The 57,671-nt window shown below is 46.9% G+C and carries 45 protein-coding genes and 1 pseudogene (1 of these 46 running past the window's edge); 22 read left to right on the top strand and 24 right to left on the bottom strand.

The window, feature by feature from the left end:
• The 5 genes from QUA53_RS13220 to tilS all read left to right on the top strand — a co-directional run.
• Positions 1-644, top strand: a 644-nt coding sequence (locus QUA53_RS13220; RefSeq protein WP_333248899.1) for a hypothetical protein, incomplete at its 5' end; no start/stop codon positions are given.
• Positions 556-1,992 (top strand): CHAT domain-containing protein, encoded by a 1,437-nt coding sequence (locus QUA53_RS13225; RefSeq protein WP_333248905.1) that lies wholly within the window; start codon positions 556-558, stop codon positions 1,990-1,992. The genes QUA53_RS13220 and QUA53_RS13225, both read left to right, overlap by 89 nt.
• A 144-nt stretch (positions 1,993-2,136) precedes the next feature.
• Positions 2,137-3,207 carry a c-type cytochrome biogenesis protein CcsB gene (ccsB, locus tag QUA53_RS13230; RefSeq protein WP_333097417.1) on the top strand — a complete coding sequence of 357 codons (1,071 nt, stop codon included), beginning with the start codon at positions 2,137-2,139 and terminating at the stop codon, positions 3,205-3,207.
• Between the two features lie 271 nt (positions 3,208-3,478).
• Positions 3,479-3,904: a KGK domain-containing protein gene (locus QUA53_RS13235; RefSeq protein WP_333097416.1), complete on the top strand. Its 426-nt coding sequence runs from the start codon at positions 3,479-3,481 to the stop codon at positions 3,902-3,904.
• Between the two features lie 127 nt (positions 3,905-4,031).
• A complete protein-coding gene (tilS, locus tag QUA53_RS13240; RefSeq protein ID WP_333097415.1) occupies positions 4,032-5,177 on the top strand; it encodes a tRNA lysidine(34) synthetase TilS in 1,146 nt (381 codons plus the stop codon).
• On the opposite strand, the gene hmpF is transcribed toward tilS, so the two are convergent.
• Positions 5,174-6,919, bottom strand: coding sequence for a pilus motility taxis protein HmpF (gene hmpF, locus QUA53_RS13245; protein WP_333097413.1), 1,746 nt, complete (start codon positions 6,917-6,919; stop codon positions 5,174-5,176). The two genes, tilS and hmpF, sit on opposite strands and share 4 nt — an antisense overlap.
• 1,013 nt (positions 6,920-7,932) lie before the next feature.
• Positions 7,933-8,205 (bottom strand): hypothetical protein, encoded by a 273-nt coding sequence (locus QUA53_RS13250; protein ID WP_333097412.1) that lies wholly within the window; start codon positions 8,203-8,205, stop codon positions 7,933-7,935.
• Positions 8,206-8,564: 359 nt separating this feature from the next.
• Between QUA53_RS13250 and QUA53_RS13255 the strand changes: the two genes are divergently transcribed.
• From QUA53_RS13255 to QUA53_RS13285, 7 genes are all read left to right on the top strand, one after another.
• Positions 8,565-9,803, top strand: coding sequence for a response regulator (locus QUA53_RS13255; RefSeq protein WP_333066407.1), 1,239 nt, complete (start codon positions 8,565-8,567; stop codon positions 9,801-9,803).
• Between the two features lie 330 nt (positions 9,804-10,133).
• Positions 10,134-11,237, top strand: coding sequence for a transposase (locus QUA53_RS13260; RefSeq protein ID WP_333097410.1), 1,104 nt, complete (start codon positions 10,134-10,136; stop codon positions 11,235-11,237).
• A 256-nt stretch (positions 11,238-11,493) separates the two neighbouring features.
• Positions 11,494-12,027: a chemotaxis protein CheW gene (locus QUA53_RS13265; RefSeq protein WP_190661936.1), complete on the top strand. Its 534-nt coding sequence runs from the start codon at positions 11,494-11,496 to the stop codon at positions 12,025-12,027.
• Positions 12,028-12,174: 147 nt separating this feature from the next.
• Positions 12,175-15,270, top strand: coding sequence for a methyl-accepting chemotaxis protein (locus QUA53_RS13270; RefSeq protein ID WP_333097409.1), 3,096 nt, complete (start codon positions 12,175-12,177; stop codon positions 15,268-15,270).
• A 57-nt stretch (positions 15,271-15,327) separates the two neighbouring features.
• A complete protein-coding gene (locus QUA53_RS13275; RefSeq protein WP_333097407.1) occupies positions 15,328-16,230 on the top strand; it encodes an HNH endonuclease in 903 nt (300 codons plus the stop codon).
• Positions 16,231-16,281: 51 nt separating this feature from the next.
• Positions 16,282-21,597 (top strand): response regulator, encoded by a 5,316-nt coding sequence (locus tag QUA53_RS13280; RefSeq protein WP_333097405.1) that lies wholly within the window; start codon positions 16,282-16,284, stop codon positions 21,595-21,597.
• Between the two features lie 265 nt (positions 21,598-21,862).
• Complete coding sequence (locus QUA53_RS13285) at positions 21,863-23,152, top strand: Rid family detoxifying hydrolase (protein WP_333097403.1); 1,290 nt, start codon at positions 21,863-21,865, stop codon at positions 23,150-23,152.
• A 62-nt stretch (positions 23,153-23,214) separates the two neighbouring features.
• On the opposite strand, the gene QUA53_RS13290 is transcribed toward QUA53_RS13285, so the two are convergent.
• From QUA53_RS13290 to QUA53_RS13300, 3 genes are all read right to left on the bottom strand, one after another.
• The gene (locus tag QUA53_RS13290; protein WP_333097401.1) at positions 23,215-23,592 is read right to left on the bottom strand and encodes a hypothetical protein; all 378 of its coding nucleotides are present in this window, start codon (positions 23,590-23,592) and stop codon (positions 23,215-23,217) included.
• Positions 23,593-23,596: 4 nt separating this feature from the next.
• On the bottom strand, positions 23,597-23,812 hold the full coding sequence (locus QUA53_RS13295) for a hypothetical protein (RefSeq protein WP_333097399.1): 216 nt from the start codon (positions 23,810-23,812) through the stop codon (positions 23,597-23,599).
• Positions 23,813-24,188: 376 nt separating this feature from the next.
• Positions 24,189-26,342, bottom strand: a complete 2,154-nt coding sequence (locus QUA53_RS13300) for a polyribonucleotide nucleotidyltransferase (protein ID WP_333097397.1) — start codon at positions 26,340-26,342, stop codon at positions 24,189-24,191.
• A 455-nt stretch (positions 26,343-26,797) separates the two neighbouring features.
• Here QUA53_RS13300 and QUA53_RS13305 point away from each other — a divergent pair, with 455 nt between their 5' ends.
• Both QUA53_RS13305 and QUA53_RS13310 read left to right on the top strand, forming a co-directional pair.
• Positions 26,798-30,151 carry a DEAD/DEAH box helicase gene (locus QUA53_RS13305; RefSeq protein ID WP_333097395.1) on the top strand — a complete coding sequence of 1,118 codons (3,354 nt, stop codon included), beginning with the start codon at positions 26,798-26,800 and terminating at the stop codon, positions 30,149-30,151.
• A 229-nt stretch (positions 30,152-30,380) separates the two neighbouring features.
• Positions 30,381-31,208 (top strand): SWIM zinc finger family protein, encoded by an 828-nt coding sequence (locus QUA53_RS13310; RefSeq protein WP_333097393.1) that lies wholly within the window; start codon positions 30,381-30,383, stop codon positions 31,206-31,208.
• 150 nt (positions 31,209-31,358) lie between these two features.
• Here the strand turns inward: QUA53_RS13310 and QUA53_RS13315 are convergent, their stop codons facing one another.
• Both QUA53_RS13315 and queG read right to left on the bottom strand, forming a co-directional pair.
• Entirely contained in the window at positions 31,359-31,997 is a 639-nt protein-coding gene (locus QUA53_RS13315; protein ID WP_333097392.1) for an HAD-IA family hydrolase, read from the bottom strand.
• Positions 31,998-32,175: 178 nt separating this feature from the next.
• Positions 32,176-33,141: a tRNA epoxyqueuosine(34) reductase QueG gene (gene queG, locus QUA53_RS13320; protein ID WP_333097390.1), complete on the bottom strand. Its 966-nt coding sequence runs from the start codon at positions 33,139-33,141 to the stop codon at positions 32,176-32,178.
• 278 nt (positions 33,142-33,419) lie between these two features.
• On the opposite strand from queG, the gene QUA53_RS13325 reads away from it, so the two are divergent.
• Together QUA53_RS13325 and QUA53_RS13330 are read left to right on the top strand one after the other, a co-directional pair.
• A complete protein-coding gene (locus QUA53_RS13325; RefSeq protein WP_333097388.1) occupies positions 33,420-34,382 on the top strand; it encodes an orange carotenoid protein N-terminal domain-containing protein in 963 nt (320 codons plus the stop codon).
• Between the two features lie 347 nt (positions 34,383-34,729).
• The gene (locus tag QUA53_RS13330; protein ID WP_333097387.1) at positions 34,730-35,164 is read left to right on the top strand and encodes a nuclear transport factor 2 family protein; all 435 of its coding nucleotides are present in this window, start codon (positions 34,730-34,732) and stop codon (positions 35,162-35,164) included.
• Between the two features lie 337 nt (positions 35,165-35,501).
• Here the strand turns inward: QUA53_RS13330 and QUA53_RS13335 are convergent, their stop codons facing one another.
• From QUA53_RS13335 to rsmH, 3 genes are all read right to left on the bottom strand, one after another.
• Positions 35,502-35,924 (bottom strand): ATP-binding protein, encoded by a 423-nt coding sequence (locus QUA53_RS13335; protein WP_006633914.1) that lies wholly within the window; start codon positions 35,922-35,924, stop codon positions 35,502-35,504.
• 496 nt (positions 35,925-36,420) lie between these two features.
• The gene (locus QUA53_RS13340) at positions 36,421-38,094 is read right to left on the bottom strand and encodes a SpoIIE family protein phosphatase (RefSeq protein WP_333066376.1); all 1,674 of its coding nucleotides are present in this window, start codon (positions 38,092-38,094) and stop codon (positions 36,421-36,423) included.
• A gap of 569 nt (positions 38,095-38,663) precedes the next feature.
• Positions 38,664-39,566: a 16S rRNA (cytosine(1402)-N(4))-methyltransferase RsmH gene (rsmH, locus tag QUA53_RS13345; RefSeq protein WP_333097386.1), complete on the bottom strand. Its 903-nt coding sequence runs from the start codon at positions 39,564-39,566 to the stop codon at positions 38,664-38,666.
• Positions 39,567-39,624: 58 nt separating this feature from the next.
• Here rsmH and QUA53_RS13350 point away from each other — a divergent pair, with 58 nt between their 5' ends.
• Together QUA53_RS13350 and QUA53_RS13355 are read left to right on the top strand one after the other, a co-directional pair.
• Positions 39,625-40,809, top strand: coding sequence for an NAD(P)H-quinone oxidoreductase subunit H (locus QUA53_RS13350; protein WP_333097385.1), 1,185 nt, complete (start codon positions 39,625-39,627; stop codon positions 40,807-40,809).
• Positions 40,810-41,036: 227 nt separating this feature from the next.
• Entirely contained in the window at positions 41,037-42,251 is a 1,215-nt protein-coding gene (locus QUA53_RS13355) for a class I SAM-dependent methyltransferase (protein WP_333097384.1), read from the top strand.
• Between the two features lie 11 nt (positions 42,252-42,262).
• Here the strand turns inward: QUA53_RS13355 and QUA53_RS13360 are convergent, their stop codons facing one another.
• From QUA53_RS13360 to QUA53_RS13400, 9 genes are all read right to left on the bottom strand, one after another.
• Positions 42,263-42,604, bottom strand: coding sequence for a DUF5615 family PIN-like protein (locus QUA53_RS13360; protein WP_190734538.1), 342 nt, complete (start codon positions 42,602-42,604; stop codon positions 42,263-42,265).
• Positions 42,601-42,825, bottom strand: a complete 225-nt coding sequence (locus QUA53_RS13365) for a DUF433 domain-containing protein (RefSeq protein ID WP_333097382.1) — start codon at positions 42,823-42,825, stop codon at positions 42,601-42,603. Before QUA53_RS13365 ends, QUA53_RS13360 begins: the two co-directional genes overlap by 4 nt.
• Before the next feature lie 117 nt (positions 42,826-42,942).
• Positions 42,943-43,410, bottom strand: coding sequence for a hypothetical protein (locus QUA53_RS13370; protein ID WP_333097380.1), 468 nt, complete (start codon positions 43,408-43,410; stop codon positions 42,943-42,945).
• Positions 43,411-43,645: 235 nt separating this feature from the next.
• Positions 43,646-44,059 carry a hypothetical protein gene (locus QUA53_RS13375; protein WP_333097378.1) on the bottom strand — a complete coding sequence of 138 codons (414 nt, stop codon included), beginning with the start codon at positions 44,057-44,059 and terminating at the stop codon, positions 43,646-43,648.
• Between the two features lie 53 nt (positions 44,060-44,112).
• Positions 44,113-45,255 carry a DNA cytosine methyltransferase gene (locus tag QUA53_RS13380; protein WP_333097376.1) on the bottom strand — a complete coding sequence of 381 codons (1,143 nt, stop codon included), beginning with the start codon at positions 45,253-45,255 and terminating at the stop codon, positions 44,113-44,115.
• Positions 45,256-45,351: 96 nt separating this feature from the next.
• Positions 45,352-46,101: a Uma2 family endonuclease gene (locus QUA53_RS13385; protein WP_333097375.1), complete on the bottom strand. Its 750-nt coding sequence runs from the start codon at positions 46,099-46,101 to the stop codon at positions 45,352-45,354.
• A 296-nt stretch (positions 46,102-46,397) separates the two neighbouring features.
• Positions 46,398-47,672: a histidine--tRNA ligase gene (gene hisS / locus QUA53_RS13390; protein ID WP_333097374.1), complete on the bottom strand. Its 1,275-nt coding sequence runs from the start codon at positions 47,670-47,672 to the stop codon at positions 46,398-46,400.
• A gap of 133 nt (positions 47,673-47,805) precedes the next feature.
• Entirely contained in the window at positions 47,806-48,087 is a 282-nt protein-coding gene (locus QUA53_RS13395; protein WP_333097439.1) for a hypothetical protein, read from the bottom strand.
• 34 nt (positions 48,088-48,121) lie between these two features.
• On the bottom strand, positions 48,122-48,397 hold the full coding sequence (locus tag QUA53_RS13400; RefSeq protein ID WP_006633901.1) for a photosynthetic electron transport-dependent transcriptional regulator PedR: 276 nt from the start codon (positions 48,395-48,397) through the stop codon (positions 48,122-48,124).
• A gap of 446 nt (positions 48,398-48,843) precedes the next feature.
• Between QUA53_RS13400 and QUA53_RS13405 the strand changes: the two genes are divergently transcribed.
• Positions 48,844-49,821, top strand: coding sequence for a carbohydrate kinase (locus QUA53_RS13405; protein ID WP_333097373.1), 978 nt, complete (start codon positions 48,844-48,846; stop codon positions 49,819-49,821).
• Between the two features lie 234 nt (positions 49,822-50,055).
• Here the strand turns inward: QUA53_RS13405 and QUA53_RS13410 are convergent, their stop codons facing one another.
• The 5 genes from QUA53_RS13410 to QUA53_RS13430 form a co-directional block, all read right to left on the bottom strand.
• Positions 50,056-50,544, bottom strand: a complete 489-nt coding sequence (locus QUA53_RS13410) for a gluconokinase (protein ID WP_333097371.1) — start codon at positions 50,542-50,544, stop codon at positions 50,056-50,058.
• A 128-nt stretch (positions 50,545-50,672) separates the two neighbouring features.
• The gene (gene aqpZ, locus QUA53_RS13415) at positions 50,673-51,371 is read right to left on the bottom strand and encodes an aquaporin Z (protein ID WP_333097370.1); all 699 of its coding nucleotides are present in this window, start codon (positions 51,369-51,371) and stop codon (positions 50,673-50,675) included.
• Positions 51,372-51,706: 335 nt separating this feature from the next.
• Positions 51,707-52,468 carry an HIRAN domain-containing protein gene (locus QUA53_RS13420; protein WP_333097369.1) on the bottom strand — a complete coding sequence of 254 codons (762 nt, stop codon included), beginning with the start codon at positions 52,466-52,468 and terminating at the stop codon, positions 51,707-51,709.
• 317 nt (positions 52,469-52,785) lie between these two features.
• Positions 52,786-53,373, bottom strand: a complete 588-nt coding sequence (locus tag QUA53_RS13425; protein WP_333097368.1) for a hypothetical protein — start codon at positions 53,371-53,373, stop codon at positions 52,786-52,788.
• 34 nt (positions 53,374-53,407) lie between these two features.
• Positions 53,408-54,730: a 3-isopropylmalate dehydratase large subunit gene (locus QUA53_RS13430; RefSeq protein WP_190661862.1), complete on the bottom strand. Its 1,323-nt coding sequence runs from the start codon at positions 54,728-54,730 to the stop codon at positions 53,408-53,410.
• A gap of 336 nt (positions 54,731-55,066) precedes the next feature.
• Between QUA53_RS13430 and QUA53_RS13435 the strand changes: the two genes are divergently transcribed.
• The 3 genes and pseudogenes from QUA53_RS13435 to QUA53_RS13445 form a co-directional block, all read left to right on the top strand.
• Positions 55,067-55,897, top strand: coding sequence for a PEP-CTERM sorting domain-containing protein (locus QUA53_RS13435; RefSeq protein ID WP_333097367.1), 831 nt, complete (start codon positions 55,067-55,069; stop codon positions 55,895-55,897).
• A 131-nt stretch (positions 55,898-56,028) separates the two neighbouring features.
• Positions 56,029-57,229: pseudogene (locus QUA53_RS13440) on the top strand (ISAs1 family transposase).
• A gap of 137 nt (positions 57,230-57,366) precedes the next feature.
• A protein-coding gene (locus tag QUA53_RS13445; RefSeq protein ID WP_333097366.1) for an HlyD family efflux transporter periplasmic adaptor subunit crosses the window boundary here: on the top strand, positions 57,367-57,671 show its 5' portion. Its footprint extends 148 nt past the window's final position; 305 of the gene's 453 nt are visible here — the first part of the coding sequence; it begins with the start codon at positions 57,367-57,369; its stop codon lies beyond the right edge, outside the window.

The following is a 57,671-nucleotide window of genomic DNA, read 5'->3' on the forward strand; positions in this document are numbered from 1 at the left end:
GCGCCAGCACCAGTCTCAAATTTGCCACCAGCACCGACCATTACTCAAAATCCAGCACCAGTCTCAAATTTGCCACCAGCACCAGCGCCCGCGCCAGCACCAGTCTCAAATTTGCCACCAGCACCGACCATTACTCAAAATCCAGCACCAGTCTCAAATTTGCCACCAGCACCAGCGCCCGCGCCAGCACCAGTCTCAAATTTGCCACCAGCACCGACCATTACTCAAAATCCAGCACCAGTCTCAAATTTGCCACCAGCACCAGCGCCCGCGCCAGCACCAGTCTCAAATTTGCCACCAGCACCGACCATTACTCAAAATCCAGCACCAGTCTCAAATTTGCCACCCGCACCAACTGTTACTCAAAATCCAGCACCAGTCTCAAATTTGCCACCCGCACCGACCATTACTCAAAATCCAGCGCCAGTCTCAAATGTGCCACCCGCACCAACTGTTACTCAAAATCCAGCGCCAGTCTCAAATGTGCCACCAGCACCGACCATTACTCAAAATCCAGTGGTTGCGCCTGTTGCTGCGCCGATAAATCTCGCACCGATACCGACACCGGAGCTCGCAGCAAACCAGCCACCCAGCACAAATCGTTTATTTTCGCCCAGCCTGCAAGAGCAAAACCAGATATCTAATTCCTTGCAACAGCGCATTTCACCTCCCGCGTCTGGGAATCTTGACGCTTCCAATTTGCCAACTAACGTCGATGCCGTTATTTTTCCCGTGGAGGAGAGATTTACCAGGGAGTTTGCCGATTACCTAAATTTGCCATCAACAAATGCGATCGCCACCCTAGAAGATGCCCAAAATACCCTTCGCAGTGTCCAACAAGCCACAGGCATCAAACCAGCTCTCATTTATATCAGCTTTGTACCCAGGGGTTCTACAGTCGATCGGCCTTACAGCAGTTCCTCCATCTTGCGCGTAGAACAGCAAATTCAAGCCTCTGACGAACTGGAAATGATTGTGATCGCGCCGGAAGGTGTGCCCGTTCGCCAGCGCGTCCCTGGAACCTCTCGCGCCGAGGTAATGGAAGCTGTTCGGAAATTTCGCGATGAACTGACTAATCCGGTAAAGCGCAACACTAAAAGTTATTTGCCCTTGGCTAAGCAACTCTACCAGTGGATGGTAGCGCCGCTGGAAGCAGAACTGCAAGCCAAAGGCATTGAGAATTTATCTTTTATCTCAGATATGGGGTTGCGATCGATACCGATGGGTGCCCTGCACGACGGCAAAGGCTTTCTGGTAGAGCGTTACAGTGTTGGATCGATGCCGAGTCTGAGTTTGACAGATACCAGCCCCGCCAATTTCAAAAATACCCAAGTTCTGGCAATGGGGGCGTCGCAATTTCCAGATATGAGTCCTTTACCTGCTGTGGAAATAGAAGTATCGACAATCACGCCGCAGCAGTGGCCGGGTAAGTCTTTCTTGAATGAAGCTTTCACCCTGGCCAATTTGAAATCGCAGCGCCAGCAGCAGCCTTTTGGGATGATTCACTTGGCTACTCACGCCGAATTTCGATCTGGAGATCCGAGCGAATCCTTTATTCAGTTGTGGGATACTAAACTGCGTTTGGATCAGTTGCGGCAAATGAATTGGCACAGCCCGCAAGTTGAAATGTTAGTTTTGAGTGCTTGCAAGACTGCGGTGGGCGATCGAGAGGCCGAGTTGGGTTTTGGCGGGTTAGCCGTGCAAGCCGGGGTTAAATCGGCTATGGCGACTCTTTGGTATGTCAGCGACGAGGGCAGTTTGGGGTTGATGACGGAGTTTTACGGCCAGTTAAAAACTGCTCCGATTAAAGCAGAAGCACTGCGGCAAGCGCAATTAGCGATGTTGCGTCAAGAGGTGCGAATTGAAGGGGGGATGCTGCACACTTCTGTTGGCAATCTGCCGTTACCCCCGGAATTGGCAAACACGACGAGTCAAAATTTCTCTCATCCTTATTATTGGTCTGCTTTTAGAATGATTGGCAATCCTTGGTGAGTCGATCGCCCACTCGCACCTCAACAACCGCTAACCACTCATAATTGCCACAAAAATTCAAAATCCCAAACCCAAAACTGCCCAACCCCAGTACGATCGATCTAGTTAGCAAAAATAAGTAAAAACACTACCGGAGTAATTTTTATGGATCTGGTCGTACTCCAGAACTGGCTGGACAACATCTCCTTTGCCGTTTTGTTCTCCACAATGCTCATTTACTGGGTTGGCGCAGCATTCCCCGGCATTCCCTACCTGGGGGCCCTAGGAACCGCAGGAATGGCCGTCGCCAACTTATCCATCGCCGCTTTACTCGGTTCTCGATGGATAGAAGCCGGCTACTTCCCCTTAAGCAATCTCTACGAATCCCTATTTTTCCTAGTTTGGGGAATCACCGCCATCCACCTAGTCGCGGAAAACATGAGTCGTTCCCGCTTAGTAGGAGTAGCCACATCCCCCGTAGCAATGGCAATATCCGCCTTTGCAGCCCTGACTCTGCCCGCCGCCATGCAATCGGCAGAGCCCCTAGTACCGGCCCTCAAATCCAACTGGCTGATGATGCACGTTAGCGTCATGATGCTCAGTTACTCAACTTTAATGGTAGGAGCGCTACTGGCGATCGCCTTTTTAATCGTCACCCGCGGCCAAAAAATCGAACTCACCGGTAGTTCCTTCGGCACCAACAGCAACCGCAACAGCAACTACCGCCTCCAACGCCCTCAAAACCCCGAACCTCAAAATGCAGAAACCAGCGCCGACAGCGCATTAGTTTTCAGCGAACCCTCTTTCAACTCCAACAATAACGGTTCGGCCACGACCGCAGTCCTTGAATTAGCCACCGTTCAAACCGCATCAACCGCCCCAACTCAAACCGCAGAACTTCTCTCGCCCCAGCGATTGAATCTAGCAGAAACTCTTGATAACATTAGCTATCGCATCATCGGTTTAGGATTCCCCTTACTGACAGTTGGCATTATTGCCGGTGCGGTTTGGGCTAACGAAGCTTGGGGATCGTACTGGAGTTGGGACCCGAAAGAAACTTGGGCGCTAATTACTTGGTTGGTATTTGCTGCCTACCTGCATGCCCGCATTACTCGCGGCTGGCAGGGAAGACGCCCAGCAATTTTAGCAGCCACAGGTTTTGTGGTAGTTTGGATTTGCTATCTAGGCGTTAATTTGTTAGGCAAAGGTTTGCATTCCTACGGTTGGTTTTTCTAATTCCCGATCCACCAAGAGGCCACAGAAGAACAGGATAAGTCAAAGAATCGGGATTAATATCATCTCCGGTTGTAGGGTGGGCAATTCCCACCTTACTCAACCAGCGAGATTCTAATAATTAACTCCATCTTCCTTCTTCCCTTTTTTATCCGATAATGTTCGCCGAAGACCCTTCTTCCTTCTTCTAACTTGGGTCTTCCTGACATCCGTTGCATCCGTTACAAAATCTGTTGCCGAACTTCCTTCATTCATTAAAATAAGGACAATTAATATGGACGAATCGCCAATATTTCCCCAAGAAGACGATGTTGTATCTGCCCCTACCAGTGCTTTGATGTATCAATGTACATTCAAAGTCAGCGAATTTATGGCAATTATGCAGGCGAAATTGGTAGACGAAAAATTATTTTCAGACGGTCTGGATTGCGAGCTATTAAGTGCTGGCAAAGACTGGACAAAAGGAAAACTTAGAATGCGTCTGGAGTTCATTCCGCTTGAATCTGAAATCAAAGAACAAAAAGCCCTTCCTGCCGCGGCCGACAGATCGGACACCGTACAAAACTACGCCGTAGATAGCTCAAATGAAACCGATATAGATGAGCCATTAAAGCAATGTGACTCAACAGAAATAAGTAATAATTTTCCTATTTCTAGGTATCCAGACCGCGACCCCCAAAGTATAGGAATGTGGAGCTAGAAAGGCAAAGGCTGAGAGATTGGGAGAGGGGGATGCTTCCCCTTCTTTGCTCAAAATCCATCGGTTAAATCCCGTACACTGCTCGTTTTCTAACTTCCTGCTTTTTGCTTAATGAAAAACTGGTCTCATGGCTGAATCTTCCAATTGGACGCACCTGCACGCTCAAGTTCACAGGACGCTGCTGTACCGACAAATATTGCCATCGAATCAGCGCTTGCTAGTAGCAGTATCCGGCGGACAAGATTCTCTGTGTTTAATTAAATTACTGCTAGATTTGCAGCAAAAATGGGGGTGGAACCTAGCAATTGTTCACTGCGATCATCGTTGGCGTTCTGACTCGCAAGCGTCGGCCAATCATGTAGAACAATTAGCTAAAAACTGGGGAATATCCTACTATTTGGAAACAGCCTCGGACATCCCCAAAACAGAAGCAGCGGCCAGACAGTGGCGATATCAAGCTTTAACCGAAATTGCGATCGCCCACAACTACCCCTACATTGTTACAGGCCACACAGCCAGCGATCGCGCCGAAACACTCCTCTACAACCTGATTCGCGGCAGTGGCGCCGATGGACTTTCTGCCCTCACCTGGACACGACCCCTGCTCGATTTTCGATTGCCGATTGCCGATTTTAGATTGGGGAATTCCGGCGAAAATCCCAACTCCCAAATATCTGCCGATTTTAAATTGGAAAATCAGGATGAAAATTCCCAATCGAAAATCCAAAATCGAAAATATAAAATCTATTTAGTTCGTCCCTTGCTCGAAATAACTCGCTCGCAAACAGGTCAATTTTGTCAAGAGCAAAAACTACCAATTTGGGAAGATTCCACAAATCAAGACTTGCAATACACGCGCAACCGCATTCGATCGGAATTATTGCCTTATTTGGAAACTCATTTCAATCCAAAAGCCCAACAAGCGCTAGCTCAAACAGCCGAACTCCTCCGCGCTGACGTAGAATATCTCGAACTTGCAGCCAGCGACTTGCTACAGCGAGCAATGTCTCCAATTGGAGACAGCGCGCAGGTGAATTTTCAACTTCCCGTCAAGTTAAACCGCCCGATTTTGCGAGAAGCACCCCTGGCATTGCAGCGACGGGCAATGCGGCGACTACTGCAACAAATATTGTCCTCGGCGCCCAGTTTTGAAAGCGTAGAAAAACTAACCAGCTTAATCGTAGCGCCCAACCGATCGCAAACCGATCCATTTCCTGGAGGAGCGATCGGTCGAGTCGAACACCCTTCGATAATTTTAGATATTAAATTTTAAGCTGTTATCAAACCCGAAAGGACTTGTCGCAACTCAGAAACTACCCGATCTTGCTCCTCTCCTGTCTCCTGCACGCGATCGAGTTCCCCCGCCGCCGCTTCGAGCTTTTGGCGTAGCGCAGTCAAGTTGTCCTGCACCGGCTGCAACATTTCTTGATAAACATTCACCCTGCCCCAGAGTTGCGCCACTGCACCTTTCTGGTTGAACAAATTCTGCTCTAACTGCTTGAGTTCGTAGCGTTTCGCCTCACTTTCCCCATTTTGGCGGTTGACATTTGCCTCAATTTGGGATACTGCTTCCCGCACCTGCTGAATTTCGTTTTCCAGTCTTTGCAATTCTTGGCTTTGCTGCTGCCGCTGAGTATTGAGCTGTGCGACAATCGGTCCCAAATCAATATCTCCTCGCTCTTGTTTGGGAGCATTACCAGTACCCAACCGCCGCCACAGCACCGCCTGATGCTGCTTTAAAACATCTTCCCGTTCCTGCAACCGGAGGCGCTGTCCCACCAGAGTTTCGTTTAACATCTGATAACTTTCGAGTTCATCTGCCATTTCATTTTCCAAAGCCATGCGATCGTACTCGCTAGCAGCTTGAATTTTCCCTTGCAGCTCCTCGATTGTCTCCCGCTGCAGACTCAACTCCTCCTCTTGATCGTTAACAAACCGGAACACCTTTTCCAAATCGTGTTGCAGGTGTTGCACCAGCCCCTGTAACTCATCAACAGGCATCTTCTCCAAAGCTGACACATCTACTTTTTGCTCCGTACCGCCAGCACCCGAAGCAGATGCGAGCCTGGAAACTTGCTGGTAAAGATCCTCAACAGCCCGCACCTGCAAAGACATTGACTGAGCCTGGTCCTGCTTCGCGCTGAGGGTACTTTGCTGCCCTTTAAGCTCCGCCCGAGCCCCGGCCAAAGCATCTTGAGATTGGTACCACTCTTGCCAGCGGTTTTGGAGGCTCTGATTTTGTCGATCGACCTCTTCTTGTTGCTGTTGAGCTATGCTTTGTTTTTGCTCCAACTGCTGCCAGTGCTGATCCAGAATTGCCTGTTGAGCGCCCACGGCACTAAAAGACTGATTCAGTTGTTCCCGCACACCTTGGGCAGAAGCAATTGCCCCTCCCAGCTTCTGCATCAACTCCTGAATCCTCTGAGTCTGCTGCTCATCAACTACTGCCCCCTGCGGAACCTCAGATTGCTGCTGGGCCACCCGTTGCTGCTCGCCCCGCAACTGTTCCCAAGCGGTCTCAATTTCCACACGACTGCGATCGACTTCTTCTCGCAGTCGGTTAGCTTCATCTCGAGTATTTTCAATTTCTGAGCGCTGAGCCTCCAGTCGCTCCAACTCCTCTTCCATTTGAGCCAACTGCTCTTCGCGGGCTTGCATTTCCATTTCCCGGCGATTGAGTTCCTGACTCGAAAACGTCAGAGAAGCCTTCCACTGTTCAATTTCCTCTTCCTTATCTTTAAACTTGTCCTGCAATCGCGAGAAATTTTGCAGAATGCTCACCAACTGGCGGGCCGCCTCCTGAATCCGCTGCACTTGCTTGCTAGCGCTCAACTCAACCAGCACCAGCGTGCCGTCGTTAAACTTATTAGCTTCCTCAACTGGGATCGCGTCATCGCCTGGTACGGCGCTCCAGTTATGTTCGCCCCGCTGACAAGCTAGCAGTTTCAGTTCAGCCTTACCGCCACCGAGACCAAAGCCGCTTCTCTGTTTTTGTACTTCCGCTAGATACAGCACACTAATAGTCCTCTGCTTCGTAAAACCTATCCCAACTTACTTTAAGTTACTTAAAGGCCTAAAAGATAAGTGGTGTTTACTTCCTACGCTGTTGGGTAGACGGCTAATCCCAAGATAAGTAGGCTATCCCCCTTAAGCCAAAGGTTCTTGACTAAACATAGCACTGCGTGCGATCTTTAGTCAACTTACCTAAAGTAAACAAGTATAGGCAAGTAAGGATAACTTTTTGCCAATTAAGTCTTACTTTTTGGTATCGTTTGCCCAATCGGGGGATAGCATTTTTTTCTAACTTTAGCAGCACTCACGCATAGCACGTTCTCACGGGAGAACTTCTAGAAAGTACCGCCGCCGCCAGTTGTCTGGAGGAATGAGAGAGCAGTACCAATGCCGCTTGATTAAAGAGTAGCTCTCACTGCGGAGACTGCCATAGCCCAAACCTGAAAAAGGTCAGTCCTTGAACCTCCCCACGTCTAAAGCCGGAGGATTCTTGCCCACCTTCTAGACGACAATGGTACGTTCAAATATCGCTCTACTCACTCAAAGAACTTTACTTCTCCCGGAGCGCAGACTTGCTGAGTCCTTCATATTTTTAAGGTTGAACGTGACCTATGCTGCAATTATTTGCCCTTTAACTAATCCGAATTAATCGGATTAGTGCGTTGCCGGGGTTGCTCGCCGTCTAGGATATTTCAATGGGTTGAAAGTTATTCTTACTCTGGCGAATCGCTCTCTGCCAATTATACCACTCTGGTTTTAGCAACACAATCGTTTCACGAGACTTAAAAGTCACGAGACTTAAAAGTCCCTACCGACCGATCCCCAGGTCTAACTCCCCATGTCGTTAGCCTAGGGCTTGCCTCTGGCGTTTCGATCCAAAACTTTGTATTGATTTTACAACTCTTTCGTTATGGGTCGATCGCGTTCGAAGCCGTTGCAGCCCCCAAGCTGGGGCCTTGCTCCGGCGGACTAGGGATTTGAACCGCGCTGCCTTAGAATAAGGTAATGACGCGAGCCTACGACGCTCGCCGCGGGCGAGCAAAAAGGTCGATCGGCACTGAGGGTTTTCCTGACAATTGCCAACAAAGGTTCATTTTGACAGCACCTAATTTTAGGGCTGTGGCAAACCCAAAAAAACCTCGATCGCAACTCATCCAACCCAACAGACTAGCCTCAAGTTCCCATTGGGGCTTGATTGGCACTTGCTGCTGGAGCAGCGGTAAAACCAGAGAATCCTCGGTATTTTGAAGTTGCCCTACGCCAAGATGTGTTGGATAAACTGACGGCATACTCAGCCAAAAACTTCAAAACTTTGGCTATCGAAGACTTGAACCAGTCGGGAATGCCAGCGTTGCACACTCGAAGAACCCGTGCCATCGTGCGATATGGATTCTACGAGTTTAGGCAATAGTGGGAATACTAAGGTGAAACTCTACACTTAGAGAATGCCGCGAGTTTCGCGGTTTCAGCTTGTGGACTGGTAGCTCGACCGAGGAGCAGCAGCAAGTATCGCCCTTTCGTCAATTCCCAATTGTGAGATTGGCATCAGCGCGTAAATTATTGACGGAAACTAAAGTCAATCTTTTCGCCAGCACACAGTCTTTCCGAGCTCAGACGCCAACGGTTTTAAGGAGGACACTTTAGCTGCATGCAGGGAAATTTGAGTGAAATAGACATCCGCAGCATCCTGCAATTGATTGAGTTAGGTCAGCGAACCGGAGAACTGTTCGTAGAGGCCTACACCTCCACCGGCAGCAGCACGGGTACTCAACCTACCTCGCGCTCTCTTGCAGGACAATCCTGGTATGTCTTCTGCTTCAACGGTCAGATTATTTACGCTACCCAGAGTGCGGGCAGTTTGTTTCGCTTGCGCGACTACCTGCGCCGCTACAAAGCAGATACCGCCCTCGACAAAATCCAAGTTCCCTATATGGCATCTACCAATGCCCCAGAATACGGCTACCTATGGGCCCTGCTAGAAAACCACATCCTCACCCCAGCTCAAGGCCGCAACATCATCCAGAGCATGATCCACGAAACCCTATTTGACTTGCTGAGTCTCCACCAGGGTTCCTTCACTTTTGAAATGGGTCCAGCTTTGGCTCCTCAACTGACCAGCTTAGAAATTAGCTCGCTGCTGGCCAAGATTGTCAAACAGGTGCAGCAGTGGAAGCAGTTTCACCCTCACATTCAGTCGCCCAACCAATGCCCGGTGATTTCAGACCCCTCCGAGCTGCGAGTCGCGCTTCCTGTCAATACCTTTAATACTCTCAGACGCTGGGCCGACGGGCACACTTCGATCCGCCAAATGGCGCGCTACCTCAACCGAGACGTACTCACTGTCGCTAAGGCGATTTACCCCTTTGTGCAGCAGGGATTAGTGCAAGTATTTTACGAACCCTCTGTTGCCCCGGCCAACAATAAAAAAGAATGGTCGTCCCCAGAAACCAAAGTTCCGAGAGTTGTCTGTATTGACGACGACAATACTATTCGCAAAACAGTTGAGTCAATTTTAAATGAACACGGTTACGAAGCTACTACGATCGGCAATCCCCTCCAAGCATTGAGTTTGGTGTTTCAACTCAAACCAGATTTAATTCTGTGTGACATCGCCATGCCGGAACTCGACGGGTACGAAATTTGCGCTATGCTGCGTAGTTCTAGCGCTTTCCGGCAGACGCCGATCGTGATGCTGACGGGTATCGACGGATTTATCGATCGCGTTAAAGCCCGCATGGCCGGAGCTACAGACTTTTACACCAAACCTTTTGGTGAAAGCGAATTATTGATGCTGGTAGAAAAATATGTGGGTCCGGGCTACCCTCGGCTCAATCTCTCGGAAAAATTATTAGACCGCTCGCTAGAAGACCAATTAGAAGAAAAATAAATTTCGCACCCATGCCCAGATGGGAGCTTTTTTGTACCTGCGGTTAGATAGAGTCTCGGCCGCCACAAAGAGAAAGCTGGGGGTACTATTGGCGATCGCACCATAAACTAGAATGTATTAATCCGCGCGCTGGCATAAGGGCGTCGGTAAAACTCTGTTCAATTTCTAGGCCAAAGTGGGTCTAACACGCTCAAAGTGCAAATATAATATACTTGTTCTCCACTTGCAGCCGCTCCGAAAAACTGATGCACAGAGTTAGACTAAATGGCCAAATAGTTTTCTAAACTTGTCTATAATTGAGCAAACCCGCAACTCTAGGTAAGCTTAACTATGTTTGCCGTCAAACGAGCGCTAAAATTGAATAACAACGAAGCGACCTTGATGGCAAAACACGTAGGATTTAGGCGGGTCGTCTTCAATTTCGGGTTAAGCTTGCGGACTCAAATGTATAGTGAGGGCAAGCTTTCGGACTCGATGGCGATCGACGAAGTTAAAAAAGTTCTCACCAACCACGTCAAGAAACAGCCTGAATTTGCTTGGATGAACCAGTTGTCTAGCCGCGTCTACCAAAACGCATTAATTGACTTGAAAGATGCGTTTAGTCGATATCGTTCTGAGAAAGCAGGTCATCCGAAGTTTGCCAGTCGCCGAAACGGTCAATCTTTGAGGGTGGATTCATCCAATGGGAAAGTTCTACTAAGTGCTGGCAACACAATTAAGATTCCTACCTTGGGAACGTTTCGTCTTCACGAGCCACTAGAATGCGGTTCCGTGTCTCAAACTTTTACTATCTCAAAAGAAGGAAGTCGCTGGTCTATTTCATTCTGTGTTGATGCAGAACGTCTACCAGTTCAACAGCCCAAAAGCTCTGTAGGAATCGATGTAGGTATTAAATCTTTTGCCATGCTGTCAAACCAGCAAGTTTTTGACGCACCAAAGCCGTTGAAGCAAGCGAAAAGCAAACTTGCAACAACTTTACAACGTCAAGCTTCCAGACAGGTAAAAGGTTCCAATAACCAGCGTAAAACTTACAACAAAATCAGGCGACTTCACGCGCAAATAGCTTGTATTCGTAAAGATTTCCTGCACAAGTTAACAACTTACTTAGCCCTGACTTTCAAGCTCATCAAAATAGAAGACTTGAATATAAAAGGCATGATGGCAAATCACAGGCTGGCGGGGGCGATATCCGACCTGGGCTTTTACGAGTTCAAGCGTCAACTCGATTACAAATGCCTTATGTATGGAGCGAATTTAGTGCTGGTAGACCAATGGTTTCCTAGTTCTCAAGCTTGCTCGAGTTGTGGCAGCAAAAAAGATATGCCACTGGGTTCTCGGACTTATGATTGTCCTGCTTGTGGTAGATCTATCGATCGCGATCTCAATGCCAGCGTTAATATTTTGAACTTGGAACCCTCGGCGGTCGGGGGATAGCCTACTGATCTTGGGGTAGCCGACTACCCAACAGCGTAGGAAGTAAACTCGGATGCTCTAAAGATGGCTTTAGATAAGTTTAGGTAAGTTTTACAAAGCGGCAAATTTATTGCCAAGGACCTCCGGCCGTCGCGCCATTCACCCCTTGGCTGTGTCAAGCTTGGCTGTGTCAAGTTTCGACCATCGAAATTTCGATCGGGTTATTCTTGGCGGGAAACCTCAACAATTTGCTAGAAATGCAGGTGTCAGAATTATGATTAGCGGTAGCCCAGACTTTATATTACCAGGACTAGGCGTAGATCCGGCTCCGGAATTCCAAGAACTAGAAACTCCCGAAGGCGAACTGCACCTGCGGTTCTACGTTCCTTCGGGGAACGAGTTCGCACTGCCAGCGACAGGGATTAGAGAGGTACTATCCCCGTCCCCAGACCGCATGACACCGATCCCCAACGTTTCCTCTTTGCTTTTAGGTACGCTAAATATGAGAGGACGAGTAATTTGGGTGGCAGACCTCGGCCAATTTCTGGGAGATCAAACACCTCTGAACACAGATAGACCCGAAATCCCGATCGTGGCTGTGGAAGACCAAGACACGATTTTGGGGCTGGCAGTCGATCGAATTGTGGGCATGGACTGGCTCGACGTAGAGCAACTGCACTCTCAGAACAATGCACCAGACGGCATGATTCCATTTCTGAGGGGAGAATGGATGTTAGGTGCACAAGCTCAGAAAGTGCTCCGACTGCTAGATCAAGTGAAAATTCTGCGCTCGGCGCGGTGGGCAGCGTGAAATCGATTTTAGATTTGCGATTTGCGATTTTCGATTGGGGTCTAACCATCAACAGTCACACGACTTGAGGCGCGCATCTAAACATTCAATTCAAGATAAAAATCAAAAATCTCAAATCTAAAATCTAAAATCCAAAGAGGGCGGCAAATGGCAACAAGTACCAACTTTCAGCAGGACTACCAACGGGCAGAAGCGGCCTACATGGATGGCAATTATTCCGAAGCCGCAGCCCTAGTTTATCAATTAGTAGAAGATTTTCCCGAAGACCCCAGCGCTCGCCTGCTGTGCGGACACATTTACTGCTACGGGCTGCAACAGTATGAGGTGGCGCGGGAACAGTACACGGTTGTGCTAGGCCTGAGTGATGACCCGAGTTTGGTGGAACACGCTCACAACGGAATTACCTACACAGACCAATTTTTATCTGGAGAACTGCAAACGGAAAATTTCGAGGCTTTGTCTGCTGAAACTGAATTAGAATTCTACCCAGACTTATCTCTTGATGAAGGGTTAGAAGACCCGGATTTGGGACTTTTCCAAGGAAATTCACAATCCCTTTCCTATACAAGTCAATCCCCAGACGACATGGAAAACGAGGACTTGGCCGACTTAGGCATGAGTGGCTTGGGGTGGGAAGCAGAAGATGACGATCGCGCAGGCTCAGTCCCAGATTTAGCCTCACATTCTAACCCGTTTGGTGGCGACAGCGGCGGAATGGCAGCTTATGCTGAGACCTCCGACTCGCTAGACGACATAGACGAGTTTGCCGACTCGGGCTTTGGAGACCCTTTTGCCTTAGATGATGGAGAGTTTGATGCTGCTGAGGTGTCTAGCAGCAAAGCGTCTGGGAAAAGCCCACCTTACTCAGGAGATTCGTTTTCCGAAGCTCCGACTCAGATGCTCAACGGTCAAAGTTTTGCCTCTTCAGAAACCGGGAATTCCTTCGACTCAAACCAACTAGACTCCCCCATCGATCCCTCGGACAATTTTGGCGAACCTTTTGCTGGGCTCGATTTGCCGGACGAATTCGACGATAACTCCGACTACGACTACCAATCCCCGCCCCAGAGCGGCCAAAATTACGGTCATAACGCACCTCTGGCAGAAGAGGAAGACCCGTTTGCCGAGGCGATGCCCTCGTCGGGTTTTGGGTCTTCTCGACCTCAAAACAAACAGCCGAATAACGGTTCGGACTACTCGTCAAACTATTCGCTGGCGGAAGACGAAACGCTGTTGATGGGAGGTGCTGTCCCCAACTCTCAAAGTCAAAGGTCGAGCCGGGGACAGTTTAATTCAGTCGATCCAGCATCCGCCAACAGCAACGGTTACAGCGACTCGGAACCCCCGGCATTTAGCTCTAGAGACAACTTCGAGTTAGATGCTTTTGAAGACGACGCTTTTAGCGATTCTTTCTCTTTCGACGAAAACGAACAAGCGACAGCTTTCGGCGCGTCCGACAAGAACAACAGTGGCTGGTCGTCAAAAGCAGGGAACGGTCAAGAACACAGCGACTTTTTAGACGAATTTGACGAGTTTGACGATTTGGGCAATTTGCCGGACTTTGATATCTCAGAAGATGCCACGAGTTCGATCCTGACTAGAGGTAACACCAATTTCGGCAACTCGACCAGCGGAATGATGGGGACGACCGGCAGCAGCCTGGACTTTGACAACAGCGATGGCTCAGCAATTCGGGATGACGAAATATTTAGCATAAGCGGCCCGGCTGATGCGTCTGTGCCGACTTTTTCTCCCACCGAAACAGAAGCGCTCGATACTTCGGTAACGGTAGAACAGGGGGGACTGGCTTTCTTGGAAAATGCCCCTTTGTTTACAAAACAGTTGTACACGGCAATCGGGGCGGGACTGGTTTCTCTGGTAGCTGTGGCTTTCGTCACCAACATTGCCTCCTATCAAGCTCTGCGGCAAGACAAACCGGAGGCGATCGTTTACCTGCGCCAAACAGGCTGGGTAATGACCGCAGCCGCAGGCTTTACCAGCTTTTTAACTTCTTGGGGCATCGGCCAGTTGATCGCCAAGCAGGTACGCAAGTCCTCGGATAATTTGCAAGCTCAGTTCGATGCCGTATCTCAAGGAACTTTGGATGCTCGCGCTACGGTTTACTCGGAAGATGAATTTGGCAAAATGGCTGCTAAATTCAACCACATGGCGAAGGTCATCCAAACCACGATTAGCGATACCAGGCGCAAGTCTGACGAGCAGGAACAGGCAAAAGAAGACTTGCAGCGCCAAGTGATTCGCTTGCTAGACGACGTGGAAGGAGCTGCCCGGGGCGACTTGACGGTGACTGCGGAAGTGACCGCAGACGTTTTGGGTGCTGTGGCTGACTCGTTTAACTTGACAATTCAAAATCTGCGCGAAATTGTCCATCAGGTGAAGCAGGCGGCTCGGGAGGTCAGCAAAGGCGCTACAGATAGTGCTAAGTTTGCGGGCGATTTGTCTTCCGACGCGCTGCGGCAAGCTGAGGAACTGGCGGCAACGCTCAATTCGGTGCAAGTCCTCACCGACGCGATTCAGCGGGTCGCAGAGAGCGCTAGAGAGGCGGAAGAAGTGGCCAGGGGCGCGGCGGCAACGGCTCTGAAAGGGGGCGAAGCTGTGGAGCGGACGGTGGCCGGGATTTTAGAAATCCGAGAAACGGTAGCAGAAACCACTAGAAAAGTCAAGCGGTTGGCGGAAGCTTCTCAAGAAATTTCTAAGATTGTGGCTTTAATTGCGACGATCGCCTCCCGGACGAACTTGTTGGCCCTCAACGCCAGTATTGAGGCGGCGAGAGCTGGGGAAGCGGGCAGGGGTTTCGCGATCGTGGCAGACGAGGTGCGACAATTGGCAGACCGATCGGCTAAGTCTTTGAAAGAAATCGAACAGATCGTGATGCAAATTCAAAGCGAAACCGGCGCGGTAATGACGGCGATGGAAGAAGGGACGCAGCAGGTTATTGAGGGGACAAAATTGGCAGAACAGGCGAAGCGATCGCTTGAAGATATCATTCAAGTAACTAACCGAATTGACGTGTTAGTGCGATCGATTACTGCCGACACTGTAGAGCAAAACGAAACAGCTCGCGCGGTCGCCAGTGTGATGCAGGCTGTCGAATTAACTGCTCAAGAAACGTCCCAAGAAGCGCAGCGAGTTTCTGGTGCTTTGCAAAATTTGGTGGGCGTTGCTCGCGACCTTTTGACATCGGTAGAAAGATTCCGAGTAGAAACAGCAGAAAGACAATAATCAATTATCTAATGCTTGTTTTGCGGCATGATTTACAATTACCTTTGTGTGGCAAGAATGGCATACAAAAAGCAACCTCGCAGTCTTAAAACCGCTGCGGGGCTGCTAATTCAACACCTAAAGGAAGTAGGAGTTGCACAGATGGACGACAACATAGTAGAAGTAATTCCTGGCATATTTGGTGAGATTCAGCCGACGGGCTGTATTATCTGTACCATCTCAAAAAACACCAGGGGCTATGCCACCAAAAGACTTCTGATTAACGGTGAAGGGAAAACGTTTACTGTCCACCGTTTAGTATTAAAAAATGTTTTAGGTCGTCCGATTAGAGCGGAATACTTTGCTTGCCACACTTGCGATGTCCGCAACTGCATCAATCCCAACCATTTATGGGAAGGTTCTAGACTTAAAAATTCTCAAGATAGGTTTAAGAAAGGACGGATTAAAGATGTAGGAAGTACATCGGCTCCTCAACCTCAAAAACAAGTGCGAGGGATAGAAATAATTCCCGGCATTCGGGCTGAAATACAGCCGAATGGCTGCATGATTTGTACGTTGGCTAAAAGAAGTGATGGTTACTCGGTGAAAACTATTAAGATTAACGGGAAAAATCAAAGTTTCTATCCCCACAGACTTGTACTGGAACACAAACTGGGAAGACCTGTAAAACCCGGTTATTTTGCGTGCCACAGTTGCGACGATCGCGGTTGTATCAATCCCGACCATTTGTGGGAAGGAACCCCCGCCGATAACTCCCGCGATGCTATAGAAAAAAACCGCTTTCCTTTCGTTCCAGGCAAGATATGTCCTAACCGCAAACTCAAACCAGAACAATTGCAGCAGATTCGCTATCTTTTAAGTGAGGGCATATCGAAAGCAAAAATAGCCAGGACATTTGCCATATCTCGCAGTCAGATTATTCTCTTGGCAAGGGGCGAGATATACAGAGAGCTTCTCTAGAACTACTAACATAGACCCAATACAATAACGCTTAAAATCAGGAATAAAACTATGCTGCCGGAGCAACAACAGAGGATAATGGGCTACTTTATTGAGGAGGCAAAAGACCACCTCAATACGATCGAACAAGGCTTGCTGAATCTGCAAACCACGATCGAAGACCCAGAACTGGTCAACGAAGTATTTAGGGCCGCTCACTCTGTCAAAGGAGGAGCAGCAATGCTGGGGCTGACCAGCATTCAGCAAACAGCTCACCGACTAGAAGATAGTTTTAAAGTTTTAAAAGAGTGCAGCGTTAAAGTAGACCAACAGCTAGAGTCCCTTTTTCTGCGAATTTTTGACACATTGCAAGGGCTCTTAGAGCAACTGTCGGGGCCTTTTGGACTGACAGAAGAATTGGGAGAACAGATGGTTCGAGAGTTAGAACCCGTGTTTGAAGAACTCAACGGACACTTGGGGGGACTCGTTGGACACGGAGAACACCATGGAGACGAGAGCTACGCCATGTCAGTACCCGAACCAGTTATGGCCGGGATGGGAGTCGGGGCGTTTGCCTCATCAAGGAGTATTCCGGATTCGCGGTCAGTTTACGCACCTGATGCCAGAGCAACAGAAGACAGCGCGCTGCAGCTAGTATTTGACTCAGACGTGCCGGCGAGGATGCGGGAACTCCTGCAAGAGTTCAAACAGCCCGAGGGGCCAGAAAGCAGGCGACAACTCAAGAATATTTGTCGGAATTTGCTCAGGGCAGGGGAAGAATTTGAACTGCCCTGCTGGATAGAATTGATCAAAACTGTATCAAAGGCGATCGCCAACCCAGAAAATAGCTACCGTACCTTAGCCCCAACGGTAATCAAAGACATCAAACAAGCGCAAGAACTGGTAATTTCGGGTCTAGAATCCTCGATCGCACCAAGCGCAAAACTTCTGGCGCTGCAGCCGGCTGTTTTGGTTCCAGAAACGGATTTTGAAGATTTGCTGGCCTTCGCTCAACCGAGTAAATCCGGGACAAATGTGGTTTCGGTTGAGGATGAGGCGTGGGATCTGGTGGGATCGGGCGATGCCGCGGATGGATTGAACAAGTTGCTGCCGACTATTTCTGGGCTGAGTATAGACGAGCTGTTCGACCAACTCGACAGTGGCGACAGCAACGAAGACAGTGGCATTCGATCCGTCCAGTTCGACGAGGATTCCGCCTTCGCAGACTCGGATATGGAGACGGGTGCTTTTAGAGGCTCGACCCGCACTGGCCCGGAAGTGGGCGCGGCAGAACTCAACACTTTAGCTGACTTGTTTGACGGCGAGTCCCCGGAACTCGACGGCGCTTGGGAAGAAGAAGAAGACCTCGACTACGCACAGTCTTCTGGGATATCGGCGGCGGGAATGCTGGGGTCAGACGATGATGACAATTCCGGCGATTTTACTGATTTGTTGTTTGACGAATACGATGCGGAAACTTCCGAAACGAACACAAAGCCTCCGATTGATGACCTGACGAGTTTGTTTGGGGAGGATTTGCTGTTTGGAGAAGAGGCAGAGGGATCGGCAGTAGCTGCAGGTCAGAAAAATGGCGGTTCGAGCCAGCGGTTAACTCGCAAACAACTTAAAACGGGTAACGGTAAGGGGGGTTTGGAGCGGCGAGAGGACACGGTTGCCCCTGGCAGGGGACAAGCGGACGAAGATGCTCTCGGTACGCTTTTGGACGAAGTGGCTGCCCAAACTTCTGCTGGTGGTACGGACAATGCTGATTTCGATAACTTGTTCGGCGATTTAGGCTTATCTGAGGCAACGGGTGTGCCAACAGTCTCTTCGGAGTACTCCCTGAAATCGGAGGGTTTCGACGCAGGATCGAAGGAGCCTGCAGCAGGGGGGGGCAATAATGATTCAGCGGATGCCGAAGCGTCTGCTCTCCCTGAAATGGATGATTTCGACTTGTTCTCTGAGGTTGGCGAGGACTCGGATTTGAGCGAGCTGTTGGGGATTACTTCTAATTTCCTTTCTTCAGAAGACGAAGGTGGGGAGAACGGGGGCGATCGAGATCAAGCTGCGGGCATCCCACAAAATGAGGAAATGGGCAACGTTCTTAACATGACATCAAATTCTGATTTAGATATCTCTGCGGATGAAAACTGGCTAGAAGATGCTTTCGGCCTGGAAGACGAGTCTGTGCAATCGCTCAACCTGGAGCTGGACGATACGGATTTAGATGCGCTGTTTGGGGATATGACCTCGGGTTCGATTTCTGAGGATGAACAGACTGTGCGGGATCGGCAAGGAGCGGCTACTTCCCGAGAAGCGGCGGATTTGGCTGAGCTGTTCGGTTCTGTACCTACGGGTACCGAGTATGACGGAGAAGCTTCGGGGCAAGCCCGCGGGGGTTGGCCCAATGATGGGGATTCAGAATTGCTGAGTGCGGATGTGGGAGTTGATGAGGGCGACTTGGGGAGTTTGTTCGAGAACAATGGTGCGGCTGTTTCCGACCGAGGCTTGGCAAATTCAGCAGAGGTTGAACTTGGGGCTTTGTCCGACGATCGTCCTGAGTCGGAAATTTCCAATGTCGAATCTGATGAGGGCGCAGCTTTCGATTTCTTGGAGGATATGTTTGGGGAAGGCATTGTGCAGCAGCCAGATGCTGGAGCGGCGCCAGATGACGGCGCGGCTGTGGATGTGAAGGAGTTGTCTGCCCAACCTCCCGAGGGTTTGTTCGACGAGGTGGGTGCGGATTTGTTCGATCGAGCCGAAACAGATGGCGCCGGGGAGTCGGAGGGCGAAGATGATTTGTTTGATGCCCTGGAAACGGATTTTTTAAGTGCCGATTTAGAGCCGCTGCCTGCCGAATCTCTTGATGGTATGTTTGATGGCGATGCTGACTTGCTCTCGGCGATGGAAAACGGGGCTACTCTCAACAGCGAAGAGTTGGAGGGTTTTGATGATTTGTTGGATTCGATCGATGCTGAGGTTCTGGTGACTTCGGAACTGACGACGGGCTTTTGGGACGCTGAGGACGAGTCGGGCGAGGCCGATTCCTCGGAGTTGGAAGAGGGGTCGCTGGCAGACTTTTTTGCCGAGGGCGAATCAGGCGATGAGGATGCCGAAGGCAATTTTGACGATTTAGAAGCACTGTTAATTGCAGGGGGTGCGGTCGCTGTCATAGCAGCTTCTGGGAGCACAAATCAGAGTCCGGTAAATACAGAAGTTTTCTCGGATCTCGAAGAGCTCCTCAGCGAGAGCGCAACTATGCCGGAAATTCCTGCACCGGCGACAACTGCCAGTAAAGCTTCGCGCGCTGCTGCCGAGGAGAGCGACGACGAATTTGGCGATTTGGAAAAACTGCTGGAAGATCCCAAGGAGAGCGGCCGCCAAGGGGAAGGCAATATCGGGCCGTCGGCGATCAACAGACCCAGGCGCAATATGCGCGCGGGCGGGTTCGGCGACCAAACGATGCGGGTGCCGATCAAGCAACTGGATAACCTCAGCAATTTGATGGGGGAACTGGTGGTAAACCGCAACAGTTTGGAGCAAGACCAAGAACGGATGCGGCAGTTTTTGGACAATTTGCTGCACCAGGTGGCCCTGCTGAGCGATGTGAGCCAGCGGACTCAGGATTTCTACGAGCGGAGTCTTTTGGAGATTGCTTTGCTGGCAAACCGTCAGGGACACCGATCGGCCTGGCGCTCTGAGGATTCGGCCCACACGCGGGAAAGTGCCTGGAGACCAGAGGAAATGGACAGGTTTACTCCTTTCCACAGTTTGGCTCAGGAGATTATCGAGCTGATCGTGCGGGTGCGGGAGTCGGCGGCGGACATTGAGTTTTTGGTGGATGAGGCCGATCAGGTGACTCGCCAACTGCGGCAAGTCACGACTCAACTGCAAGAAGGTTTGACTCGCGCCCGGATGAAGCCGTTTGCGGAGACGACGGACAGGCTGTTCCGGGCGGTGCGGGAAATCGCGATTAAGTGCGGCAAGCAGGCTCAGTTGCAGGTTGAGGGTAAGGAGATTTTGATCGACAAGATGATTGTGGATCAGCTTTATGACCCGATGACTCATTTGGTGAACAATGCCATTACTCACGGGATCGAACCGCCGGAGGTGCGTCTGGCGGCTGGGAAGCCTGCTGTCGGCAGGATTACGATTCGCGCTTTCCACCAAGGGAACCAAACGGTGGTTTCGGTTTCTGACGACGGGGCGGGAATTGACCCGCAAAGGGTGAAGGCGAAGGCGATTAAGCAGGGTATGCTGACGGCGGCTCAGGCTCAGAGGATGTCTCGCTCGGAAGTTTACGATTTGCTGTTTATGCCCGGTTTCAGCACTCAGGAACAGGCGACGGAGTACGCCGGCCGGGGGGTCGGTATGAATGTGGTGCAGACTTCCTTGCAGGAAATTCGCGGCACTGTGTCGATCGATTCAACGATCGGCAAGGGGACTGTGTTTACCATCCGTTTACCTCTGGTGTTGAGCATTTCTAAGGCTCTGACTTGCATTAGCGATCGCGCTCGCATTGCTTTCCCGATGGATGGGGTGGAGGATATGATCGATGTGCCTCGCGATCAGGTGACGACGGGGGCGGACGGTTTGCCTTGCATTGAGTGGCGGGGTCAAAGCTTGCCGTTCCGGCCGCTGCGGGATTTGCTGGCTTACAGCCGCCATTTGGGTCGGGGCAGTGTTTACGGGTTTAATACTGACGATGACATGATTTCGGTGATCGTGCTGCGGTCTGCTGGCAATTTCTTGGCGGTGCAGGTGGATCAGGTTTCGACGGAACAGGAAATTGTGATCAAACCGTTGGAAGGGCCGGTGCCGAAGCCGATCGGGATTGCGGGTGCGACGGTGCTCGGAGACGGTCGGATCGTGGCCATTGCGGACGTTCTGGAACTGATCGATTTGGCTACCGGAAGGCTGCGTAAGGACACTGGCGGTACGCTTTGGGATGAGAGCGAGAAGGCTACTAAGGAGGCGGAAATCGAGAAGACTGAGCCGACTGTGCTGATTGTGGATGACTCGATTACGGTGCGATCGCTATTGTCGATTACTTTCGAGAAGTCTGGCTATCGTGTGGAAGAAGCTCGCGACGGTAAGGAAGCTTGGGAAAAGATGAAATCTGGTCTGCCTTGCGATATCGTTTTCTGCGATATTGAAATGCCGAGAATGGATGGTTTGGAACTACTTTCTCGGATGCAGAAGGATGCGGTTTTGTGTGAATTGCCGATCGCGATGCTAACTTCTCGCGGTGCTGACAGACACCGCCAAATGGCTTACAGTTTGGGCGCGAAGGGCTATTTCACTAAGCCTTATTTGGAGGAGCAATTGCTTGATGCTGCTTCTCGGATGTTGAAAGGTGAGGTTGTTGGTGCTCCGGTTGGTGTGTAATGTGTAAATCTGCGTTTCTCTGCGGTTGAAAAATGGTAATTTGTTAACCGCAGATGAAATCGGAATGATTAAACCGCAGAGGACACAGAGAACGCAGAGAAAGAGAACAGAGAGAGCGATGATTCCGAGGAAGGACGAATTTGATATAATTTATCGGCGTTTATCTGTGTTTATCTGCGGTTGAAAAAGGGAGTTGATTGACCGCAGATGAAAATGGATTGAGGCGGATTTAGATCGCGCTTTCGGTTTTGGTGGTAGGCTGGGGATGTGGGGTGTAGCGGAAGGGCGATCGAGGTTATTTATGGATGCTAAAGAACTTTTAGAAAGATACGCTAAAGGCGAACGTAAATTTCCGAATGCAAAGTTAAGTGGGGTAGACCTTAAAGGTGCTGACCTGAGTGGGATAGACCTACAAAGTGCTGATTTGACTGGGGCTGATTTGAGTGGCACAAACCTAACAAATGCGATTTTTTACGCTGTTAATTTGAGTCGGGCATCCTTGACAAGTGCAAACATGAGTGGAATACGTTGTGATTCAGCTAATCTAAGTTTAGCAGAACTCAACGGTGCAAATTTGAGTAAAGCAAATCTGAGTAGTTCCAACTTGACTAATGCTAATCTTGACAAGGCAAATCTGAGTGGTGCAAATCTAACCGCTACTAACTTAAGTAGAGCCTCCTTGTTTCACGCAGACTTAAATAGAGCGGACTTGACTAACGCTAATCTGACTGAAGCCAACATAATTCAAGCAGATTTAACTTCTGCAATTTTAAGTGGTGTAAAACTCTTAGAGGCAAAAAATATCAACGGTTCTAAACTTAGGGCAGTCAAATTGCCCGAAAAGAATTTGTCAGGAATGAAGTTGATAAATGTAGATTTAAGTGTGGCAAACTTGGCAAAAGCTAACCTTAAAAAAGCTTGCTTGCAAGGCTCGGATCTAGAAAGAGCTAATCTGCGAGGAGCAAATTTAAGTAGAGCAGATTTAAGTAGAACCAACTTGAAAAGGGCAGACTTAACTGACGCAATAACCTATGGCTGGAATATCGAAAATGCAGACTTAACTGGTGCTATAATGCCCGATGGAGAAATCTACGAGCCAGAAACCTCTAACGCAGAACTCTACCAGCCAGAAACTTCGGAAAAATCATCCCAAAAGGTAACATCTATGACGCGCAAAATTATTCGTACTGACAAAGCACCGGCACCCGTGGGCCCTTACAATCAAGCGATCGCCGCTACGGGCACTATGCTGTTTGTAGCCGGTCAAATTGCGATCGACATTAGACTAAACGATATTGTCTACACCGACGATGTGGCAAAACAAACCGAACAAGTTATGGCAAATCTCGAAGCCATTCTCACAGAAGCGGGCGCTACTTGGTTGGATGTGGTAAAAACTACGGTTTTCCTCAAAGATATGAATGATTTCGCCGCTGTGAATGCGGTTTATGCGAAATATTTTGATGCGGAAACTGCACCGGCGCGCGCTTGTGTGGAGGTTTCGCGTTTGCCGAAAGATGTGTTAGTTGAAATTGACTGTATTGCTGTTATTTGATTTGAGCTTCTTTTAGATGCCCGACATCTTGAAGAAGTCGGGCATCTGGATATTATGTTTTTTTAATGTTTTTGCAGTTGGGAAACTTGAATCTTCGGCAATTCTTTCCATTCGGGATCAATGGGTGAGTAGCAACAGTAACACACCGCTAAACAGTCGTATTCAGCATTCGGAATTTCAGGTCTGTACTCCTCTACGCGCGAAACCTCCCAATCTCCCCAGCGAACGTGAGTGCTCGCAGCAGGGGATTTAGGATCTGCACTCTCCTTAAATTGGGCAAAGTTTCGCAGGCGATCGCCCGTTTTAGGCAGAGGTTTGTTTGAGTAGTCGTAGTGTTCTGCTAGGATACTCGTGAGAGCACCTGTATGGGAAAGCAATCTCTCCTCCCATCCAGGGGAAGAAAGCGATTCTGTTTTGAAAATGATCAACCGTTTTGGCATTGATTTATTCCTTTCTCTCGTGTTCGGGTTCGTATGGACTCGGTGGAAACTCTGTCAACCCTTCAAAGACACAATCAACCTTAAGTATCGAAGCGTTTGTTTTTTCCCATCGGATTAATTCCCATCCCTGACGCTTGGCCATTTGATCGCATTTCTCTGGATCAGTTGCACTATGACGGCTAATATTCTCGTCTGGATCGTAGCGAGGTCTTAATGTCATCTTTATCTGCGTTTTTCTACAGACGCTGATGAAAATCCTACCTGCTATTTTCACCTGCGATGTCTGCGGTTTACAAGCCTAGATCATATCCTTTATAGTAACTATCTAAGCATACTTTATATTTTATTCAGTCCCCCTCTGCTGGGACTTCATTTATGTAGTTGCGGTTTCAACCGCCGAGGGTAAAGTGCGCGACTTTATTAACTTCTACAGCCGATCGCACTTTTGTCGATCTGTCGCTGTCGCGCACCTACTCCCAAATCAATCTGAAACAATCAGATTTAATCTCAATTAGCAATTAGCAATTACTAATCACCAGTTAGCAATTAGCAATTAGCAATTACTCTATAAGTAATTACCAATTACCAACCGTAAACTATTTATTCAACGCTTCGCGGGCGGCTACCGCTTCGTCGGGATGAATATTCAAGCGGGTCAAATTAATTCGACCTTTATTGTCAATTTCTCGCACTTTGACAATCACTTCATCGTTTACAGCTAACTCGTCTTCCACTTTGCCAACGCGGTAATCCGCTAACTGCGAAATGTGAATCATTCCTTCTTTTCCTGGCAAAATTTCCACAAAAGCGCCGATCGGAATAATTCGAGTTACGCGCCCGACATACACGTCTCCTGCATTCAACTTGCGCGTCATGCCTTGGACAATGTTGTAAGCCCGTTGAGCTTTTTCGCTGTCGTTGCCAGCAATTGTCACGGTTCCGTCGTCTTCGATGTCAATTTTGACACCGGTTTCTTCGGTGATGGCTTTGATCGTTTTGCCACCAGGCCCAATTACCAAACCGATAAATTCTGGATCGATTTTCAGGGTTAGCAAACGCGGTGCAAACGGCGACATTTCCTTGCGGGGAGTGTCGATGGTTGACAGCATTCTTTCTAAAATGTGCAGTCTGGCCGGTTTGGCTTGGCGGATGGCGGTGGCAATCACATCTAAGGGTAAACCTTTGATTTTCATGTCCATCTGCAAAGCAGTAATCCCGGTGTCGGTACCGGCTACTTTGAAGTCCATGTCGCCTAAAAAGTCTTCAATTGCCTGAATGTCAGTCAAAATTCGGACTTCATCGCCTTCTTTAATTAAGCCCATTGCCGCGCCGCTGACGGGTTGGGAAAGGGGAACGCCTGCATCCATTAATGCTAGCGTTGAGGCGCAAACTGAACCCATTGAGGTGGAACCGTCGGAAGAAAGGATTTCTGAAACTACGCGAATCACGTAGGGGAAATCTTCTTTGGATGGCAAAACCGGCAGCAAAGCGCGTTCTGCGAGGGCTCCGTGACCGATTTCTCGGCGTCCGGGCGATCGCATCGGCTTGGTTTCTCCTACCGAAAACGGCGGGAAATTGTAGTGATGCAGGTAGCGTTTGTCTTGCTGCGGGTGCAAGTCGTCTCCTAAGTCTTGGGCGTCGCCTGGGGTTCCCAGGGTAGCTGCGGACAAGACTTGGGTTAAGCCCCGATTAAACAACGCACAGCCGTGTACTCGCGACGGCAGCACGCCTACGCGACAAGAAACGGGTCGCACCTCGTCTAGCTTGCGACCGTCTACACGGATGCCATCTTCGAGGATCTGCTTCCGCATCATTTTTTTGGTAACGTCTTTGAAAACGTTGCCGATCGCCTTGCTGTTGGCGGTGGCCGCTACTTTTACCGGGTCCTCTTCCGGGAGTTCGGCGATCGCAGCTTCGACTTCATTTGCCTTAACTTCGTCCAATGCTGCATTCCGTATTGTTTTGTCTTTTTCAAATCTTGACAAAATGATGCGGATGGGTTCTTGGGCGCGATCGCGAATGAAGGTTTCCAGCGCCGAATCTTGCGATGGCCGTTCCTCTACCACCAAATCGATGCCCAATTCCGCCATAATTTCGCGCTGGGCTTGAATCAAGTCACAGGCTGCTTCATAGCCGAAGTCGATCGCCTCGATGATATCCTGTTCCGGCAATTGGTTGGCGCCGGCTTCTACCATGATTACTCCATCAGGAGAACCGGCTACCACGAGATCCAACTCGCCTTCTTTGATTTCGCTGTAGGTGGGGTTGATGATGAAATCGTCTCCTACCAAACCGACTCGCACCGCCGCCATCGGCCCGTAAAACGGCATTTTCGCCAGCAGAATCGCCACCGAAGCCCCCGTCACCGCCAAAACGTCTGGTGGCACTTGTTCGTCCATCGAAACCGTTGTGGCTACAACTTGGATGTCATCTCGCAGCCAGCTTGGAAATAGCGGACGCAGCGGTCGATCGATCAAACGGCCAGTCAAAGTCACTTTTTCCGGGGGACGCCCTTCCCTTCGCAAAAATCCACCGGGAATTTTACCGCCAGCGTAGAGTCTCTCTTCGTAATCCACCAACAAGGGCAGGAAATCAATTCCTTCTCTCCCCTGCGATCGAGTCGCTGTCACCAAAACCGCCGTGTCACCTGACTGAATCAAAACTGCACCGCCTGCTTGAGGCGCTAGTAAACCAATCTTCAGTCTAATATCCCGTCCATCGAAGGATATTGACTTGTCTATCTCTACCATGTAGCACTGCTTCCTTATCTACCACATTCTTTCTCTGTCGGGATCGTAACATTACCACAGGATGTTTGAGAGTCCGACCCCAAAAGACAGGGATAATTGCCTCGCGATCGACTGTCTGCGTCTGGCTTATGAGCATTTATACTCGAAAATTATTTTTTGCTGTCTGGGGTCGATGCTTCGGTCGATCGTCGGCTAAACGCCTTCCATAGATGGTACGATGAATTTTCGTTTGGGAATTGGGACGTTGAAGGAAGAAGGAAGAAGGAAGAGGGATTTAGTTATCTAGGTCAGGGAATAAGCGGTAAGGTGTGCCATAAGTACCTAAATATACAGGTTCTACCTAATTCCTATCTCGGTCAAAATTTCCTTGGTTTGTTTTAAATAAAATTTTCATAAAGCCCATATAAATGCTGTAGTCAACCTCGCACTTAAATAGAAATATCAGGGTAAAAAAGATGGCAATTTTACACGGCAGTTGGCTCCTAGATAATGAAAAAAGTTGCTTATTTATTTGGGGAGAAATTTGGCGAAAAATAGAGGCAATTGAAATCATAGAATCTGGGATAAATTTACCGCATCCCTTAGCAATGACCGAATCGGAATTTAAGAATTTCCTAAATTCCTTGCAGCAGTCGGGAAAACTGGATTGGCAATTACCGGAAACCGCAGAAACTCCACCGGATAAAAGCAAAAAAACTCGGCGATCGCCCAAAACTCAAAACGCAGAAATTCCCGCCAAAGACTCCTCAATTCAAAAGGAAATTCGGGCGATCGCACTTCCCACCCAAATCTCAGAATCGAACACAAATCTGATGCCGCAGCACTCAGCAGCAGCACTTGAGGAACCCGCTAAAACCGAGGAAATTTACCTTTATCCCTGGCAAGTCGAGGGTTTTTGTCTCAACCCTCAAGCAGCTTTTGTGTTCTTGCAATCACTACCGCTTAACAGCACGGAACCAGACTCTTTTGTCGGCTCAGATTTGCGTTTTTGGTCTCATATTGCTAGGTGGAGTTTGGATTTGTTGGCAAGATGCAAATTTTTGCCTGGATTAGAGAAACAGTCGGACGGTTCTGCTATTGCCAAATGGCAACCGTTGTTAGATAGTTCTACAGATACACTCCGCCTCGCCACTTTTGTCAAGCAAATGCCGACGGCTTGCAGAACATATCAATCGCAGGAAGAAGGAAGTTCGGCAACGGATTCTGTAACGGATGTAACGGATGTCAGGAAGAAGGAAGAAGGAAGAAGGAAGAGGGAAGAAGGAAGAGGGGAAAAGCAAGAAGAATCCAGTCAATTGCCTTTAGCGGTGGATTTGCCGATGGGGGCGGAGGAATTGGTGTTAGGCTTTTTGAGTAGTATTGTAGATAGTCAAGTGCGATCTGCTGGTAGCTCTACTTTAGACATTAAAGCAGTTTCTCCTGTGCGCGAGTGGCTGCAAGCTTTGCAGCAGGAATCTGGGATAGTTCAAGTAGAAACAGCAGCATTGGAAAACTTGGCAACCAAGCTGAGTGCTTGGATTGCACCGCTGCAAAATCAATTATCTCAACAAAGTCAATTTCGCACTTGCTTTCAACTCATACCACCAGCGCCCGGTAAAGCAAGCTGGAATTTAAATTATTGCTTGCAAGCAGCAGATGAAACCGAATTTTTGGTTGACGCGACAACTGTTTGGAACAACTCTGTCGAGCGTTTGGCTTATGCGGGGCGGACAATAGAATTGCCTCAAGAAACTTTGCTCAGCGGCTTGGGTTTAGCCTCGAAACTTTATCCGTTAATTGAACCGAGTTTGCAAGCCCAGCGACCTCAATCTTGCCAATTAAATCCGCTGCAAGCTTACGAGTTTATTAAGTCTGTAGCTTGGCGGTTTGCTGATAGCGGGTTGGGCGTAGTTTTGCCGCCGAGTTTGACAAAGACGGATGGTTGGGCGAGTCGTTTGGGTTTGAGCATTCAAGCGGAAACTCCGAAAGTGACTCCGGCGAAAGGCGGGTTAGGATTGCAAAGTCTGCTAAATTTTAAGTGGGAATTGACGATCGGCGGACAGCGCATTTCTAAGGCAGAATTTGACAGATTGATCGCGTTGAATTCGCCTTTGGTGGAAATTAACGGCGAGTGGGTGGAGTTGCGCGCGCCGGATGTGAAAGCGGCTCAAACTTTTTTTGCCAGCCGCAAAGAGCAAATGACTCTTTCTTTGGAAGATGCTTTGCGTTTGGCGTCGGGCGATTCTCAGATGATCGAAAAATTGCCTGTGGTGAATTTTGAGGCTACGGGTCAACTTCAGGAATTGTTGAATACTTTGAGCGATAATCAAGCGGTAAGTGCGATCGCAACTCCGGCTAGTTTCCGAGGACAATTGCGGCCTTATCAAGCCCTAGGAGCAGGCTGGTTAGCATTCTTAGAACGCTGGGGTTTGGGTGCTTGTCTCGCGGACGATATGGGGCTCGGTAAGACGATCGAGCTAATTGCTTTCCTCGTACACTTACAGGAACAAGATTCTCTAGAAGCGCCAACATTACTGGTTTGTCCGACATCAGTATTGGGCAATTGGGAGCGCGAAGTCAAGAAATTTGGCCCGACGCTGAAAGTGTTAGTTCACCACGGAGACAAACGCGCTAAAGGCAAAGCATTTGCGACGGCAATTAAGGGAAAGGATTTAATCATTACCAGTTACGCGCTGGTATTTCGCGATGCGAAGGAATTTCAAGGAATTAAATGGCAAGGATTGGTTTTAGATGAAGCGCAAAATATTAAAAATTCCGAGGCGAAGCAGTCGCAAGCGGTGCGGCAAATCGAGGCATCTTTTAAAATTGCGCTGACGGGAACTCCGGTGGAAAATAGACTGCAAGAATTGTGGTCTATTTTGGAGTTTCTCAATCCCGGATATTTGGGGCCGCGCAATTTCTTTCAGCGCCGATTTGCAATTCCGATCGAGAAATACGGAGATAGGGAATCATTGCAGACTTTGCGATCGCTCGTTCGGCCTTTCATCCTCCGCCGCCTGAAAACTGACAAAGAAATCATCCAAGATTTGCCCGAAAAACAGGAGATGACAGTATTTTGTGGGCTGGCAAATCAACAGGCGGTATTATATCAGAAAATAGTCGAAGAGTCAATAGCTGAATTAGAGTCAGCCGAAGGTATTCAGCGCCGGGGAATGATTCTGGCTTTGCTGGTAAAACTCAAGCAACTTTGCAACCATCCGGCTCTTGTGAAAGCAGAAGCTAAGCCGAAAGAATTGGGGATTAAGAGTCAGGAATCGGGGAAATTGCAGCGGTTGGTGGAAATGTTAGAAGAGGTGATCGCTGAGGGCGATCGGGCTTTAATTTTTACTCAATTTGCCGAATGGGGAAAACTCCTGAAACCGCATCTAGAACAGCATTTAGGGCGAGAAGTTTTGTTCTTGTACGGAGGAATTCGGCAACAGCAGCGGGAAGAAATGATCGATCGCTTCCAGCACGACCCTCAAGGCCCGCCGATTATGATTTTATCTTTAAAAGCGGGCGGCACAGGTTTGAACTTAACCAGAGCCACCCACGTTTTCCACTATGATAGATGGTGGAATCCCGCAGTAGAAAATCAGGCAACTGACCGCGTATTTCGCATCGGTCAAACTCGCAATGTGCAAGTCCACAAATTTGTCTGCACTGGTACGTTAGAGGAGAAAATACACGATATGATCGAAAGTAAGAAAGCTCTAGCCGAACAAGTTGTCAGCGCCGGCGAAAACTGGCTCACCGAACTCGATACAGACCAACTTCGCAATTTACTCATCCTCGATCGCAATGCTATTATAGAAACGGAAGAAGAATAATGTGTTTAATTTTCTTCGGTTTCTCGTGAGGACTTTAGTTCTCAAAAATCAGAGGAATTACACACTCTGACCAAAGAAACCTGGTTTTTTACCAGGATTAAAGGTTAGAGTCCTGTTTTTCCGTAAAGAACCAGGTTTCTGACTCTCCTAGATAACTAAAGCTTTCTTCCTTCTCTCCTAGATAACTAAAGCTTTCTTCTTTCTTCCTTGTTCCTTCTTCCTTCGGCTTATGATTGACAGAGAATGGTGGACACAACAGTGGTTAGATTTAATAAATACCTACCGCTTCAAAAAGCGCTTAGAACGTGGCTGGCAATACGCGCGCGAGGGTAAAGTTCTCAGCATTAAATTTCCAAATCAAGAAGTAATTGCCATAGTTCAAGGAACCGATCCCAAACCCTATCAAGTTTCTTTAGGACTCGATACATTGACTGATGAAGATTGGGATTATGTGATTGAAAATATGTCGCAAAGAGCAGTGTTTTCAGCTAAATTACTAGCAGGAGAAATGCCACACAATATTGAGGATGTATTTGCGGCCGCCGGCAAAACGCTCTTTCCGTTAAGTTTATCTGATATTCGATCGCGCTGTAGCTGTCCTGACCCCAAAAACCCTTGCAAACACATCAGTGCAGTATACTACTTATTGGGCGATCGCTTCAGTGAAGACCCCTTCGTACTCTTTCAACTGCGGGGGAGAACCAAAGAGCAAATCTTGACAGCACTCCGTCAGAGACGAGGTACGCAAGGAGAGGAAAATTCCCAACTCAACTCCGGCGAAAATGCCCCCACAGCGAATTCTAAATTGCCGAAGGTCGATCGCTTTTGGGAATACAACCAGCAGCTAGAATCATCTTTAGTAGTCATTGTACCGCCGCCCAGCAGCGAAACAGTATTAGATATCTTAGGCCCCATTCCCATCGCAACCGACGGAAAAGGAACCGCTAGCAAATCCTCCCCTGCATCTGATGCACTCAATCAGCATTTTAGCAAAATCTACCAAGCAGTTAGCCAGCAAGCAGTTTTAGCAGCACTGAAACGGAGCGAAGGAGATTAACATAATTTATTCGCAGAGATGATACTAGGGAATATGGCGGATAAAAATCAGGCTTTAATACCAATTTTATTCTTGAGTCCCTCTCTGCTGGAACGAGAGTTTGTTTAGAATAGATTTCAACCGACGAGTCTTACTTTTGGCAATTTCAGTTTAAAGTTCCCACAACTTATTCATAATCTCTATCAATTCCTGGGGGCGTTTAATCAAAAAATCGGGATTGTGTGCAGCCAAAGCCTCCTGAGAATTAAAACCCCAAGCTACAGCCATTACCTTAATTCCTGTTTTTCTAGCAGCGTCTATATCTCTAATCTCATCTCCCACATAAACGACTTGTTTAGGATTTATATGTTCTCTTTTTAGCCAGCTATTAATAACTTTATGTTTGCCAAAAGTTGAACCAGAGTAAATAAATGTGAAAGTGTCTTGCAAACCATTTTTTTCCAGCGATGCCAAGACGTTTTCTCGGGAATTAGATGTGATAATGCCCAGTTGAAATCCCAGTTTTTTTAACTCCAGTAAAACTTCTTTAATCCCCGGAAATAACTGAATGTTGGGAATTTCGCTGCGTAACTCCGCTTTTAACATTCTAATCAACAGCGGGAATTTGAAGATAGAAATGCCCGAATACTGAAGGACTTGCCAAGAAGTTAAATTGCTCAGTTGAGCGATTTGCTCTTTGGTCGCAGATTTAAAGCCTAGTTCTACTGACAAACGGTTGGTGATGCTTAGAAGAATATCGATTGTATCTGCTAAAGTACCGTCAAAATCAAAAATAATTACTTTGGTCATTGGACAATAGCAAATAAGGAACGGGGAAGCATACAATTTTAGATTTTAGATTTTAGATTTTAGATTGGGAATGACTTACTGCATAATGTATTGACTCTTGGCGAGCCGTACATACCCTAGAATTATTATCTATAGGGTAAGATGCCCCTAAACACCCTGAGCGCGAACATCTCAACTTTTAATCGTTAATTTGATTGGCTTTCGCATTTCGCCGCAGCATTTCGGGTTTAATGCGTCGCAGCGCCGAAGCTGTAAATCTGCGATTCCATTCCTCGTCGGAAATGTCGGCTAATTCTGCAAGTGTCGGTGCTATGTTTTCAGGATAAGGCTCAAACTCTGGCACATCAGTTGGTTTCGCAAATCGCTGATTCCAAGGACAAACATCCTGACAAATGTCGCAGCCTGCTACCCAACCTTGTAAATTAGATGCAATTTCGTCGGGCAATTTTTCGGCTCGATTCTCGATCGTGTGATAGGCTATACATCGATCGGCATTCACCACAAAAGGCTCAGTAATTGCCCCCGTCGGACACGCCTCAATGCAGCGAGTGCAAGTACCGCAATGTTCCGTATGGGGTGCATCGGGCGCTAACTCCAAATTAGTCAAGATTTCTCCCAAAAACACCCAAGAACCGTATTCGCGCGAAATTACATTACCATTTTTGGCAATCCAGCCAATCCCGGCACGTTGCGCCCACATTTTATCCTGAACCGGCCCGGTATCAGCATAATACCGCGCTTCAATTCCCTCCCCTTGCGATCGCATCCAATTTGCCAAAACCTTCAGTTTTTTGTGCAAAATTCTGTGGTAATCCCTTCCCCAACCGTAGCGAGAGATTTTAGCATATTCGACCCCTGCCTCGACCCCCCCCTCACAAGAGGGATTTGAGGGGCGTTGGTGAGGTGTGTAGTAGTTGATGGCGACACATATTAATGACTGCACCTCTGGCATTATTAATCGAATATCCTGCCGTTTCGGGTTTGCCATCCATGCCATATCCGCCTGATAACCCTTGTCCAGCCAAGCTTGCAATCTGTGTTTTTCTAGATCGAAATCCGTGTCTTTTGAAGCGATACCGACTTTGTGAAAGCCCAACTCAAGGGCTTTTTGCTTCACCAAAATGCTGCTAATTGGCGCTTTCATTTGATACCAGGCAAATATTTACCTTTTGTATTGACTATTTGGATTTTATATGATAACAAAAGCGATTTTAATGATTGGTTTCCTAAATAAACTAATTCGGCGCACAGTCTAGTGATGGCGATCGCAATTTACCAAACAATTGATTATAGTTTTGTAACTCAGCTATATTTAATTTATATTTGCAATTTTTAACAAAAAGTTACATAATTTTAATCAAGAGAGCTTGAGATTCCCTAACTCAAGTACCTCACTAAAACCACAAATCCCAAAGCATACACATGGCAGTTAGTATTCAATCAGCTCAATCTATTTTCTCGAACACCGAGATTGCGAGCGTTGTGCCGGCTACCACGGAAGCGTTCTACAAACTCAGCGTTGAAGACCAACTCGCACTGCTCTGGTATGCCTACACCGAAATGGGCGTTTCCATTACCGCAGCAGCACCGGGAGTAGCCAGCATGGCGCTTGTCGAAGGCATTCTGAGCGAAATCAAGCAAATGTCGCCTGCTGCTCAAAGCAAAACCATGTTTGACCTAGCCAGCAACGCCGATACAACGATAGGTCGGATTTACACTTCCTTGCGCGTCAACACCAAACTCGGTTTCTGGTACGAGTTGGGACAGTTGATGAAACAGGGCCTTGTCGCTCCGATCCCCGCTGGCTATCAAATGTCTCCCGAAGCCACCGCAGTTCTCGAAACCATCAAGAAACTCGATCCAGGCCAGCAAATTACCGTACTTCGGAATACCGTAGTTAACATGGGCTATGACCCTGCTTTTAACCAAGAGTACGGCAAACGCTCTGCCCCGCGCAGCACTCCCACCGCTCCAGAAGAGCGGGTAAAAACCACAATTGAGGGTATTAGCGAGCAGACTGTGCTCAGCTACATCGACTACATGAACGCTTTCGACTTCACCCCAGCCGTCGGTTTATTTGCTGAAGAAGGTGCCCTGCAACCGCCTTTCCAAAAGCCGATCGTTGGTCGCGAAGCTATCCTCAACTATATGCGGGAAGAGTGCGTCGGACTGAAAATGATGCCCGAGCGAGGCGTATCGGAACCCGCAGAAGATGGCTACCGCCAAGTGAAAGTCACCGGTAAAGTCGAAACTCCCTGGTTCGGATCGAATGTGGGAATGAACATTGCATGGCGGTTTTTGCTCGATCCCCAAGGTCAAATTTTCTTTGTGGCGATCGACTTGTTGGCCTCTCCTAAAGAATTGCTCAATTTGATCCGCAAATAGAATATTCTTGTTTGCTCTTTTAAACAGGCTTCCCCAGAAACCCAGATGCCATTAGGTGTCTGGGTTTATATCATTTTAGATTTGAGATTTTAAATTTTAGATTCAAGAATTGAAGGATGGAAAATGACTGATGGTATCAGGGTTTACAGCTTGGCTACACTTGTATTTTTTGAAAGTAGGATTGATTTTGGTCGATCGCTCTGAAAGCTGCGCTCGACGCTCTGCGGTTCCCGATTCCTCCTTTTTTCGGAGAATTATTTTCCTACCCCTACTTATATCTTTTGAGGGATTTGCTGCGGCAAAGAGAATGATTACAGTATACTCATTCATTTGAAATCACTTGTTTTATGACCGCCACAACTCGACCTATTTTAACTAACTCTATAAAGATTGCAGGCATCACAATGCCAGAGATACTGCAATATTTTGAAACTTTAAACGCGGGGGATTTTGAAGCGACGGCTAATTTATTTGCCGATGATGGGGTTCTGCACGCGCCGTTTGAAGATCCAATTATCGGCAGGATTGCGATCGCCACTTATCTAAAAAAAGAAGCACGAGGAATGCAGCTAGAACCCCAGAAAGGTGTCAGCCAAATTTTAGAAGATGGCAAAGTAGAAGTTCAGGTCAGCGGTCGGGTGCAAACTTCCGCATTTGGCGTTAATGTAGGATGGCTGTTCTTGCTCAATTCTGACCAAAAAATCCTTTCTGTGACGGTCAAACTGTTAGCTTCTCCCCAAGAATTGCTAAACCTGCGGTCACATAAGAAATTTGATGCTTAATAAGGTGTTTCAGATTTAAATTGCCTATTGGGGTTTGACCTGTCGATCGCACGTAATAGTTAAAGTCGTGCGATCGACAGGTTAATCGGCTTTTTCTGGCAAGAATGAGGCAGACACCGGGTTTTTATCCAAATCTTTGGTAAAGTGTCCCTCACGGTATAAAAAATCGGTTTCTTGGCTATTTGTGCGATCTGGACTGTACCCCTACAATCTTACAGTTTCTTAGAGAGGGACGCTACTCCACGAAAAACTGGCTGTCACCGCAGCGTGCGACAGACAGCCAAAGCGAGTCAAAAAGTGCATTGCCAATCATTAATGACTAATGACTAATGACTAATTAAGATTTTTCCGGCAAACTCGCTTCCAACTTTAGACAGTTGCGACCGTCTATTTGCAAAGTGTAGTCCACCCGATCCATAAGTCTACTCATAATCAGCCAGCCGTAGCCGCTTTCCTGTTTAGCTTCCGGCCTCGGAGGATTGTAAGTATCCATTTCGTAACCTTTACCGTAATCCCAAATTTCTAAACCAATATCCCTATTTTTTAAATTCAAGCGAATTAAAACTGGTAAATTGGGTTGATCTTTGTGAGCATGGCGGATCACGTTAGAATAGGCTTCTGCTAACACCAAGCGCAAACGATTCGACTGACGTGGCCAATCGACGTGCTCTCCTAGCTCTACTTCCAAACTGCTCAGCAACCAATTTTCAACAATTGTTAAAAACCGCAAGTCGCTTGGCACATGAAGCTCAGTATTCATAAAAAAATCCCGTAAGTTTGAAAACCCTGTGTCTTCACACCAGGTATGAAACACGACGCGCCGAATGGATTCGGCATCAATACTTGTCGCTACTCGGGGGACACTAGCCTTTTCTGTTTAAAAATCAGGCATTGGTCATTCGGTAGAAGGCAGAAGTTAAGAGTATAGTTGAAAACTTTAGTTATGGGTCTAAAGCCCATTAACAATTGATAATTATACCGAGACTGCAAGCAGCGAGGTATAAAAAATCTTTGTTTCAATCTCTGGCTTTTAAGCTTGGGTTTTTTCTGACCAATGCCTTCTACCTTAACCTTTTACAGGTGTTGAATCCCCCAGAAAAGCGATTCACGAAACTAGCTGCGCCATCGCCGGCTAGGTTTTTTACTGTTGACGATAATGCCGTCCTTTGCAGGACTACTCTGTGAGCCGTCAACCAGCAGCGCTTAAGTTTTTTCGGCTCTCACCCCCGACTATGGGTCGGGAGTCGCTGACAGATTCAAAGAACCTCCAAAGAGAGTATGGTTTGGTCGTCTTCCTGAACGGGATTGTCGGCTCGGATGTGAGCCAACAAATTGTCCAAGTTGAAGGAACCAGGCTCCTGAATCAACAGTTGCCAAAGCCCTTCTTGTTGTAGCATAGAACGGGTTGGTACACCCCCGGAGACCCCTTCAGTGGTGACGCTAGCTTCAGTAATCCCGTCACTCGTCAGCAGAAATACATCTCCCGACTTTAATTCGATCGCACCTGCTTTGCCTCTCCAAACTGGTAGTATCCCCAAGGGAATGCCGCGAGCTTTCAGGAAATTAGGCTCGGCTGGCGTTTTACCGCTAGCGGCTTGAGCTTTCACCTCTGAGTGAGACCAAACAATCGGGTAAATGTGACCGGCATTAGCAAAGGCGAGGTGTCCGGTTGACGGAGTGTAACGAGCAACAACCATTGTAATAAAATGGTTGTTGCCGATCAGGTCGTCAGACATACTGCTATTCATGTTCTGCATAACTTGATCTGGCTCTGGAGAAACTTCTTGGGAAAGTTCCCGCCGCATCACCGAAATCGCGCTGGCCATAAATAGAGCAGCCGGAACTCCCTTACCCGAAACATCTCCCACCGCTATCCAAATATCCCCTTGGGAGTGGACGTAGACTTCAAAAAAGTCGCCGCCAACTTCCCGCGCTGGATAACAGCAAGCTTGCACCCTAACAGTTTCAAAATCCGGCCAACTTTGGCGCAACAAGTTTGTTTGGATTTGGCGAGCCACTTCCAACTCGTTTTGCATCTGCTTGGCTAAATCCAGAGTGCGCTGGTAGAGCTTAGCTTGAGACAGGGCGAGAGCCGCTTGAGCTGCTACACCTTCTATTAACTCTATATCTTCTGCCGACCAAGGGTTAGTGCCGCCAATCTGGCACAAAGCCAGTACCGCCAGTAATTCTTGCTGGTAAGTCAGGGGCACGGCAATCTCAACCGATTTACCGTCCCCCCCGCTGTTTGGGTTCACTTGAGTTTGGCGGCTGGCTACTGCTTGAACCAACAAATTTTCATCAAAAGAAAAACTACTGGCATCGTCGGTTTGGGCTTGGTAGGGGAAGGTACTCGGCAATAGTCGATCGCTCTCTACCGGCCGCAGCATACAATAGTTGGCCTCAAAAGTTTGACCTACGGTTTGAACAATAGTTTGTACCATACTAGAGTAATCTAGCGACCCGCGAATCACGCTCATTACCTCATTGAACAGAGATTCCTTGCGTAAAGCGCGGCGCAATGCAACGCTGCGCTGCTTGTAGTATTTGTAAGTTTCTGAGGCTTGATTGATCACCAATTTGAGTTCTTCAGGATTCCACGGTTTGGTGATGTATTTGAAAACTTGACCTGAGTTGATGGCCTCAACCAAATCTTCAACATCGGTGTATCCCGTTAGCAGAATCCGAATCGTATCGGGAAATCGCTCGACTGTTTTCCCCAAAAACTCGGTGCCATTCATTTCTGGCATCCGCTGGTCAGATATAATCACCGCCATCTCGCCCTGTTCGTCTAGAACTTCCAAGGCGCTGAGGGCGCTATCTGCTTTGTAAACCTGAAAGTCGCGTCGAAACGTCCGGTACAATAAATCCAAGTTATCGGGTTCGTCATCGACTACCATCAGTTTCAGCTTGCTTCCATCTCCCCTACTCATCTTTCTTCCCCCTTGAAAACCCCCACCATAGCTGTATTCAGCAAGGTGGCGGGAGGAAAAGGGGGGCTGGATATATGCAACATATCAGTTACGTCAAGTTGAGTTAAAGAAACCCGTTTTACCTTAAGGTGAGCATTCCTTTCGCACCATCTGTTCGCACAACAGATGAGAGGCTTTCGATACTGTAACCCGCCTCGGTAGGCCGCTTCAATAGGGAAAATTTCCGAGTGAGCTTTCACGCTGTGATACGAGCAATGACCTTGTTAGCAGTCGGTACTTTTATAAACACACCAGCATTCAAAACGGCTAATTAATGCTCTGATTGCAGAGTTCTTAACTAGCTGGGCACTGTCCTCGGTGTGAATTTTAACACTTACTACTAAGGAAGGTATTGCTACCTAAGTCTGGTCAACACTGGCTGTATTTCAAGCCCCACTGTACCCGGAGGGTTAGTGGTGGGTTGTTGGCGCTATTCCCTACCTACACCTGTGCCCAATCGCACTTGATTGCTGCATGCAATTCTCCCTAATCTCTGAACTTTTTGCAGCAATCATATTACTACTGCTGAATCAAGTTATTCTTTCTGCCAGTCTGAGCTTAGCAGAACGAGAGCGGGGATTTCTAGCGACTTCTTCGGATTGTGGCCCGATCGGCTTTTTTGTAAGTACCTGCAAACTGGGTGTTCCTCTGAGTTGGTGCTTGACTGGTCGGTCTTCCAGACTGTGAAATGTAATGATTCCGATTCTCCCACCTGGTTTTAACCACCTTGGCGCTTGGTTGAGGAAAGTTTCTAAAGAAGCGAGTTCGGAGTTGACAGCTATCCTTAAAGCTTGGAAAGTACGGGTGGCAGGATGGATTCTGCCGTTGCGCTGCTTGGGGGGGAAGCTGGAGGCTATCGCCCCTGCAAGTTCTGTTGTTGTTTGAAAAGGACGCCCTTGCACAATCCGCCTCGCGATGCGCCGCGACAGTCGTTCCTCGCCGTACTTGTAAATAATATCTGCTAGTTTAACTTCTTCCCAGTGGTTGATAATCTCTTCTGCCGTCAAAGATTGCTGCTGGTTCATACGCATATCTAGTTGAGCTGGGTGGCGAAAACTAAATCCTCGTTCCGGTGTATCGAACTGAGCAGAGCTGACGCCCAAGTCTGCTATGATACCATCAAATTCGGCCTCTGGGGACTGATATTCAGCAAAGTTGCCGTGCCAAAACTCAACGGGCGAGTTGGCAAATCTGGCTTGGCAAAAACGGATGGCTTGTTCATCGCGGTCGATCGCCACCACTGTAACATCTGGCGCCGCCGCTAAAATCAAACTCGTGTGTCCGCCGCCCCCAAGCGTCGCGTCCAAATAGTGTCCCCCTGGACGCACAGCCAAACCCGCAATTAATTCTTGACCCAAAACTGGAACGTGATAGGTGTCAATACTGACATCTGATCCAGGGGTATGCTTCTCACAGAGCTCGATATCCTTCATAATCTATAACAGCGAAACAAAAATCAACAATAGTCAGTAATCATTAATTCATTTAATTATGTCAAGAATTGAGACTAGAACCGAACCGATGGTGCTCAACATGGGGCCGCACCACCCTTCCATGCACGGCGTACTCCGGCTAATTGTCACCCTAGACGGGGAAGATGTGGTGGACTGCGAGCCAGTTTTGGGCTATCTGCACCGGGGGATGGAAAAAATCGCCGAAAATCGCACCAACGTGATGTACGTGCCCTACGTGAGCCGCTGGGACTATGCCGAGGGGATGTTTAACGAAGCGGTGACAGTAAATGCGCCGGAAAAGTTGGCGAATATTGCTGTCCCCAAACGGGCTAGTTACATTCGGGTAATCATGCTGGAGTTGAACCGGATTGCTAACCATTTGTTGTGGTTGGGGCCGTTTTTGGCGGACGTGGGGGCACAAACTCCTTTTTTCTATACTATGCGCGATCGCGAACCAATTCTCGACTTGTGGGAAGCCGCTACAGGTTATCGCATGGTGAATAATAACTATTTCCGCATTGGCGGAGTCGCCGCAGATTTGCCCTACGGTTGGGTAGATAAATGCGAAGATTTCTGCGATTATTTCGTTCCCAAAATTGACGAGTACGAACGTTTAATTACCAACAACCCAATCTTCCGCCGCCGGATTGAAGGCCTGGGTACTATTTCTCGCGAAGAAGCGATTAACTGGGGACTTTCCGGCCCCATGTTGCGCGCTTCCGGCGTTAAGTGGGATTTGCGGAAAGTTGACCATTACGAATGTTACGACGACTTCGACTGGGAAGTTTGTACCGAAGCTGCTGGCGATTGTTTGGCCCGGTATTTGGTGCGGGTTCGGGAGATGCGCGAGTCGGTTAAAATTCTTTATCAAGCCTTGAAAGGACTCCCCGGTGGGTCTTACGAGAATTTGGAAGCGAAGCGACTCGAAAGCGGACCCAAATCTGAATGGAATGGTTTTGACTATCAGTTTATTGGCAAAAAAGTAGCGCCGACTTTTAAGATTCCCAAGGGCGAACATTATGTCCGCGTTGAAAGCGGCAAGGGTGAGTTGGGGATTTATATTATCGGGGATGATAATGTGTTTCCTTGGCGCTGGAAGATTCGGACTGGGGATTTTAATAATTTGCAGATTTTGCCTCACATTGTGCGCGGCGTAAAAATTGCCGATTTGGTGGCAATTTTGGGGAGTATCGACATTATTATGGGCTCAGTTGACAGGTAGGTTTTGTCGGTTTTGATCTAAGAAATTAACCCGGTTTTTTTATGGAACCGGGTTAATTTTTTTGAACCGCAGATCAACGCGGATATCGATTAATATTGCTATTAACGTCGCTAAAATCTACCTTATTTCTCTCTACTCTCTTCCTCTGTGCCCTCTGTGCCCTCTGCGGTTAATAAAAAAATCTCTCCTTCACCAATGAAATAACATCAACTTTGATTCGAGAAATTATGAAAGTTCAGCAATCAGATATCAATGACAGCAACTCGGATCTCTGCGCTTTAATCCGCGAAGTAATTGCCGCCAGTCCGCAGCAGCGAATTACTTTTGCTGAGTATATGAATTTGGCATTATATCATCCCCAGCACGGTTATTACAATAGCGATCGCCAGTCGATCGGCAAACAAGGCGATTTTATCACGTCGTCTCATTGGGGTGCTGATTTTGCGGAGGTTTTGGCACAGCAGTTTGTGGAAATGTGGGAAATTCTCGATCGCCCTCAAAACTTCGTGATCCTAGAAATGGGCGCGGGGCGGGGAACTTTTGCCAAAAATGTGCTGCAATATCTGCAAATACAATATCCCGATTTCTTTCATATTTTAGAATACATTATTATTGAACTTTCCCCTGTACTCCAAGCGGAACAGCGGCAAATGTTAGCCGATATTAAGTGTGTTAAGTGGTGTAAGTGGGAAGAGATAGTTAATAACTCAATTGTCGGTTGTTTCTTTTCTAATGAGTTAGTGGATGCTTTGCCCGTGCATCAATTCATTCTGGAAGAAGGGCAAGTTAGGGAGATTTACGTTGCCGCAGAAAATCCAAAAAATGAACAAGAAGAGATAAATTTTGTTGAGGTAGTTGGCGAAGTTTCCACCCCTAAAATTGCCGACTATTTGGATTTGGTGGGCATCGATTTGTCGGCGAGTGGTTATGGGAATGGTTATCGCAGTGAGGTGAATTTGGCGGCTTTGGACTGGATGAGTACAGTTGCTCAAAAGTTGCAGCGGGGATATTTGTTAACTATTGATTACGGTTATCCGGCGCACCGCTATTACAATCCGAGGCGCAGGGAGGGGACGCTACAGTGTTATTATCGCCACCGATATCACAATAATCCTTATATTAATGTGGGGCGGCAGGATTTAACGGCTCATGTTAATTTTACGGCGTTGGAAAGGCAGGGTGAATTGTGCGGTTTGGATACGGTGGGGTTTACTCAACAGGCTTTGTTTTTGATGGCGTTGGGTTTGGGCGATCGTATTGCTTCTCTGTCTACAAATGATGCGGAAGTATTGGATGTGGCAACGTTTTTGCGCCGACGGGAGGCTTTGCATCAGTTGATCGATCCGATGGGTTTGGGGGGTTTTGGGGTTTTGGTGCAGTCGAAGGGGTTGAGGGAGGAGGAAAAGGGGAGAATTTTGAAGGGTTTGATGGTGCCTGATTAGTGATTAAAAGTTTAATTTCCACTAATCTCCACCAGTGGTTCACCTGCTTTCAATATCTCCAAAGCTTCAGGTAATGTTGCACTCAAAATCTCTCGCAACCGAGCGTTTGATGTATTGCCGCACGTCAACCAAATAATCTGTGGCGGTGAACCAAGGCGATCAACCAAATCAACAAAGTCACTATCTTTAGTCATTACGATCACTCCCTGCGCTCTCGATGCCTCAAAAATTTCAGGATCTTCGGCATCTCTCAAGCCAATCTCACGCAAGCCTACTGCTGTGACACCAAATGTGTTTGTAATCCAGGTTGCGATCGCCGGTGACAGATGTGCATCTACCCAAATTATTGTCATGCAACCAATACCGGATGATTGAGTTTGCGCGAAGCATACAAAAGAGAAGCTCTCAGATCGTCTGCTTCAAGATCGGGCATTTCTTCTAGTATTTGTTCCGCACTCAAACCAGCCACAAATAAGTCCAGTACGTCTGATACCCGAATTCTCATGCCGCGAATGCAAGGGCGACCGCCACACTGTCTAGGATTAACCGTGATTCTTGCGAATATATCTGACATTAAAGTTAGCTCCTACAACGCTTAGTTATAGTATGAATGAGTGCGAGCGTAATTGTCAATAACTGGATTCCCATGATTATTAACTAATTAAGCTGTACCAATTACTTTTATCATCACTTAAGCGCACTGACTCAGTGGCGGAAATTCCCATTTTCCTGAATATAAAGTAGATGGCAACTTTAAACCATAGGCAGCAGGAATCACCTCGATCAACCACCAATTAAACCTATCTCGTTTGGCCCCAGCAAAACCAGAAATAGCATCCCCAGTAATCCCATCATACAGAATATCTAAGATGGCATTATAAGCTATTTTCGTATTGAGTGTTTGCAGCAAGCCGTAGAAGATATTGTAAGCTTCATCAGCAGCTTGATACCTGCCGATTTCATTGATATCGGGAAACAAGGTATCTGCCCAAGTTTCCGGGATTTCACAACCATCTTTCAGCCAACAAGATACAATTCCTTCAACGATATCAGCCTTGTGTTCTTCAGGAAAGTAATGTTTAATGGTCGGTTTAGCTGCTAATGCTATTCCATAAGCCATATAGACGTATCGCTGATGGGATATTGGATCATTAGGCATTCCAAAGGCTGTCATTACTTCTACAAAAGCTTCTTCTACATTGCACTTTCCACCTCGTTCGTATAAATCGTCATATTTTCTGTCCCAAACCGTGCGAAGTGTTTGCTGTAATCAATCGGGAATATCTGAGTTGATCGGCCATTTAAAATCGGTGTAGTAGCCTATGTCAAACTCGAACATTGACTTTTCTTCGTTATGTATTTGGATTTTTTAGAGCGAGAGCTATCGCTCCCTCTTAAAATTCTAAGTAGTAGTCAGAATCGGACAATTTATAGAGACGGATATAGTCTCTGCCGTAATTTTGCAATGTCTGGCTCGTGACAGGCTCAAATTTCTGCAATGCACCACTTTGTTCTAACTTACCTTTGATCCAGCGACCTAGAATTTTTAAGTCTTTCTTGGATCTAAAGTTTTTGTAATAATCGCCTTGAGTGCGACAGGGAAAATTTGAACCATCATCAGTATAGGCGGTAAAATCCCCCTGGGGATAAACAGGATTATTTGTCGTTTCTGTATCTACTATAATCTCAACTTCATACCAATCTCTAGGGATAACCTTCCCGGTAGATTTACTTTCTCTTCCTTTTCCGAAAAAAGCATTGAGATTGGATTTTTGCTGAGCATCAACCCTGGATAAAGATATATCCACATAGGGCGTTGCGGGAGTTATGCCAGGTAGGGACATTAAGTTACCTCACTTCACTAAAAAGTTAATGTTAATTGTAATGGCTGTTGTGCAGCCTCTAATTCTGCGTGTTGTAAGCGTTCCTTAATTGACATCATTTGCAGTTTTTGATTTAAATTGTATAAATCCACTTTCGGATAATTCCCTTTAAATAGCGGAATCAGAGATTCAACAACGTCAACTATTCCATCTGGCGGAACTGCATTGCCAATTTGTCTTCTTACTTCAGTAATAGAACCTTCAAAAACAAAATCATCGGGAAATGTTTGCAACCTAGCTCTTTCACGATTTGTCAATGAACGGGGTTCGGGATAATGATATCCCCAAGTACCGCCACCACCACCAGCAATAATTGTAGCACAGGGTTTATCTGGATGAATTCGCCGATAAACGTGACTGATCATGCCTTTTACATAGTATGGACTATCCTTGGGAATATCAGTAAAATTCCCTCCGGGGTTAATTAGACTCAAAATTTCAATGGTTCGAGGCTGAATTTTCTGATGTTCCTGATTATATTGCACTTTTTCCACATTTTTGAGTGCTTCACCTGCTGTGCGATAGGGATGTTCACGATTTTGACCGTATTTGGGCTGAGGATGCACAAAATTAAATTCTGTATCCATCCGAATTCCAACTAATAAAACTCTTTGGCGAAATTGGGGAACTCCGTAATCAGCAAAATTGTAGAGTTTAGGTTTAACTAAGTAGCCCGGAGCGATACTTTCAAAGTCGGAGATTATTTGTTTTATTGCTTGATAATTATTGGCACTTAATAAGCCTTTGACATTTTCTGCTACAAAAACTTTGGGCTTTTTTTTGTTGACAAAATCGAGAAAGTATGTATATAAATTGCCTCTGGTTCCTTCAAGTCCGGGGCGCTTCCAAATCATGGAAAAGTCTTGACAAGGAAACCCTCCTATACATATTTCTGCATCGGGAACTTGTGCAATGTCTATATTTTCTATGCTGTCGTTGACGATGACATCAGCAATGTTTCTGCTGAAAGTTTGGCAGGCGTATTTATTGGAGTCGATCGCCCAAACTACTTCAAATCCGGCTTTGTGGAAGGGCAAGTCCATGCCGCCACAACCTGAAAACAATGATATCAGTTGCGGTTTGGTTTTCCAGGCGATCGGCTTGAGACGTTCGATTAACATATTAGTTCGCATTAGGACAAGGGCGGGCTGGATGCCTGCACCACAAGATACTAATTATACCAAAACATCATGGTATTCGACTAATCAATTGATATTTCACTCTTCATCATCTAATTCGATTCCAGCTTGACGCAATTTTTCAGCCAATTTTTCAGCGCGGAGTCGTTCTTGTTCTACTCGTTCTTCCGACCACAGCAACAACTCGCCTTCTGCATTCCACCACCTCAACCAACAACCTGTTCTCCCTTCGTGGGTTCCTTCCCAAATACCTAAAAATAAGTCTAATCCCGGTATCCAATAACGTCCGTTTTCATCTGCTTTTTGCAAGTTGTAATGCTCTAATTCTAAAGCATAAACTTCTAAATGAGCTGTTTTCGCTCGGAATATGACGTATCGGGGGACTTTGATTACTTGCTCGTAAAAATACCACTTTCCCACCCGCGAGGTAAATTCAACGGAATATTCTTCTCCATAGGTTTCTGACAGAAATTCCATCACGATTTGGGGGATGGTTCCTTCTGTGTGTGGCGTGTAACTGCGGCGTACTTGAGAGACATTTTTTGGATTGACGGGTTTCACGTACATCCAATCTGGCGCTTTGCAGATAATACGCTGTTCGTCGCTGCTTGAACCTGGGAAACTTATGCCGGCACACAAGGCAAAGTTGGAAACAATTAAGGCATCCTGCATTAATTCAGAAAATGGTGTTAGCGGCTGGCGCAAAGCGGCGGCTAATAATGGTTGGCTTTCGTCTTCCACGGGGTCGTCTGGTAGTTGAAAATCTTCGGGTAGTAGCGGCCAGGTGATTGTGAGTTGTGTTTCAGGATTTTTAGTTGCTACAGACATAGTTTATCAGAGGTTAAATGTTTTAATGTTTAAATTATATCTCTTGGTTTTTGGGATTAATTTTAATGGCTTAATGACGAGGCAGAGCCTCTGGATATGCGTTACCGGGCAGAGCCTGGTAACGAGGAAACCGACCGTTTCTTTTGTTTGTATCGAAGTCTAGAGCCCCCCTTAATAAGGGGGGGACAAGAAGTGCCGTCAAAGCCCTTGTCAATCAGGGGGAACAAGAGTGCTGTCAAAGTCCCCCTTCTTAAGGGGGATTTAGGGGGATCTAGACTGGGCTAAAAGCGAGAGTTCTAAGGGTTGTTAATTTTCTGCTGTAGCTCGTTTGTCATGGCTAGCAGTTCGGATTGCCCGATCGCACTTTGTTCACCACTCGCCAACCACTTCAACTGTACCGTCTCGTTTTCAGCTTCCGCATCTCCCAAAACTAAACACGCAACCGCACCGCTTCTGTCGGCTCTTTTAAACTGTTTCCCGAAAGCACTACCGCTCAAATCTATCTCTATGCTAAACCCCGCACTTCGCAATTTTTGAGCTAACAATACCGATTGCTGTTCTGCTTTTTCGCCCCTGGATACCAAATAGAAATCTAACTTAGGCGCGGGCAAAGGTTGCAACTTTTGCAGCAGGATAATCAACCTTTCGATACCCATTGCCCAACCGACTGCTGCCGTATCTGGGCCGCCCAATTCCTTTACTAAACCGTCGTAGCGGCCACCTCCGCAAACTGTTGCTTGCGCTCCCAAATCGTCGGATATAATTTCAAAGGCGGTGTAGGTATAGTAATCTAAACCGCGCACTAACCTAGGATTTAACTTATAGCTAATTCCTAAACTTGTGAGCATAAGCTGCACTTGCTCGAAGTGCGATCGCGATTCCTCTCCCAAATATTCTAAAATGCTCGGCGCACCAGCTACAATTTCTTGAGTGCGCTGATTTTTGCTGTCCAAAATCCGCAGCGGATTGCGAGTCAAGCGATCTTGAGAATCCGCGTCTAATTCGTCTTTGTGCGGTGTAAAATAATCGATCAAAGCTTGTCGGTAATTTTGTCGGTCTTGCTTATTTCCGACAGAATTAATATCGAGGCGCAAATTTTTTAAACCTATAGTTTGCAGGATATCACAGGCGATCGCAATTACCTCCACATCCGCACGAGGATTCGCACTCCCCAAGACTTCCACGCCAATTTGATTAAACTGCCGCTGTCTTCCTTCTTGCGCGCGTTCGTAGCGAAACATCGGCCCCGCATACCACAGACGCTGCACGTCACCAGCCGCGTACAAACTGTTTTGAATAAAAGCTCGGACTACTCCGGCGGTGCCTTCTGGACGCAAAGTTGTCGATCGATCGCCCTTATCCTTAAAAGTGTACATTTCTTTGCCCACAACATCGGTAGCTTCGCCGATGCCGCGTTCAAATAAAGATGTCTGTTCAAAAATTGGCGTCCGAATTTCTCGATAAGCCGCTTTTTTTAAAATGGTTCTAGCGACTTCTTCTATATTTTGCCAATATTGAATTTCAGCGGGCAAAATATCCCGCGTTCCCGGTAAAGTTTTAATTGCACTCATTTTGTTAGTCAGTAGTCAGTAGTCATTAGTCCGTCGTCATTAATCCGTAGTTATTAGTTCACGGTTATTATTAGTTGTTAGTCAACAGTCAACTGTTAACAGTTAACACTCAACACCTAACAATTCCCAATAACTAATGACTTAATAATTCCCACGCTCCGTAGCGATCGCCATAATAAGCCAAAATGCGATCGACCCGCTCGCGACCTGCCAAATCGAACCCTTCAGGATACTGTATCCACAAACCCCCAACTTGGCTGTCGTAGTAATCAAACCGCTGCGACTGCTGCGGAATTAAACCGGTTTCCACCCCATCAACTTGACGCAAATGGATCGCCACTTCGCGATACACCGTCAGCGGCAATCTAGGGCATTGAATTTGATAGCGGAGTTGTTTTTCTTGTGCCGTTTGCATCATTTCTTTGCCTGTCCCCAACCAAAATCCCTACTTAAGATACTTCTTTATCGATCGGCCTCGGTAAAGGGCAGCAGTTAATATTGTCCAAACATACCTTTCCCCACTGCAACGCCCAGCGTACAAGCGTAACTCGATTGTCAGCGCGCGTCTTGTTCAAGATATTGCTAATGTGGTTGTCAACTGTACGCTTGCTAATCTCTAACTTTTCGGCAATTTTCTCATTAGTCAATCCGGCCGCTACTAACTCTACCACTTGCAATTCTCTGTCCGACAGGGTGACAGGGGTCCCAGAGACAATCCCACTCATAAATTTTTCCTATGTCTGCATATTTACCTATCTACAATTCTAAATGATGAGGGATCGAGTATGAAGAGAAAATTAAATTAGTTGTGCTACTCTTTCGGGCCCGAAGCACCAACTCGCTTGCGGAATCGCCGGGAGTGCAAACCCCGCCCCGACACAGCAAGACGCGCAGCCACTTGCACTGCTTGTGCCTCGGGTGGTGGATGCTGCCTTTACCTGCGCCTATCTGACATCCGTACACAACCTGCAAATGTTTGCGTACCCAACAACTAACTGATACGCCGGCACTATACTTCAGTCTTAAGGGAGTAACTGCCAGTATCAGTAGGTCTGATATTATAGGAGCAGCCATTAAAAAATAGCTGGCAATTTTTCTGGGATGGGTTAAAAATCATTATTGACCTGTCTACTGCTGGTCTCAAATCTCAAATCTCAAATCTCAAATTCCTATGACTTATCCTCGCGTTCTGTGTCTGGGTGAACTTTTATTTGATTGTTTAGCAGACAAACCAGGAGTATCTCTCGAAGAGGTAGAATCTTGGACGGCATATCCCGGCGGTGCTCCAGCTAATGTTGCCTGTGCTTTGGTTAAATTGGGGACGGCGGCGGGATTTATCGGTACTGTAGGTGGGGATGAATTGGGGAATTCCCTAGTGCAGGTATTGCAAGAAGTAGGGGTTGATATCACTGGAGTGCAGCGGCATCCGAGTGCGCCGACGCGGCAAGTTTATGTCTTGCGGAATCAAGCGGGCGATCGAAATTTTGCCGGTTTTGGCGAATTCAATACAGCGGATTTTGCCGACACCCGTCTCATCGCTGCAAAACTACCCGAGGTGCTGTTTGAAAATGCCGAATTTTTAGTGTTAGGCACTTTAGAATTAGCTTATCCTGAAAGTCGAGAGGCGATCGCCAGAGCGATCGAACTAGCAGAACAGTACGACGTTAAAATTATACTTGACATCAATTGGCGTCCAGTGTTTTGGCCAAATCCAGACGAAGCAAAAGCGCAGATTAGAAAAATCTTAAAAAAAGTTGATTTTGTCAAGTTATCTGAGGAAGAAGCTGAATGGTTGTTTGCAACTACCGACGCAGGAGCTATTACCTACCGCCTCGATTCTGTAGAAGGCGTTTTGGTGACTGCGGGCGAGAAAGGTTGCGCCTATTGTATCTCGGAAAATGAAGGAAAAATCCCCGCCTTTACAGTAGATGTTGAGGATACAACAGGTGCCGGCGACGCATTTCTGGCTGGTTTTGTACGACAATTGTGCAAGCATGGAATCAAGAACTTAGCCGACCCAAAAATAGCCCAGAAAATTGTAACTTATGCCAGCGCGGTAGGTGCGATGACAGCGATGAAACCCGGGGCAATTAGATCTCAACCAACCGCCGCTGAAGTAGAAGCTTTCTTGTATTTGTACAAAAATTAGCATCCCGAACTTATCAGCCGGGAAACGGAGAGGGCGCTAAATGTGCTTCAGAAACCCGGTTAATCCGAAAAAAATAACTCTTATACTAAACTAAATCCGCCTTAAAAAACCTCGATCGGACTAGGCGATTGAAATCGGTACTATACAAACTCTCGTCCTAGCTGAGAGAAACTGATAAATAAATCGGTATTTAAGTTAAGCTAGATTTGGTATTAGAGGTTTTATTGTGGGGCATTAACCGCACACGAGATGACTTCTAATTTGGCGCAAGATTACCTCTAGCGGTTGCGAAGCATCTATGATAATTGCATCTTCTGGTTCTTCGAGAGTGTCTAACTGACTTAACAACAAGTCTGTTTTCATGTAGTGATTTTCGCGACTTGTTAACCGGGCTGCCAATACCTCAAAAGAACATTTCAGATAAACTATTTTCATCCGCTGTTGGTCGCGGCAGAGCATTTCGCGGTAAGATGCTTTTAAAGCAGAACAAGCCAAAACCACATTTCTATCTTCCCAAAGCCACCAGTCTATTGCAGCTTGCAATTCTAATAGCCAAGGAAGGCGATCCGCATCTTCTAAAGGAATGCCGCAACTCATTTTCTCGATATTAGCTGATGGGTGAAAATCGTCGGCATCACTGAAATCACAATTGAGAGATTGCGCCAGCAATTTGCCAACTGTAGTTTTGCCTGAACCGGAGACTCCCATCACGATCGTAATCATGGCACCTATTTACCGAATACTTGCAATTTTATCGAGTTGTGCGATCGAGAAACCGGGTTTCTTAAGTTGCCGGATGAATTCTACCACCCTAAAAAATTCAATAAACCCGGTTTATTTTTGATTCTAGATCAAATTTCTTCCATAGTGGGTTTAATGAAATTATAAGCCAAAACGCCGATAATTCCACCAATCACTGGGAATACAATAAACGCCCACAACTGTTGGATTGCCCATCCGCCTTGAAACAGTGCGACACCGATACTTCTAGCTGGGTTAACTGAAGTATTGGTTACGGGAATTCCGATTAAGTGAATCAACACCAGCATCAAGCCGATGGGAATTCCGCCCAAACCGACGGGATAATTGGGATGGGTAGTACCCATGATTGTAAATAACAGAAAAGCAGTCAGTACAATTTCCGTCAAAGCTGCTGCCAAAAGTCCGTAACCAGTGGGAGAATGTTCTGCAAAACCGTTAGAAGCAAATCCCGAAGCCGCCGCATCAAAACCCGGTTTTCCTGATGCTATCATGTACAAAACAAGACCGCCTAAAATTCCCCCTACAATCTGACCTCCTATATAATAAGGAAGCAAAACAGCATCGATCAGTTTGGCAACTACTAAACCGATGCTTACCGCCGGATTAATGTGGCATCCAGAGATAGGGCCGATCGTATAAACCATGATTAAGAGAGACAGACCAAAGGCGATCGAAACTCCCAAAAAGCCTATTTTGTCTCCAGCTAAAACCGCACTGCCACATCCACCTAATACCAACACAAAAGTACCAAAAGCTTCAGCAACCCCAATCTTTATTTTTTTGTTCATACTCACAATTATCGGAAGTTTATGTTCGGTCAATTTCGCACCCCGACCAATTGTAATTATAAAAAATATAACTCTAATTGGTTTTCCGCAGAACAACAATACTAATGGATAGCATTAGCAATGTGCAGCTCTAACTTTCATAAATTTTATGTGCTTAAACTGAGACTGCGGAATTGGGAGTCGATAAATTAGCTCAAACATACTTGATTATGGAAAAAATGTCAACGTTGAGCTAATTATTTGTATAAATTATGCAATCATCTGTATTCAATTCACAATAATTAACTTGACTTCTTCCCTAATTATGCGATCGTAATTTTACTTATTATTGCTGATTATCCGATCGCACTCGCAGCTAAAACATCACTGCTAACCGGCTGGTACATCGGGCCTTGGAAAGGGCGAAAGTCTCGCCAATCGGCAGTCATCTTGCACAGCAAGCGGAACTGTAGCGGCGTTGGAGGTTGATTGAGGCGATCGACTTCTACGCGCACCAATTCTCGATCCTGCGAGATAATTTCAAAAATATCCTCCAAAAGATAGCGCGGACAATAGCCTACAATCCCGCGATCTTTCGTACACAGAAGCAAAGCAGAGGAATCGTGCGGATTTTGAAATTCGTGGGCTAAATACAAAAGTTCGCCCACTTGAAGCCGATTAATCCGTTCAATTGCCCACTTGGGAAGGTGTCGCAGTCCATGTGCAAAAAAATGGATGCGGTAACGTCCATTTTCATCGGGTTCGGGACAGGGAAATACCTCAAATTTATCAGTTACCCGTTTCCCTCCGCTGCGGGCCAATAAAGCAATTGGGTCATCTTCGTTTTTAGGGATATTCAACCACTTTACAAATTCAGGGTAGTCAGGACGCGATCGCGGCATCACTCGATTGGAAAACAAGGGAAACAGTTTCTGTGAAGTATAAACCTTATTGAAATCAGGGAAAGATGGCAAGGCTTCAAACCAGCACTTAAGTTTAGCTTCTAGAACACCATTTGTATAATTGAACTGGTATTCTTTACCGTTAAATGTTAATCTGCCAATCGGAAACCAAGAACTGCTGCCTGAATCTTCCCAAGCCAAAAATAGTGTTTTCAAAGCAAATGTCCAGTGAATTCAAGTAGCCTTTCTCTGTTAAATTCAAGTATTTGTTGAGAAAAGTCAATGGTAATTTGTGAAATTCGATCGCGCGGTATCCGCTTAAAAATGGCGAGCGTATCATTAGCTGAAATCTTCTCAACGCAATTAAGCCAAATTTCGGCTGCTTCGGGATAGTCTAGCGCTGCGGAGCGGAATGCCTCAAAAGTCTTGAGAGGTTTTGGTCTATTATCGCTAGCATACAACTGAGAAGAGCATCTTTTAGCATAAGCTTGGACAGAATAGCTAGTATCTTTTGTAATCAGTCTATTTTAGCGTTATTCATCAGATATCCGCACTCCCAAACTAGAGGCATGGTCGTGAGTTGGTGCTAGATATCTGGCGATATTTAAAGTAGGATAACTTTCCGGTTTATCTAATACACCCCAATGCTCTGAGTGACGGTCTGTATTGCCAATCCAGGCATCTAATAGCAAATATCCGACAAAAGTTTCTACTGCTGTTTCTCTCCCGACTGGCGGAACCCAATCGAGGGGCAAATTAACAGAATTGTCTGCGATCGCATTCAACACAATATTAACTCTGTGCGGTGCGTTCGCAGACAAAACTTGATTCCCAGGAATGAAACTGCCACCATCGGGCAAAAATGATGGTGAGACAGTTCCGCGTTGACTTCTCCAAGTTGCCAGTTCATATTGAGCATGGGGCAGTCCGAGGAGTTTGCAGAACTCGGCTGCAATTTTTTCCGCCCAATCTTCACCTGTATTTTGTCGAGACTGTTTGTACAAGTAACGCCCTAAATTTGGACAGTCAAACCAGAACTTGTACTTAGTTCCCATAGTCTCGGTTTCAGATAGCTCATAGGCTGCTTCTGGAACTACAATAATAGGGAACTCTTCAGCCATTGTGTCAACCTTAAAGAATGCTAAAAGCAACTATCTAACACAGGAATTCGCGCGGATCGGTGACATACCCAGTCAGGGCAGAAGCCGCCGCCGTGTAAGGCGAAGCTAGATAAACTTGCGCTTCTTTATTCCCCATGCGGCCGGGGAAATTGCGGTTAGTTGTAGACACGCAAATTTCGGGTTCGTTCATCCGCCCGAAAGTATCTTTCGGGCCACCCAAACAAGCGGCGCAAGAAGGCGCTGCGGGTTCGATGCAGCCGGCTGCTAAGAAGATTTCCGAAAGCGTTTGACCCTCGTATTTTGTGACAAACAAATCTTCGTAAACTTTCTGAGTTGCTGGTACTAAATAAGTTGGAACTTTGACTTGGTTTCCTTTCAAAATGCGGGCGGCATTCAGGAAGTCGGAGGTTTTGCCACCGGTGCAGGAACCGATGTAAACTCGATCGATCTTGACATCGCGGCAGTTGCGGGCTAAGTCGCGGTTGTCGGGAGAGTGCGGTTTGGCGACAACTGGTTCTAATTTGCTGACATCGTAGGTGCGATCGCTATAAAATTTAGCATCCCCATCGCTGTAAAATGAATCGAAGGGTTTATCAGTCCGCGAAGTAACGTAATCAAACGTAGTTTTGTCGGGCGCAACCGTGCCGTTTTTACCGCCTGCTTCAATCACCATATTGCACAGGGTCATCCGTTCTTCCATCGTCAAACGCTCAACTGTATCGCCGGCAAATTCCATTGTCCGGTAGTTAGCACCGGCAACGCTAATATCACCAATAATCTGCAAAATTAGGTCTTTTGCTAACAAATAATCCGGCAGTTCACCGTTGAACACAAAGCGCATGGTTGCGGGAACTTTGATTAACAGTTTGCCGGTTCCCATGATAAAAGCCGCGTCTGTATTGCCGATACCCGTGGCAAATTGTCCGAAAGCGCCGGCATTGCAGGTGTGGGAATCGGTGCCGAAGAGCACTTCGCCGGGCCGGGTGTGGCCTTCTTGTGCTAGCGCGATGTGGCAAACTCCTTTGTAGTCGGGATTTGCTTTGAAGTCCGATCGATCCGTGATGTCGTAAAAGTATTTTATCCCTTGTTCTTGGGCAAAATCGCGGAGAATATCGACGTTGCGGTTAGCGCGTTCGTCGTTGGTGAAAATGTAGTGGTCGGGAATGAGGACGATTTTGTCTGGGTTCCAGACTTTAGCATTCTCGCCGAATTCGCGTTTGAAAACGCCGATGGTGCCGGGCCCGCAGACATCGTGGGTCATCAACACATCTGTTTCTACCCAGATATTTTCTCCGGGCTCTACTTTAGTGCGGCCTGATGCTTTGGCTAATATTTTTTCGGTCAGAGTCATTCCCATAGTGCGATCGCTCTTTTTTGTTAGATGCTACATAGTGTAATTGTAAGCGAAACATTCCCTGTTACCGAGGATACTGAGACAGGAAAATGTCTCGGATGTACTTCCAACTTTAGGGAACCGTCCAGTTTGATAGCAGTTTTCAATTGCATCGAATACCAATTGTAGGGCGGAAAATCACCACCTTACGAAAGTATGCGTAATGTTATGTCTTGTTAAATAATCAGAGTTCATTATCAGGATATAAACTATATTGGACGCAACCTAATTTAAACATTCAGTTTTGGCAGTACCAAATTTTTGTAAGATTTTGTGGAAAAGTTGCAGGGAGGAATTATTATGATTTGTGACAAACTTCAACACTTCAAAGTGCAGCTATTACACAGCGATCGCCTGCCGGAATTTGTACCCACAGCAAAAAAAATGCGATCGCTAAAACTATCTGCTGCGGGAACTGCGATGGGCACTCTTTTAATTCTGTTAGCACCGCCAGTTGAAGCTGCTAATCTGACATTCGCGAGCAATCGCGCGGCCTTGGGAGGGAGCGATCGCGTTGATTGGTCGATTTTAGGGCCAGTCCAGCCGCCCTTTAAAGTATTGCCCAATTCCTTCTCAGTCACCTCGGAACAAGGACTGGGAGTTAATGTCAGCATTCCCCCCGCAGCAGCCCCAGGAGTGACGCCTCCTTTACTTTTTCAAACCTTCCCTTCACCAGGCATTCCCACCAACTTTGCCAGCGGCGATTTCATTTTGTTGACTGGTTTAAGACCAGGCCCGCAGCCAGCAGTAGGGAACCCCGGCCCGCTAACGATTACCTTCGATCGCCCCGTGGCGGCCGCCGGGACGCAAATAGCGGTAGATGATACATTTTTATTCACTGCATTGATCTCGGCATTTGACAGTAATAATAATTTGTTAGGTAGTTTCTCAACACCAGGAACCTCCTCATTAGCACTAGATAATTCAGCGCCGTTTCTCGGAGTTCGCAGTGATGTTGCTAACATTTCGCGGATCGTCTATAGCAGTTCTGAGGGATCTCGCGCTTTGGGGATCAATTCGCTCAGTATTGCCGAAGCAGTGCCTGAACCTAGCAATATTGCTGCTATGATTGTTGCAGGATTGGGATTGTTGGTCGTCAAAATTAAGAGGCGATCGCTGTTGGTTAAATGATTGTTTTACCAGACCCAATTGCCGATCGCGATCGGGTGTTATAACAGGGTAAACGCATCTTAATTTCAACCTAAAACATGATAAGATTAAGTATTTAGCTAAATCAAGTGCGTAATTCATAGGTGCGATCGATGGCGAAAGGGTTTACTTCGACTTTAACTTCCCAACAAAAAACAATAGGTGTATCGAATCCGACAGACTTATTGAACGTTAGTTTTTTAAACCATTTTGAGACCTTGACCGATCCAAGAATAGAAAGAAGTAAAGAGCATTTATTAATAGATATTGTAGCGATTGCGATTCTAGCTATCATCAGCGGTGCGGATGGATGGGGAGCAATAGAACTCTATGGAAAAGCTAAATATGAATGGCTAAAAGGTTTTCTAGAACTGCCGAATGGAATTCCTTCTCATGATACATTTAGTCGAGTATTTGCTCGAATTGAACCGAAGCAGTTTCAAGAGTGTTTTTTGAGTTGGGTAAATTCAATTACCCAAAAATTGGAGCTAGAAGTCATAGCCATCGATGGCAAAACAATGAAACAATCTTATGACCGGAATCAGAGCCAAAAACCGTTACATATAGTCAGCGCATGGTCGGCGTCCCATCAATTAGTTTTAGGGCAAAAAAAAGTCAATAAAAAATCCAACGAAGTGACAGCGATTCCGGCTTTGTTAGAGCTGCTAGAAATTGAAAAAAGCGTAATAACCATCGATGCTATGGGATGTCAGAAAGAAATATCAGCGCTCATAATTAAGAAGAAAGGAGATTATCTTTTAGGGCTAAAAGAAAATCAAAAACTTCTTCATAAAGACGTAAAAAACTGGTTTGAATTAGCTCGCAAAGAAGAGTTTTCTGGCAGAGAGCATAGCTATTATCAACAAATAGAAGCGGGGCATCATCGAGTTGAAAAAAGACAAATTTGGACGGTGGCAGTCTGGGAGTTGCTACCTCTTCATAATCAATCATTATGGGCTGGATTAAAAACGGTTGTGATGGTCGTAAGTGAAAGACGTTTGTGGAATAAAACTACCACAGAAGTTCGGTTTTATTTAAGTAGTTTAGCCAGTAATGCCGAGAAGATTTCTCAAGCAATTCGCAGTCATTGGGGTATTGAAAATAGCTTACATTGGACATTGGATGTTACTTTTTCGCTCAGACAAGAGTCGCATTCGTAAAGATCATTCTCCTGAAAATTTTGCTCTTATACGGCGTTTAGCTGTCAATTTACTGAAACAGGAAAAAGGATTTAAAGGAAGTTTAAAAATGAAGCGGTATCGGGCGGGAATGGATAATAATTATTTAGTTAAAATTTTAGACTCTGCCAGCTAACGCTCGAAAACTAAAACTGATTCCCCATCTAAATTGATTCAGTTTTGAGAATTTAGAAGTTCTTAAAGCTCGATTTTAACTGCGTTAATTGCATCAGATTTAAGAGTTTTAAGAATGGTTTTCTCAGAGACTAGCTCATGCACAAATATGATTTTTTTCAACTTAATTTAGATGCGTTTACCCTGGGTGCGGCAATTGCTCAAATTGCTCCCGCTAATGCTGCGATTGTCGTCAAAGCTCGCGTCGCCGCTCCCGATATTGGTAAAATTGCGATCGGTCAAACATCTATCCTGGAGATTTCTGCCTATCCCTATCCCGACTACGGCGTACTAGAAGCGAAAGTTAGCGCGATCGCACCCGATGCCATTGCTGGTGAAAATAACAGTGCGCCTTACTATGAAGTGACTGTTATGGCCCAAAAAACTTATTTAGTCAAGCGCGA

This window comes from Microcoleus sp. Pol12B3 (genome assembly GCF_036701355.1).
GTDB lineage: Bacteria > Cyanobacteriota > Cyanobacteriia > Cyanobacteriales > Microcoleaceae > Microcoleus.

Excerpts from the sequence above, each read along its gene's own strand:
- ccsB (WP_333097417.1), top strand. The coding sequence starts at position 2,137 with ATGGATCTGGTCGTACTCCAGAACTGGCTGGACAACATCTCCTTTGCC.
- QUA53_RS13235 (WP_333097416.1), top strand. The coding sequence starts at position 3,479 with ATGGACGAATCGCCAATATTTCCCCAAGAAGACGATGTTGTATCTGCC.
- tilS (WP_333097415.1), top strand. The coding sequence starts at position 4,032 with ATGGCTGAATCTTCCAATTGGACGCACCTGCACGCTCAAGTTCACAGG.
- QUA53_RS13250 (WP_333097412.1), bottom strand. The coding sequence starts at position 8,205 with ATGCCGTCAGTTTATCCAACACATCTTGGCGTAGGGCAACTTCAAAAT.
- QUA53_RS13255 (WP_333066407.1), top strand. The coding sequence starts at position 8,565 with ATGCAGGGAAATTTGAGTGAAATAGACATCCGCAGCATCCTGCAATTG.
- QUA53_RS13260 (WP_333097410.1), top strand. The coding sequence starts at position 10,134 with ATGTTTGCCGTCAAACGAGCGCTAAAATTGAATAACAACGAAGCGACC.
- QUA53_RS13270 (WP_333097409.1), top strand. The coding sequence starts at position 12,175 with ATGGCAACAAGTACCAACTTTCAGCAGGACTACCAACGGGCAGAAGCG.
- QUA53_RS13275 (WP_333097407.1), top strand. The coding sequence starts at position 15,328 with ATGGCATACAAAAAGCAACCTCGCAGTCTTAAAACCGCTGCGGGGCTG.
- QUA53_RS13280 (WP_333097405.1), top strand. The coding sequence starts at position 16,282 with ATGCTGCCGGAGCAACAACAGAGGATAATGGGCTACTTTATTGAGGAG.
- QUA53_RS13285 (WP_333097403.1), top strand. The coding sequence starts at position 21,863 with ATGTGGGGTGTAGCGGAAGGGCGATCGAGGTTATTTATGGATGCTAAA.
- QUA53_RS13290 (WP_333097401.1), bottom strand. The coding sequence starts at position 23,592 with ATGCCAAAACGGTTGATCATTTTCAAAACAGAATCGCTTTCTTCCCCT.
- QUA53_RS13295 (WP_333097399.1), bottom strand. The coding sequence starts at position 23,812 with ATGACATTAAGACCTCGCTACGATCCAGACGAGAATATTAGCCGTCAT.
- QUA53_RS13300 (WP_333097397.1), bottom strand. The coding sequence starts at position 26,342 with ATGGTAGAGATAGACAAGTCAATATCCTTCGATGGACGGGATATTAGA.
- QUA53_RS13305 (WP_333097395.1), top strand. The coding sequence starts at position 26,798 with ATGGCAATTTTACACGGCAGTTGGCTCCTAGATAATGAAAAAAGTTGC.
- QUA53_RS13310 (WP_333097393.1), top strand. The coding sequence starts at position 30,381 with ATGATTGACAGAGAATGGTGGACACAACAGTGGTTAGATTTAATAAAT.
- QUA53_RS13315 (WP_333097392.1), bottom strand. The coding sequence starts at position 31,997 with ATGACCAAAGTAATTATTTTTGATTTTGACGGTACTTTAGCAGATACA.
- queG (WP_333097390.1), bottom strand. The coding sequence starts at position 33,141 with ATGAAAGCGCCAATTAGCAGCATTTTGGTGAAGCAAAAAGCCCTTGAG.
- QUA53_RS13325 (WP_333097388.1), top strand. The coding sequence starts at position 33,420 with ATGGCAGTTAGTATTCAATCAGCTCAATCTATTTTCTCGAACACCGAG.
- QUA53_RS13330 (WP_333097387.1), top strand. The coding sequence starts at position 34,730 with ATGACCGCCACAACTCGACCTATTTTAACTAACTCTATAAAGATTGCA.
- QUA53_RS13335 (WP_006633914.1), bottom strand. The coding sequence starts at position 35,924 with ATGAATACTGAGCTTCATGTGCCAAGCGACTTGCGGTTTTTAACAATT.
- QUA53_RS13340 (WP_333066376.1), bottom strand. The coding sequence starts at position 38,094 with ATGAGTAGGGGAGATGGAAGCAAGCTGAAACTGATGGTAGTCGATGAC.
- rsmH (WP_333097386.1), bottom strand. The coding sequence starts at position 39,566 with ATGAAGGATATCGAGCTCTGTGAGAAGCATACCCCTGGATCAGATGTC.
- QUA53_RS13350 (WP_333097385.1), top strand. The coding sequence starts at position 39,625 with ATGTCAAGAATTGAGACTAGAACCGAACCGATGGTGCTCAACATGGGG.
- QUA53_RS13355 (WP_333097384.1), top strand. The coding sequence starts at position 41,037 with ATGAAAGTTCAGCAATCAGATATCAATGACAGCAACTCGGATCTCTGC.
- QUA53_RS13360 (WP_190734538.1), bottom strand. The coding sequence starts at position 42,604 with ATGACAATAATTTGGGTAGATGCACATCTGTCACCGGCGATCGCAACC.
- QUA53_RS13365 (WP_333097382.1), bottom strand. The coding sequence starts at position 42,825 with ATGTCAGATATATTCGCAAGAATCACGGTTAATCCTAGACAGTGTGGC.
- QUA53_RS13370 (WP_333097380.1), bottom strand. The coding sequence starts at position 43,410 with ATGCCTAATGATCCAATATCCCATCAGCGATACGTCTATATGGCTTAT.
- QUA53_RS13380 (WP_333097376.1), bottom strand. The coding sequence starts at position 45,255 with ATGTTAATCGAACGTCTCAAGCCGATCGCCTGGAAAACCAAACCGCAA.
- QUA53_RS13385 (WP_333097375.1), bottom strand. The coding sequence starts at position 46,101 with ATGTCTGTAGCAACTAAAAATCCTGAAACACAACTCACAATCACCTGG.
- hisS (WP_333097374.1), bottom strand. The coding sequence starts at position 47,672 with ATGAGTGCAATTAAAACTTTACCGGGAACGCGGGATATTTTGCCCGCT.
- QUA53_RS13395 (WP_333097439.1), bottom strand. The coding sequence starts at position 48,087 with ATGCAAACGGCACAAGAAAAACAACTCCGCTATCAAATTCAATGCCCT.
- QUA53_RS13400 (WP_006633901.1), bottom strand. The coding sequence starts at position 48,397 with ATGAGTGGGATTGTCTCTGGGACCCCTGTCACCCTGTCGGACAGAGAA.
- QUA53_RS13405 (WP_333097373.1), top strand. The coding sequence starts at position 48,844 with ATGACTTATCCTCGCGTTCTGTGTCTGGGTGAACTTTTATTTGATTGT.
- QUA53_RS13410 (WP_333097371.1), bottom strand. The coding sequence starts at position 50,544 with ATGATTACGATCGTGATGGGAGTCTCCGGTTCAGGCAAAACTACAGTT.
- aqpZ (WP_333097370.1), bottom strand. The coding sequence starts at position 51,371 with ATGAACAAAAAAATAAAGATTGGGGTTGCTGAAGCTTTTGGTACTTTT.
- QUA53_RS13425 (WP_333097368.1), bottom strand. The coding sequence starts at position 53,373 with ATGGCTGAAGAGTTCCCTATTATTGTAGTTCCAGAAGCAGCCTATGAG.
- QUA53_RS13430 (WP_190661862.1), bottom strand. The coding sequence starts at position 54,730 with ATGGGAATGACTCTGACCGAAAAAATATTAGCCAAAGCATCAGGCCGC.
- QUA53_RS13435 (WP_333097367.1), top strand. The coding sequence starts at position 55,067 with ATGATTTGTGACAAACTTCAACACTTCAAAGTGCAGCTATTACACAGC.